The sequence below is a fragment of the Azospirillum sp. Sh1 genome (assembly GCF_008365135.1).
GTDB lineage: Bacteria > Pseudomonadota > Alphaproteobacteria > Azospirillales > Azospirillaceae > Azospirillum > Azospirillum oryzae.
This window is the reverse complement of record NZ_VTTK01000041.1, coordinates 1-53,236: the sequence shown is the minus strand read 5'-3', so window position 1 is coordinate 53,236 and position 53,236 is coordinate 1. Positions and strand designations below refer to the sequence as shown.

Genomic DNA, 53,236 nt, shown 5'->3' with positions numbered 1-53,236 from the left:
GGTGCCAATGCCGGTCAGGTCGGCGCTCATGAAGGCGGCAGCGAGGTCTACGTAACGGCGCTCCTCGGTGCCGGCGAGCCGCCGGGCCTCTTCGTGACCGTGGGTCAGGATCAGTTGGTGTATTTGACCCATCATGGGTGCTCCGAAGTCAGCGGACTGACGTGGCCGACCATGCTGGATCGGACACGCTGGGGTCAATACGGACTCTTGTGACGCAATCTATTCGAACCTATTCGGATTCAACTATTCGATTCGTCACAAGAGTCCGCGGGATAAGGGCGAGTCGCGTCACAAGAGTCCGCATATGCCGTCACAGGAGTCCGTGGGATATCGCGGCGTGCCTGTGGATAGGTCAGAACCGAATCGGTGGGTGGCTTAGAGGCTATTCCGACTCGAGTCGCAGCGAGGTCGCTCTGCCTGTGCTGGGGCCGCAGGCGGACTCGAGTGACGGGGCGTCACAAGAGTCCGCGCGAACGACGTTCGCCACTATCGCGCCTGCTGCGCCAGTTCCCGACGTGCAAGCCCGGCGAGGAAGCCGGCGCGGGTGGTGTCGCGCCGTGTGGCCTCCGCGTCGATGGCAGCCAGCAGGCTCTCCTCGAATGTGATGGTGATCCGGACGGCCTTGCCCGGCAGTTCGGCGCGCACCAGCAGCCGGCCGGCTTCCTCGACTTCGGGGTCGGTGGGCACGGTGTCGATATCCGAAGGGGCGGGGATGGCGGCGCCGTCTTCGACCATGCCGACCAAGTGCAACGCCAGGGCGGCCTCGGCGTCGGCGGCTACCGCGGCCTTGCTGACGCCGAAGGCGATGCAGCCGGGGAAGTCGGGGAAGCTGGCGTGCAGGCCGTCGTCGGTGCGCTCCAGGATGATGGGGTAGTAGGCAGTGGTGGTGTTGGGTGAGCGGGCCATGCGGGGGTCTTTCATAGGATGGGGTGGGGTGCCCCGCCCTGGTGGGGCGGGGCTGGGACCTTACCGGAGTTTCACGCCTGACTGCCTCTCAATGCTCTTGATGGTGCCGGGCGGTAGGTCTCTGGCAGGGCTTGGAACGGTGACGCGGCCTTCCTTGGTTGGGTGTTTGAAGTGCTTGTGTGAGCCTTCGTGGCTGACCTCGCGCCACCCGTCGGCTTTGAGGAGGCTGATCACCTCCCGGCTGCTCATCGTTGCTTTCGTCGCGTCCTCCGCCGTGGTTGATATGCATATTTATATGCAGCATCAGCCCGCCGCGCAAGCAAAAAGATGCATATAAATATGCATTAAAAAGGTGGACAGAGGGCGCGTTTGTGCATATAAATATGCATCAAGACAAACGGAGGGCAGCATGGATACGGTTCTCGCCACCAACAACGAAACCTGGGGCTTCTGGGGCACGGCCGAGCGCAACGGCTACCCGGTGGAGCTTGCCTGGGAAGCGGCCTCGCGGTTCCTGGCCGCCCGCTTCGAGTTGAGCGCGGTCCGTACCCGCGACCTTCTCGACACCCGCTTCGGCCGGCATCTGGCCGACGACCTGTCCTTTGCCGGCACGGAGCTGACCGCCGAAATCATCACCGCACACTTGGAGGCGCGGTTCTCGGCGGAGCGGCGGGATTGGGTCCGGTGGGTACGCACGGCGCTCCGGGATCTGGACGCGCTGCATCACTGACCAGGACCGGGCGGGGCTGCGGCCCCGCCCCCCAACCAAGGGAACGAAGACGATGAACGAACAGTTGCGCATCATTGCCCGGACCCAGCTTGGGGTGGACACGCTGGATGAGCGCAGGTCCGACTCTCTGGACTTTCACGAAGTGTCGGTGTGGGGGCTGCGGCGGGCGCTGGAGGCGGCTTACGAAGCTGGTCGGCGCGACGGGTTGGCGGCTGGCATGGGTGTGGAATAGACGGCTTCGTTTGAACCTTGGTGACGTGCCATGGCCCGGCGGCCTCTGGTGCCGGGCCGTGGCACACGCCAACCGGGTGTGCCACACTCGACCGTCACCACGCGCACCAATGAGGGAGGCAATGGAGGCATTGGAAACGCTCGATCTTTCCCTCTATGCCGATACGGCGCTCGGGCTGGAAACCGGGCTGTCCGACGACTCCGAATGCTGGGCCAGCGTGGCGGCGGCGGGCTTGCAATTCTATGGCTATGATGGTCCGGACGGGCTGGACGGCCGGGTCATGCCGGCGCCCGGTGACCGTCTCGGCCTTGTCCGCGCACCCGACAACCCGGCCGACGCCAACGCCGTCGAGATCTGGTGGCGCAACGAGCACATGCTCGGCCATCTGCCGCGCGGGGTGGCGGCGGAGCTGGCGCCGCGGCTGGACGGTGGTGAACCGGTGCGGGCTTACTGTGCGGATCCGGGGACGGGGGAGGCGTGGAGCCTCGTCGTGCTGCTGGTCGGGCGCGGGGTGGAGGCCCTGCACCGGCAGCGGCTGGAGCGGCTGACCAACACCCGCGCCTGGGAAGAGCGGCTGGAGCTGCTGGACGCGGAGGAGGCGGTGTGGGGCCGCGAGCGGATGCTCCCGGATCCGGACGTCCCCTGGGGCCGCGTCACCACCACCACCATTCCGGAGCCGACGACGGCGCAGTTTATGGCCGCCCAGCGGTTTTGGGAGGGACGTCGGCGGGTGCAAACCGAGCGCCGGGCGGCGGCGGTCTACGCCTTCCACATGATCCCGAAGGAGCGGCCGGCGCTGCCGGCGGGGCCGGTGGACGAGGCTCTCCGCGGCCGGGTGTTCGGCTGGTGGGATGAGGTGCCGGCGACGTTGAAAACGAAGACGCAATGGGCCGAGGCCGGGCGCAAGCTGGCCAAGGGGGCGGCGCCCTTCGCGGCGGTGGAGTATGGGCGCGGGCGCCGGTATCGCCGTCATGACCTCTATGCGGTGAGTGACACGGTGGCGATGCGGGAGGCCAGCCCGCAGGCGGTGGCTGCGGCGGCGGAGGCGGCGTTCCGGTCGGGGCGGCTGCGGGTGTGGTGATCCCCGTTCCAAGAGTGCCCCCTCCCCCTCGCTTCCGGTTGTGCGGGCGGGTTTTCCATATGACTCATTCGGCGCTCAGGTTGTGGCAGACTCTTCAAGGGCTTAGGCTGTGCGCGAGGTTATGGGACACAAACACGATCCCCGCGTGTGTGGCGCAAAGGATTCTTGTCCACTTGACTCAACATCTAGGGGGCGGCGCGGCGAACGACGTTCGCGCAAGCCCGAGTCGCCAACAGGGCGCCGGTTGCATATCATGGCCGCCACCGAACCGAACACGGGAACAGCCATGCCCTACGCCGAAGACCTGAAGGCCATCGCTATCACCATCGCCGTCAGCCTCCTCGCCCTCGCCGCCTTCGGCACCGACCTCGCCGCTTGGCTCAACGTCAATGTCGGCGCCCTCGCGCTGGGCACCCTCATCCTCGCCGCCGGCATGACCGTCGTCCTGCGCAGCGACGGCGACCCAACCCTGCCCTGGACGCTCTGCGTGGCCGGCGTCATGATCGCCGCCGCCGCCCCGCTGTTCGCCTCCCACCTCCTGGTGAACGAGGGCGCCATCCGCATCGGCAGCTGGCTGGCCTATCTCACCCTCGGTCCCGTCTCGATGGAATCCATTACCCGCGAGGTGGCCGAGGGCCGCGTGTCCGAGATGCTCCAGACCCCCTGGCTCTATGCTCCGGCGCTCGCGCTCTTCATCTGCGCGGGGGTGGTCAAGGCCATGCGGTAGCGGCGTCTCAGGGCGTCGGAAGCCCGGACAGCCACCGAGAAACCGGCGCCGCGAGATAGGGGGCCGCCGCCGTCAGCAGGGCGGCAACCGCCATGATCAGCCTGACTGTCCTGTCCATGCTTCGTCTCCTTCCGCAAGGCCGGCATGAAAGCCCGTCACCGGCCCGGCAGCCAGGACCGGGCCGGTGAAATGACGGCATTTCACGCCGCAACGCCCGTGACCGTAGATCAGGACGCGCCCGCCGGCAGCCGCGCAAACCGTAGATAAGCCCCTATCTACGGTTCGGGGCGGTCGCGAACGACGTTCGCCGGACTCGACGGAGGCGGAGGAAAGTTCTAGTTTTGTTCTTATGCCGCAGCCGAACCCAAAAGACCCCGTCCCCGCGACGGCCACCACCACCTACGGCTGGCAAGCCCTCGACACGCTCAAGCGGCAGGGCGTCCAGTTCATCGAGTTCTGGTGCGTCGGCTCCTACCACCTGGGCCGCAAGTGCGAGCATTGGGTGGCCAAGCCCATCGACGAGGTTATCCGTCGCGCCGGGCCGGGAACATCCCTGGTGATGCTGGCGAGGAGGGCGCGGTGCGAACGCTGCAAAAAGCTGGGTTGCCACGTCCAGCCCTCCGACCCGCCGTGCCAGGGGCAGCCCGGATTTCGTGAATTCCTCCGCGGCGAGATGGAGAGGTCGCAGAGGTTCCTGGTGTGGGCGCGCGAGCAACTCTAACCCGACGCCCCACCTGGTCAGAAGGCGGCATCCGGACCGTTGGCGATCTCCAACAGCACGTCGGCATGGCAAGGCGCCCCTGGCTTGCACCAGCACGCCAGATCCCGGCCGGCGAGGTCGTGCCGGATCCGTTCCACCCCGACCGTCTCGACGATGTGCGCGCGGTAGCGGCTGACGACATCCTCGGCCGTCAGCGGAGCCGGGAAGAGGTGGATCTTGATCGGCGGATTGAAGGCGCGCAGGTAGCCGCCGCCGCCGAGGTCATAACGCTTGTCATCGGTGGGGCCGGTGCGAGGTTCCGGCTCGCCGCGCTGCCCCACCCGCCACGGGTTCCCGTAGGGAGTGCCGCGCCCGACATAGATGGCGTTCGCCGGCATCCGCCAGCCCTTGGCGCGGCTGCGCTGGATCCGCCTGGGTGTGGTCCGGTCAGGCTGCATCGACTTCCCCCGTCTCGGCTCGTTCGGCGGCGCAGGCGGCAAGCTTCTCCCTTGCTTCCTCGTTCTCGCCATAGTCGCAATCGCCACACGCCTCGCACCGATGAACAGGCACCGAACACCCGCAGTCGGGGCCGCAACCGGCATTCGCTCCGCCGACATGTTTCCAGCGATGGCCAACCTCAGCGCAGGGGGCTGCGGCGAGTTGCTGGCGGAGTTGCGCCAACTTGGCTTCGGTGGCGATGATTTGTTCGAGCAGGTTCATGGCCTCAATCCTCCCAAACTTCATGGGGCGGGAACGGGTCGAGTGCGAGAACCTGCCGGTCGAAGCGCTCGTTCTCGGTTTCGCTCAGTTCGATGGGCTGTTCGCTCTCGGTCTCCCACGCGCTTTCGACCAGGACGCATTCCTCGCGCCCGCTCCAGCCCCACACGACCGTGGCCTTGCGTCCATCGTCGAGGGTGAAGTCCTCAAAGAAAGTCTGCATCGCGCCGGCCCTCCGTCTCCTCGTCGGCGCCTGCCAGTTCGCGGCGCGTGCGGTCGAGCTGGTGGCGGATGCGGTCGAGCGCCTCGATGGCGGCGGCTGAGGCGGTGCGGGGATCGAGGCGGGCGAGCCGGTCCTTCACCTCCTTCAGGTCCCGGTAGCTCGGCCAATCGGACTCGAGGCCGAGCAGCTTTGCGAGGTCGCGCCACACGCCCACCACGTTGGAGACGGCGTGGGACAGGTTGGACGCATGCCAGCGGGTCTCGCGGTCCGCGGCGCCGGCAAAGGACGCGCCCTGGGCGCTTCCCATCAGCCCGGCGATCTCGCTGGCGGCCTTGCCGATGGCCTCGCGATGGGTGAAGAGCGCGGCGACATCAGCCCCCAACTCACGGGCGATGCGGTCGCGCACCAGCCAGTCGTGGGCCTTGCGCGGTTCGGCCTTCCGAAAGCGCTCGGCCCGCTCGATCCCATCGAACAGCAATTTCTGCCACACGGCGAGCGGCAGGTTCTCCACCGGCCGCAGGGTCGGCGACTTGACCATGCGCCAGCCGTTCGGGCCGCGCGCCATCAGGCCGCAACCGGGTGGCAGTTCCTTCGCGCTGATCAGCCCGGCCGGTGTCGCGAAGACGACCGCCGACGCGAAGGGCAGGTAGGTCTGCCACTTGCCGGCGGTCACGTCCGCTCGGAAGTCCGAGACCGACACCTTGCATTCGTAGGCGATGGGGCAGAAACGGCTGTAGGTGGTCGGCAGGCTGTAGACGTCCGGGCGCGGGCTGCCCGACGGGCCGAGCTGCATGTCGGTGAAGGTGAGGCGATTGGAGCGCCCGATGTGACACGCCAAGTCGTCGGCCAGATCGTCGTGCGCCCATTCGAGGCGCGATAAGAGGTCGGTCATAGCAGGCTCCCCTGCGGCGTCGGTTGGGTGGCGTTCTGCTCGCGGATGGCCGCCACACGGGCGAGCATCGTCTTGCCTCGCTCAACGCGGGCCGGGTCGCCCGACGCGATGTCGAGGCGGGCGGTGTGCTCCACCGGGCCGTAACGGTCGGTGGCGATGGCGCCGGCCTGCAGCGCCAGTTCGCGCTTTCCCTTGGCGATGTCGAAATGGACCCAGGACGCCTCACGGTGCTTGCCGTGCGACAGGGTCGGGTGGCCCTGGATCCATTTGCGCGCGACCTCGATGCGGTCGGCCATCGCGAGCAGCTCCTCCTCCGTATCGGCCCACATGTGGCACATCAGCATGCGGCCGAACCGGTGGATGGCGTCGTCAACGTAGACGGTCATATGTCGGCTCCTTCAGGCAGCCTGTTCGGTTCGGCGGCGACGGTTGGCGTTGGCCTTCCGCCGACGCTCGCGCACCTCTTCATCCGAGCGAACAGCATCGGCCGGGAGGGTCCAGGGCCGGAAATTCAGCGAGGTGACGCCGCTTTCATCGCGGAGCTTTTCCAGGGCGCGGCGGCGTTCGGAGGGTGGCAAACCCTGGGCTTCGATCTGCGCAACTTTGGCTTGGAAGGCGGTGAGGCGCTCGCCAGGGAAGCGGGGCAGGGATGACATGGAGGGCCTCCTCGGCGGGCGGGTCAGAGCAGGCCCTTGTCGCAGGCGAAGTCCTGCCACCCGGACAGCACGGCTCGGGCGAGCTGTTCGTCGGTGTGATCGTCGAAGCTGTCGGGCTGGTCGGTGGCGTCGCCGCAAGAGCGCACCTGATAGGCGCACCACGCCCGCTGTTCGCCCGTCATCGGAATGGCGTGACCGTTGTAGGCCCAAGCGCGCAAAGCCCGTTCGTCGGTATTGCACACGCAGCCCGCCGCGTCCTGTTCGGAGAGGCACAGACACGGGATGGCCGGGGCACCCGGCATGGTGGGCGATGCCGGCGGCGTGGCATCGGGGACCCCGATGCGCGGGGTGCCTTCCGGCCCTGGATCCGGGGCGACGGTGGCCAGGGCGCTCATGGACTCGCACTGCAGGGTAACGGCCTGATGAAAGTGCTGGATGATGCGCAGGTTGTTCCGATGGACGATGCGGGCCGCCGGGCGAACGTCGTTCGCGATCTTCTTCGTCTTGGCGAGCAGCTCCTCCATCAGTTGGGTGAGCAGCTTCTCCAGCTTCCACCCGTCCGGATTTTCGGCGCTCATCAGCACGGGGGCCGGTGCCGGTTCGGTGCCGAAGGCCCGCCCGGTCCGCGCGCATTCGATCAGTTCGTGGAGTTCCGCCAGCATCTCGGCCGTCGGCTCCTCGCCATGGGCGCGACAGAAGGCGGCGTGGATCCGGAGATAGGCGTCGGCGAAAACATCGCCGTGTCCGCCGTCCGGCCCGGCCACGACGTGGGCCAGTTCATGGGCCAAGATGTCGGGCATGGCGTGATAGGGGGCGCCGGCATCGATCTGGACGAGCGCGGTGATGCCGTCTTCCCATTCGGGGTGCAGCTCGCCGGACTCGTCCGGCCACCACGTCTGCCCCCAGGCGCCCTCGGCCTCGGCCATGCCGGACACCAGAACGACCTTTGTGGACAGGGACGGAAACTCAGCGAGGGCGCATTCCATCAGCGCCGACACCGGTTCGACGAAGCGGATCATGGGCGGGAGACTCCTTGAATGGTGGGGCGGAGGAGGGGGTGGGAGGGTTTGAAGGCGTTGACCTGCACGAAGAGATCCTGGGTGACGCTGAGCCAGCCCTTCGGGAGCCTGCGCGTGTAGAAGACGGGGTGGAGCTGCTCCGCGAGCTTCCGCATCAGCGTCTGCGCGCGGGCGAGGTCCGCTTCCAGGTCGTCGGTGTGATCTGGCACGACCGCGTCGTCGAAGAGCACCTGCAGGGCGGGATGGTGCTCCGCCGGCAGGCGCTCGGCGCACCACCGGATGATCTTCCGCAGCCGTTCGCACTCGGCTTCGGCATCGTCATAGAGGTCGCGGGAGACGGTATCGTCGGGCATGGGTCAGTCCTCGAAGAGCGCGGCGATGTGGGCTTCGGCGGTGTAGACGGGGACGGCGTTCCCGATTTGCTTGGTGACTTCCACCTGCTTGCCGCGGAACTCGTAGCCCTCTGGAAAGCTCATCGCGCGGGCCAGCTCGTCGTTGAACAGCATGCGGAAGGGGAGCTTGATGACGTGCAGCACGCCGTCGATGACGGTGAGGCGCCGCTGCTCGGCCAGATGCTGCAGCTCCTCGCTGCCGGCGATGGTGGCCTCGAGCCAGGGTTCGCACACCGCAAAGCGCGGTTCGGTGGTCGGGGACGGCAGCGGGGCCGTCGCCGGCCGGCTGGCGCGCACCTGGTCGCCCTTGGGGCCGTTGTAGACGGAGATGAACGGCGCGGCCGGTTCCAGGACCGGCTCGGCGACGGCCAGATTTTGCTTGGTGATGAGCGTCGGCGTTGGCTGGGAGGTCGGGCGGACGCATGGTCCGGAACTGCCATGCTGGTCGATCTGAACCAGGATCGGTTCGACCAAGCCGAAGCGGGCCTTGGTGGTCGGGGAGTCGAGCGGCTCGGTCGCCGGCTTGCAGGTTTCGCCGGATCCGGAGCCGTAATAGGGCGCGATGAGCGCCGTCGCCACCCCGATCCCGCGCTTGCTCGTGCCGGTCGGCAGAGGGTCGTTCACCGGCAGAAGGCGGGCCGCCTCGCCCTGGTGGTTGACGTGCAGCAGGATGGGATCGACCGCGTTCAGCGACGGCTGCACCAGCGAGATCGCCCCCTTTCCGGCGACCGTCATCAGCGGATGACTGGTGCGCCGGGCCACGCTCCCCGAATGCTGGCCCATCGTGAAGGGTTCGGCCTCGGGGGAGACGACGCCGAGATGGTAGCCGCCTCCCGTGATGCCCGGCACCGGGTTGTCGACCGGGTGGGCGCAGGCGGTGCCCCGCAGTTCGATCAAGGCCGGGGTGGTGACGCTGCCGGGCTGCCGGCGCTTGCGTCCGGCCTTCTCCTTCGTCTTGTCGCCCCACCGGGCTATCGAGCGTGCCAGTTCGAGATCGAGCGCCGCAAGGTAGGCCGGCGCCAGTCCGCCGAAATGCCGCTCAACGCCCACCATGATGCGGCGCAACGTGTTCGGCTTCAGCGGCACGGGGCGGCCGAAGACGTCGCGGCCCTTCCGGCGCCAGTCGATGATGTCGCGGGCCGTGCGCCACGGCCGGAGGCCGGGAGTTCCGGGGCGGCCATGGGTTTTGGCGGCCCAGCGCAGCGGCAGGCCATCCGACCGGCCGATCAGGAGGAACCGCTGGCGGGTGGTGCCGTCGCCATATTCGGCGCAGGTGACGATGCGCCACTCCACCACGAACCCGATGGCTTCCAGCGCGCGCACCCATGCCCGGAAATACTCGCCCTCGCGTTCCTTGATGGGGCGTCCGGTAGCCGGATCGACCGGCCCCCATTTTACGAACTCAGGAACGTTCTCGACCAAAATCCGAGCGACGCGGAGTTCCGTCAGCCATGTCAGCAGGTGCCACGGGTCCTGGCGCTGCTGGTCGCTCGTCGGCCGACCGCCGCGCGCCCGGCTGTGATACGTGCATGTCGGGCTGGCCACCATAAGGTCCAGGCGTCCGCCCGGCACCGCGACCAGCGGGCGCAGCGTGGCGAGATCCTGACAATAGTGGACGGCGTCCGGATGGTTCGTCGAATGCGTGTCGACCGCGACGGACCAGTGGTTCACCGCGACAAGCTGCAGGTTCATCCCCTTCCTGGCGATGGCCTGTTTCAATCCGGTGCTGGTGCCGCCGCCGCCGCAGAACAGGTCGGCGGCCAGGACGGTCCGGACCGAGGCCGCCGTGAAGCGCGACGGGTCGATGAGGATGGGTGCCGAGCCGTCCATCAGACTGCCGCCCGCCAGGGGAGGTCGTCCCAGGTCCGTCCATCCAGCTCGCGCCCGGTGGCTTTCTTGCCGACATGGACCGCCGCGATCAGACGCTCCCCATGGAAGCCCATCCCGCCGGCCAGATTGAGATACTGCTTGGCACCCGGTCCGAACTGCCCGTCGACGCGAGGCGTGCGGCGCCAGTCCGGGTCATCCACATCGCGGTCGTAGAAGATGCGCCACGAACCCCATTGCTTGAAGAAAAATGCAATGCCGTGGCGGAGGCAGAAATCGCGGGTATCGCGATGCCAGACCGGGTGGGTCGGTCGTGCCTTTCCCCCTGTCTCTCCTCCGGAGATGATTCCGCGCAGAAAGGTGAAGCCATGCCGGCCCCAATCGACGGGACCAACGGCCGGCTCATAGGAGACGATGGTTTGCCAGCCGGCGGCGGCGAGGCTGGCCAGCGGTTCGGCGGCCTCGGCGGCGTCGCTGTCGTTGGCGACGGACGCCCCCAGCCAGACATTCGCCAGCGGCTTCGGCCCGGCCGTCAGCAGCTCCGCCATCCGATGCACGCGCTTGGTCAGGATGACGATGCGCTGCTCCGGCTTCAGGGCGGCGACGGTCAGCAGCGCATCGGCGACCGCGGCGGGCACGTCGTCGTGGAACAGGTCGCCGACATGGGACACGAACCAGACCTGGGGCTTGCGCGCCGACTGGATGGCGTTGAGCTGATCGAGGTTCACGTTCACGCGGCCGGTCCACACCAGCGTGCCGTCCGGCCGCTTCTCGACGGTGCCGGCATAGCGTTCGGACAGGGCGGGGTGGGGGTTGTGCGCCAGCCGCCATGCCAAGGGCACGGCGTAGCAGTTCTTGCAGCCCGCGCCCTTGTTCCGGCACCCGGTCACCAGCGGCAGGCTGTTGTCGGTCCATTCGATGGCGCTGTTGAGCGTCATGCTGCTTCCTCGAATAGCTGGGGATGCCGGATCCCGCGTGGGCCTTTGGCGCTCACGTCGTAATCGCGGAAGGGAATGGGTGGGTTGGCCCGATAGGCGCCACGAATCACCCACCGCTGGAACTCGCCGAGAGTCCGGTGTTCAATCGGCTCGTTCCATCCGCCTAGCGGGAGCGTTCGGGTGCGATCACCGTAGACCATGGGGTACGGCAACAGTCCTCGCTCCACCATTCGGTTGAAGCGGTGGAAGAGGCGCGCCCAGGTTTCGTGCTTGTCGAAACCGACGAGCATGTACACGAACAGGCGATATGGGCGGATGCCGGCGCGCTCCAGGCGCTCCACTCCCCGAAAAAAGACCTGCTCGTCCTTGAGGTTGTCCCAGGCCGTATAGAGGCGCCGATGCTTGAAGCCGTCGTCGTAGTATTGAATGGAGGCAAGTGCCTCAGCGGCTTCGTCATCGATCAGCCGCGTGTTGATGCCCTGCATAAAGCAAACGCGAAACCCGCCCTCGGCGATTTCGCGGATTCTCGCTCGCCACTGTTCCGCCGGTTGACCAAAGAAATCATTGTCCAAGAGGATCAGGTGACGGGGGAGATCGCCGCCACGCCAGATATCGGCGATGGTGTTGACGGAGCGAGGTCGCCCCTCCTTGGTGGGAACAACGCAGAACTTGCACGACAGCCTGCAACCCCGTGCGGTGAAGCCGATGGACCGCGTTTCGGCAGGGTAAACGCTGTAATCGTAATGCTCGTACTCCGGCAGGCCGATGATCTGTTCGACCGTAATTGGCGTGCTAGAGCCGGTTCCGCCTATGATGGCGTCTGGCCACGTCGCCCGAAACCGAGACACCTTGTCGGCACTGGTGCTGAATGTGAATGAGCCGTACACCCGGTCGTAGTGTGGGCGGTCCAACAGGTCCCTTTCAGCAGACCAGGTGAACACAACATCATCGCCCCGCGTCCTGTGCCAATGAACGATCTTCATCAGTGCAAGGTTGGGCAGCTTGCCGTCGCCGTGGGTGACGCGGACAACCTCCGTCATTGAACTTCCTCCAGCCAGACGCGGATGAAAGAGGCGATGTGGCTGGGCTTGGCGTCCGCAATGGCGACCCGCTTGAAGCCGTCATCGAAGGAGGCGGCAGTGTAGATTTCCGGGGCTTCGCCGTGGGTTTGCTTCATTAGCGAGAGGGTCGCGCCCCGTGCTTCGAGCGGCAGGAGGATCCGGCCGAACTCCGGCAGCCTTGCCACCGCCGCCGCGAGTTGCCCGATGGCCTCCGCCGGCACCTCCTTCGGCAGCCCCGTGATGGTGCAGGTGGAAGCCTCTTCCGGCTTGTCATCTGGTTCGGACAGCAGAGCCGTCTCAATGTCGCTCGCCGTCCCGAACGTCATTTCCGCCGGCACATGCCGAACGTCGTTCGCCGCGATGAAATCGAGGACGAGGCGGAACCGCTCCTTCTTGTTGAGGGCGCTGAATGCCTCAATGTCGCGGGTGGCGCCGATGTCCCAGGCCAGCCGTTCGAGCTGATCGGCGGTCAACTCGTCGAGATAGGTTTCGTCGATGGGGGAGGGCGACAGGCCGATGTCGGCGCCGACGGCAGTCGCAGCGGCTAGAACGAGCGGCTCGTCCCCCAAGTTCGGGCGCATCGGGATCCAGGGGGTGGAGCAGCGGCTCGCGGTCAAGGCACTCAACAGGCGGAGGGATTCGTCTGCCGGCAACGCCTGCAGGTGAGGCAGAAGGGCGAGCGCCGCGAGCGTGGTCGACGTGCTGTGCTCATCGTCGCGGGCCAGGGACAGGTACGGCCATTCGTCGCTCATCGGCAAGAACGCGTCGTCACCGCCGAGCTGGTCGCGGAAGCGGCGCAGCACCGCGCTGACCTCGGGGGCGACCACCGCCGTCTCCCACCGCGGCGGCGGCGCCGCAATGCCGCAGACGTCGCGGCAGCCAAGCAGGGCCAGGATCAACTGGTGCATCCAGGCGTCCGGGTGGACGAACAGGGCGGTCTGCAACGCCCGCGTCTTGGCGCGCTTGGCGAGGATTCGCCGCTCGATCGACACCGCGCCGACCGGGTCGGGCGGGGCGGGAGCGGCGGTGTGGGTTGTCGGAAAGGCGGCTTGCCAGTTGGCGGTGTTGTCGGCCGGCGCGCTGGGCTGGCCATCGTCGGGCGCCGAGACGGCGGGGGAGGAGGGGCGGGCAACCGCCACAAGATCCTTGAAGATTTTGACTTCCAGGTTGCCGCCCACCCGCACCACCGCACCCCGCGGGAGATCGGCGCCGGCACTGTCCGGCCGGTCGGCGGCGTAGATGATCCGGTCACCACCGCCCGGCTCCCACCAGTCGTTGTGGCGCATCACGTTCACCCAATCGAACCGGCTGCGGAGCTTCTCCACCGTCCGGTCGATGGCTGCCTGCTGAAGCTCGCGCGCCTGCTCGATGTCGAGCAGCAGGGTTTCGCCGTTGATCGCATCGGAGCTGGTTTCGCCCTGGTAGCTTTCGAGCGGGAATAGCGCCCGGCTGGCTGGAAAGAGGCTGGCCTTGATCTGGGCGGCGATATCCTCGGACCGGCGCAGGCTGGGGTCGCCGCGGGAAATGCGGTCGAGCAGCTCCCGCTGCAGAGGGAGCGGCGCGGCGGTCAGGGCGCGGGCGGCGGCGAGGTTGATTTCGCCTGTGCGCAGGGCCTGCTGCGCGGTCTCGTCGAGGCGGTTCAGCAGGGCGAGCCGCAGTTGCACATGCCGCGAACTCTTGCCGATGGCGCCCGCGATGGCGGCGGTGTCCCACTCGCCGTAGGACAGCATTTCGCGATAGGTCTCGGCCTCGTCGAGCGGGTCCACCTGCACACGCTGCAGGTTTTCCACGATAGCCAAGAGGCGATGCTTGACCTCGTCCGCTTCGACGACAAGGCAGGGGATGGGGTGGTCGGCGGTCCAGTGGCCGCGCTCGATGTTGCGCCCGGCGGACCGCCAGCGGCGCTCTCCGGCAATGACCAGATAGTCACCGGGGACCTCGGGATCGGCGCGCACCAGCAGGTTCTGCAGGATGCCGTCCGCCAGCAGGCTGGCCGCCAGATCGTCCAGCGCAGCGTCGTCGAACAACTTGCGGGGGTTGAGGTGCGACCGCTTCAGCCGGCTGTGCGGGATGAGCTGGGCGCCGGTCGCCTGGGGTGCCGGCGGCGTATCGGCGGGGGCGGGAGTGGGTTCCGGTGGTGGCGGTGCGCTCGTCAGGTCGTCAGGCGCGCAATCCAGGGCGCCGGCAAGCGCTTCGACGGTCGCCGGCTCCGCCGTGGCGTTGGCCCCCGTCTCCAGGGCACTGATGACCGATTGAGGCACGCCGCTGGCGCGCGCCAGTGCCCGCTGGCTCAAGGCCCGTTCGGTGCGCCGGGCCTTGAGCGCGACGCCGAGCGGCGAGGGCGCTCCCTTCTGGGCAAGGTCGGGGTGTTCCCCGGCGCTGCCGGGGTTGGAAGGGGTGTCCATGATGACCTCTGCTTTTCAGGGGCGGACCGGAGGCGGGGTTGCCTCCGGTCCTGGTGCGCAGGCGCTCAGAGGCCCGCGACGCCGCAATAGACGTGAGTGCCGGTTTCGGTTTGCACGCGGGTGGCCACCGTCTCCACCGCGTGGCGGATCATGCGGCGGATGTCGACCACTTCGACCATCCACACCACCTGGGTGCCCTTGATGCGGAAGTAGAGCCGCACCGGCAGCAGGTGGCGGGCGCCACCGTCGAACACCGGGATGTTGATGAAGAACATGTCGGGGATGGTGACCTTGCGCCCATCCATCCGGGTGTCGTTGTCGTCTTTGAACATCAGCGTGCGCTTGCCCGACTTCGGGTCGAACGCCTGCTTCACCGAGGTGGACTGCTCGACCTCGATGCCGGCGGCCAGCCGCATCATCTGCTCGGCGTGGGCGAACTTGATCTTCCGCAGCTTGTACAGGGCGCTGCGCGGCATGTAGCGAGTGTCTTCCGGCTCCTCGGACACCTCGTCCTCGCCGTACTCGGCCGGGTCGGGCATCACGTAGTTGCCCGCATCGTCGCGCGGCCCCTTGTCGTCCACGAGGTTCAGGGCCAGCATCACCCCCTTGACGGTATCCTCGTCGACGCACATCCAGTCGACCGGCGGGTTCTCGATGTCGCGTTCCCGTTCCTGCAGGAAGAAGGCGAAGTCCTCCTGTTTCATCGGGTCGCCGTTCATCGCCTTCAGCCACGCGACCAGCTCGTCGGACAGGGGAAACTGGTGCTTCGCCTTGTGGGTGATGAAGCTGGGGGAGGTATCCAGGGCCGGCTTGCCGGTGTCGGGGGACGCGCCGGGCCAGTCCCTGTGGACGCCATGCCAGTCGATGGCGGCGACCATGGACGGCTTGGCCGGGTTGGCGTCGACGAACACCGAGGTGGACGGGGTTTTGAACCGGGACACATAGGCGATGAAGCTGTCGGCCGTGCCCAGGGTGACGGTCTGCTCGATGCGCTGCGGCGCGGTCCGGAAGGCGTCGAACAGCGGCTTCAGGGATTCCAGCTTCTTGTCCTTCGGCAGGACGAGGGCGGCCGGCGCGGTTCCCAGCGTATCCAAGGGAATGCGCTCGGCCTGGGTCAGGCCGCGCAGGGTGTCGATGAGGATGGCGGTGCCATCCGGGATCGCGGTGGGTTCCATCGGAACGGGACTCCTGGTGGGTGAGGGGAGGGGTTACGAAGGGTCGCCGAACCGCCGCCGGCCAAGATCTTGGCCGGGGAACATGGTCTCGCGGTTCGGATTGCGCAGGGTCAGGCCGTCGCCCTTGCCGGTGGTGAAGTAGCGGGCCTTCGACAGCGGGCGCTTGGGCATCTTGCGCGTCGTCTCGATGGCGACATCGACGCCCTTCGCATCGGCCACGATCTTGAACTTGATGGTCACTTCGCCGGTCGCCGTGCCGCCGTACGCCCCGATGTGCTCGGTGATGGCGGCCATCACCAGCCGGTAATCGGTGTCGGCGTTGGCGAGGTCGTCGCCTTCGTTGTTCACCGTCAGCAGTTGCGCCACGGACGCAACCTCGTAGGCGCGAGCGTCGATTTCAGCCATGGAACCCTCTGTCGTTGCTGGGGGGAAATGCCGCGGGGCGGGTGGGCGTTTGGACTTGCGCAGCCCAGCGGGGTAAAGTTCGGCCCCTGAACAACCGGAGTTCATGACGATGCAGGAGGTTCTTGCTCTGCTCGCGCTGCTGGCGGCGGGGGCGGCGGTGGTTGGTGCCGTGCGCCCGGCGGCCGTGCTGCCGGCGCGCTGGAAGCCCGGACGCCTCAAGGCGACCGGAGGCTATGGGCTGGTGGCGGTCGCCGCGCTGTTCGCCCTGGGCAGCACGTTCAGCCCGGAAGAGCGGGCGCGGCTGGCCAAGGAACGGATTGAGCGGGAGGCGGTGGCCGAGGCGCGGGCGGAAGTCGCTCGCGAGGCCCCGCGCGCTGATGCCGAGCGCCGTGCCGCCCAGCGGGCCGAGGAGGCGGCCTCCGCCAGGGCGGCCGAGGCGCTGCGCAAGGTGGAGCGGTCCAGCACTCATGTGGAACGTGTCGAGCGGGCGGGACCGTTCGTCACCGTGTGGCTGAAGCCAATAGAGTCCTTCACCGACAAGGGCTGGTTCGACCGCCTGTCCTTCGTCCTGGGCGATGTCTGGCCAGCGGTGCGCGATGCCATGCCCGATGCCGAAGGCGTACGCGTCATCGCGCAGGCCGACTTCGCCGGCGAGCGCGGGATCGCCGTGCAGCTTGCCGCCCCGATGGCGGAGGTTCGCCATATCCGGTTTGCCGAACAGGTCGGCCCGGCCCTGCTGAATGTCGCGGAGATTGAAAAACTGCGGCTGGGAATGCGGGACGAGGTGACCGCGTTCTGCGGCGATCCCGCGTTGCGCCGGGAGGCCGAGCGCTTCTGTCAGGCGGCGGTGGCCCGGCTGCGCGCCTCGTAGGGCGGCGAACGGCGTTCGCGGGGTATGAAGGGTGCGGCAGAGGCGACGCATCGGCTTTCCGTCGGAGCCTCCGAGAAAACCCTGGCGGCCTGCCTGCCCGGCAAGCCGCCAGAGAAGTCTAGGGAGGAAACGCAACCTGCCGCCCGTAAGGCGGCGGGTTCATGGCTCCGACGTTGCACGAAATTCGTGCGACGGTCAAGCGGCGAGCGAACGAAATTCGTGCATCAACAGCAGGCGAACGCTGAAATTGTCATGCGACTTGGACTGCCCGTCTTGGTCGTGGCGCGGTCGCGGATGTAACAAACAGCGTCGCAGCCACCACCAGGAGGCAGCCGACCGCCTGTTGCAGGGTCGGAACCTCGCCGGCCATCGCGAATCCGATGGCCGCCGCAACCGGGATTTCCAGGTACGAAAACGGGGCGACGTAGCTGGCGCCCGCGAGTGCATAGGCACGGGTGACCGCATACTGTGCCCCGGCGCCGGCCAGCCCGATGCCGACAAGCAGTGCCGCCTCGGCAAAGCTGGGCGGTGTCCACACCGCGGTGGCGGCGGGGGTCAGGGCCAGCATCGAGACCGCACAGAACACGGCGACGATCACCGACGGCGGGTTGCTCCGGGTCAGGCGGGTAACGGCCACCTGCGACCCTGCTGATGCGACGGTTGCGATGAGGAGGGCCGCAACCCCGCTGCCCAGCTCCGGCTGCTGCAAACTCGGCAGAACGGCGACAGTCACGCCGATGAAGCCCGCCGCGGCGGCAAGCCAGAGCGTGGGGCGCGAGCGCTCGCCAAGTGCAAGGGAGGCCAGCGGGATCATGAGCAGCACGCGCCCGTAATAAACCGCGGTGACGAGGGCGAGGGGCAGTGTCGAAAAAGCGTGCATCAGGCACAGCAGGGTCAGGACGCCAAGCCCACCGCGCACCGCGTGCATCCAGGGGTCGGAAAGGCGGCGAAGCGCGGACAGTTCGCGCCATGCCACCAGCAACAGGAGCACGCCTCCGGCGGCCCGGAACAGGGCCACCTCGGGGGAGGGCAGCGTGGCGCCGACCGCCTTGACCAAGGCGTTCGAAAGCTGGAAGGACAGGGACGCCAGGACCGCCCAGGCTGCGGCACGGATAAGCGTCGTCATTTCAGGACCCACACCGGCAGCAACGCGACGGCCACCGCAAGGGCAGTGGCGAGCAGCAACCAGGGCATCCAGTCGCGGCGGGTCTGTCGGCGGGCCTCTTTGAGGAGGTCCTCCATGTCGGCGCGGATTTGCGCGCGCTGATGATCGTCCTTCATGACCAATCCTTCAGAATGTAACCGCCCGGCCGGGATGGTTCCCGGCCGGGCGACGTGATCACGCCGCCTTGGGCAGCGGGCGGTAGCAGGCGGCGGGGGCGCGGCTGTTCGCCTCGAGTGCGGTGGCATCGGCCAGAAGCTCGATCCCGAAATGCTCGCGGAACAGGCGGCGGGTTTCACCCCAGGCCGCGGTGAATTCGGGCGTCCCATAGGCGTCCGGATCATGGTCGAGTGGGCCGCCGAACAGCGGCTGGCAGACGTCGAAATAGGCGAGGGGTCGCATCATGTGGCGGTGCCACGCCTTGTCGGCCGCGCTCGGCGGGCAGACCGGAATTGCCGGGTACAGGGCTGCCAGGGTCAGGAACTGGCGATACATCGTGATGGCGGCGTCGGCCTGGGCCGGCGTCATGCCGTCGCGGCGTACCAGGTCCGCATGCACGGCGGACAGGTCGAGTTCGGCAATCGCCTTGGTCGCGTTCATAGATCCTCGCTGGTTAACAGTGAAAAAAGCGCCGGGACACCCCGGCTATCGACGCCACCTGCCCGACGAGCTTCGCGAGCGCGCGTTGGGAGGAGACGCCCATATTCGAACTGAGCTTCTGGTAGACCGCCGCGAGCTGGCGGCGGACGGTGGATTCCTGCCTGCCGGTAGCCTCCGCCACCTCGGCTGGGCTGCCGCCGGAGCCGATGGCGAGGGCCACGCGGCACTCGGCTTGCGACAGGCCAAGGGTGGCCAATGCCTCTACGACACTGGCATCCGGGGCATCGACAGGGGCGAGCAACACCAGGGCCTCGTCGGGCATGGCCGAGCGGGAGATCGACAGCAGCCGCGTCCGCTCGCCGTCGGGGCAGGCCACATAGCGCTGTGCCTGCCCGTCGGTGCTGAGGACGTCCCGCAGGGCGATGGCGAACGACGTTCGCGCAAACGGATCCGGAAGATGCAGGCGCCCATCGTCGACCGCCAGGGCGCGGGCTTCCTGCAATGCCTCGGCGGCGGCATCGTTGCGCCACACGAGGCGGGCGTCCCGGTCTACGAACAACACGCCGACCGGGAGCCGGTTCATCGCAGTGTGCAGGCGGGCGGCGAGCTGCACATGCTGCATCGCCTCCAACAGGTTCAGCGGTTGCGTGCTGTCGAGCAGGCCGTGCATGCGGGGGCTGCGCAGGTCGACGCGCACCTGGGCGCTCCAGCCATCGGGCAGCCGGCGGTGGTGGCAGAGGAGATGGGCGCCGTCGTAGACCTTCTGGAAGTCCAGCGCATCGTTCGCCCGCCGTACCGCCTGGGCCATTGCCAGATACCCTTCCGGCTCGATGCGTAGCGCTTGCGGCGACGTCATGCCGTGTTCCAGCGTTCCCCAAAACACCGACGAGAATGAGTGCGTGCCGGCGCTGAAGTTGGCGAAGGGATAGCGGCGGCGAGCCGCGTCGCTGACGAACGCAATGCGGTCATCCGGCCGAAAAACAATCGTTTCGCCCTCTACGGACGACGACAGGTTGATCAGATCCCGCAGCGGCGCAGGCAGATCGGCGGTCACGGTAAGCACGCGGTTGCTCCATATACGATCAGTGGCGGGATGCGCCACAGCCAGACATGGAGAATGCTTGCATTATTTGATGTATCTGGGGGAGAGCGAAAATGACGCATGGCGCAATTTTTCTTTCACGACATAACTGAGTATGTCGCGAAGGTTGCGCGAACGAATTCCGTGCGTCAGAACGTTATCGGGTCAGCTAAGCTTTGTCGGTGGGAAGGGAGCCGCCGGGAGCCGACTCGTAGGATACGATGTCGTGGGCGAGCTGCTGGAGTTCCGCGCGCGACCGCTGGATAGCGCGGTCGTAGAGGTAGAGCACTGTGCGCGACACCTGTTCGGGCTTGGCCCGGTCCAGCCGGACACCGCCGGATTGGCAAGCGCTGACGAACTCCTCCAGGCATGCCTTCATGATGCCGAGGTCGGCGCCCGTCTGGATCTCGTCCGACAGGTCCAGGCCGCAGGCCGCGAGCAGCTCCGTTTTCCGGACCTGCAGGGTGGTGGCCAGAGTCGCGACCTCGTCCACGCGCAACGCCTGCTTTTCGCCCGCTAGTCGCTGAATGAACGAGCGTTCCCGGCCCAACGCGTGGGCCGCGGTTTCCTGGGTTAATCCCAGAGACTTAAGTCTATCGAGGAGCCATTTGCCGAACATAGCCGGGATCGTGGCTTGACATGGATCGGCATGCCCGCACGAAGTTCGGTCGCTACCGTCTTGCTGTCTGCACGAAATTCGTGCATCGTGCGCGCCATGTGCGAACATCAGTCCCCCACTCCCGCTGAACGCGTCATCGCCAAGCTTGGCGGAACCAAGGTTGTCGCGACCGTGGTGCAACGCGCCCGGCAGAACGTCGAGCGCTGGAAAAAGCCTCGTGCCGAAGGTGGTACGGGCGGACTGGTGCCCGCCCCGCATCAGGTCGAACTGCTGCGTCACGCTCTCGTCACGGGGGCTGACCTCGAGCTGGAAGATTTCTTCCCTGACGACTTGGTGGCCGCCCTGAAAGCCCGTCGGCCTTCCATGGCCGCCTTATCTCACGCCGCCGTCCGCCCCGAAAGTGAGAGAAAACCATGAGCCATTCCAGTTCCGATAACCGAGGTCGCCTGCACCCGCTTGGCGTGTATCTCAGGCTCAAAGCTGAATTCCGGCGACTGTGCGCGGCGGTGGGCAGCTACGAAGCGGCTGCGGCGCTGACCCGCGGCAGCGAGGCCACCCTCCACCGGCACGGCGACCCGGTCCGTGACGACCTGTTCGCCGCCGTCGACATGGTGCTCGATCTGGAGACCGCTGCCGGCAAGCCGTGGGTGACCGCCTTTCTGGCCGAATTCCAGGGCTACCGGTTGGAGCCGATGGCCGGGCGCCGTCCGTCCACTCCCGACGGGCCGGGCATCGGCGTGCTGGTGGTGATGAGGGAGGTCGGGGAGTTCGCCTCGGCCGTCCACGCCATGGAAGCCGACGGCGAGCGCAGCATCACCGAACTCGATCATGCCATCCGCGAGGGACATCAGGCGAAGGAGGCCATCGAGACCAGTCTCGACCTCCTTTTCCGTCTGCGGGCCGAGAAGATGGGTGCTGTGGGGCGGGAGGGCTGACCGATGGCTGCATCCACCACGCCCCATCCCTGGGTTCAGGTCGCTTCCGGCCGGGCCTTCCCTGTCCTCGAGCCGCGCGCCGAGCTGATCGACATCCGCGACATCGCGTCGAGCCTGTCCAAGGTCTGCCGGTTCAACGGTCATTGCCGGACCTTCTACTCGGTTGCGCAGCACAGCGTGCATGTGTCCCAGCTTTGCCCGTCGGAGTACGCCCTGTGGGGTCTGTTGCACGACGCCGCTGAAGCGTACATCGGCGACATCGTCCGGCCGGTGAAGGTGGCGCTGGAAGCCATCGCACCGGGCGTGGTGCGCTCGGTCGAGTCCAACATCGCCCGTGTGATCGGGGAGCGTTACGGGCTGTCCTGGCCGATGCCGCGCGCGGTCCATCACGCCGATGCGGTGGCGCTCGCCACCGAACGGCGCGACCTGATGTCGGCGTGCTCCGACCCGTGGATGCCGCTGCCGGATCCGGACGAGGCGGAGCTTTGCCCGCTGCCCGCGGCGGCTGCCGAGGGTCTGTTTCTCGCGCATTTCCACATGCTGACGAGAGGCCAGTGATGAGCGGCGCGCAGGCCATGAGTCCGGTCGAGGCCGCTTTCGCCAGCCGCCTGAGCCACGATGTCCTGGCGTGTGCCGATGCCGTCGGCATCTCGCCGACCATGCTGTGCATCGTCCTCGGACGGATTGCCGGCTTGGCGGTAAGCGCGGCCTACATCGACGGCCAGGACCGGGTGCGGACGTTCCGGGCGATGGATGAGAGCGCCACCGAGATGGCGCGGGAGTCCGACCGGGTGCGCGACCGCGTCATCGCGGCGGCGGTGATGGAGGGCGGCCATGCGTGACGTTCGCCACCGCCTGCGCTCCCACAACCTGCCCGAACCGGGGCCGGTGACCATCCGCCAGATTTCGTGGCAGGCCGACATCGACGGCGCCGTCAACGTGCTGATCGCCGCCCACAGCAAGGCCGGCTCGATGTCCGACCGCTTCCACCCGAATGTTCTGCGCGCCCGCATGCGCGCCTTCCTAGAACCGGGCCGGCGCGACGCTCCGATGTTCTTCGCGGCCTTCGGCGGCGGGCGGGGGCGCGTCGTCGGCGTGGTGGCCGTCTCGCCGTCCTTCTGCTCCGCCCTGGGCTGGGAGCTGGGCTATCTGGCCGTGGACCCGCTCTGGCAGGGCCTCGGCCTTGCCGGCGTGATGATCGATGAGGCGGTGGCGTTCGTCCTGGCCCAGCGCCCGGCACCGGGCTTCGTCCTGGTGCGGGCGGCGAACCCGGCCATGTTCCAGGCCGCCGGCTTCCAGCCTGTCCATGGGGGCGGCGACACGCCGTCCCTGATGTTGCTGCCCCTGTGAGGCGCCGATGCTGTCGCGCCCTTCTCCCCCTCACCTCCCTGACCTGACAGGGCATTTCTGCCGGACAGACGGGTGCCGGCGCTTCGGCACCCGCGGCTTCGGGCCGCCGAAGGCGACTATCGGGGCGCCAGCGGTCCGCTGGTACTGCCAGAAGCATGAGGGCGAGGGGCGGGCGTGGTGGAGCGGCGGAGAAGCCGGGGAAACCGCGGCGGATGCGACCATCCAGCAAGGGAGTCTGTTCTGATGCGCGCTCTGACCGTGCTGCAACCTTGGGCAAGCCTCATCATCATCGGGGCGAAACCCTATGAATTCCGCGTTTGGCCGTTGCGGGTTGTCGCCGGGGAGCGCTGGGCCGTCCATGCCGGCGCGAAGGTACCGTCCCGCGCCGAGCTGGCGCGCATCGTCACCGCGCTCTATCGCGGCGAGACTGACGGCATGGACCCGGACATCGCCCTGCCGCTGCTGGAGCAGGCACTGGACGGTGTCGCCGTTCTGCCGTTGGGGGCGGTGCTCGGCACCGTCCTCGGCGGCCAGCCGGTGCCGGCATCGTCCCTCTTCGACGGTGTCGACCCCGAGGTCTGGGCCAACCCGGTCAGTGCGCCGATCCCGCTTCCCCAGCCGGTTCCGGCCAAGGGAAAGCAGGGCTGGTGGCGCTGGGAGGCGGCGCCATGAGCCACGAACAGAACCTGGAACTGATGATGGCGGTCAACGCCATCCTGCTGCCGTCCAGGCAACAGCGGCTGCCGGACCTCGGGCGTTTGCGGCGCGCGGTCGCTGCCGTGAATGACAGCGAGGCGCTGTCTCCCGAACTGGCGGCGCTGCACCACGAGGCGACCCTTTACCTCGCCGGCACGGGATGCCTCGACGCCTTGCGGAATGCCCTGTCCCGGTACGTCGCGCTGGTGCGACAGGACGACGCCGTTATCGGCCGGGTGCGCAGCTTCCGGCCCGGCCGCTTCCCCCAGCGGGCCTGGATGACCGGCGTCGTCGCCAGTGCGCGGGCATTGGAGGGCGGCGATGCGCAGTGACGAGGCGCGGTTCGCCGCCTTCTGCCTGATGGAGATGTCGGGGCTGCCGGTCGGGCAGATGTGGGCGGCGATGGCGCCGTACCTGTCGCGCCGGCAGGCCCGGCGCCGGCCGACCTGGTCGGCGGTTCACGAGCGCCTGACCGACCTCATCCTGTGCAGCGTCGAAGCGCCGGAGCACCAGGATCCCCAGACCGTCCTGCTGATTTTCCAGGGAGGGATGGCATGCCGCGCCCTCACGCTGTGACGAACGTCGTTCGCAGGTTCCCCCTCGCCGTGGCGGCGGGGGGCCGGGGCGTTGGAGCGCCCCAAACCGCGGGGTTGTGGCCCGCACGTCCGAAGACGTCCCCTCCACCGCTCGCGCGGCGAGGGGGAACAGATCAGAGTTCACCCATGTCGTCAAATCGTTACGTGAGGCCCGTCAGCCCGGTGGTGGCCTACATCGGCGGCAAGCGCAAGCTCACGCCCAAGATCCTGCCGTGGATCGAGGCGTGCGACCATGCGTGTTACGTCGAACCGTTCGTGGGAATGGGCGGCGTGTTCCTGCAACGGAGGCTGGCGCCTCCGGTCGAGGTCATCAACGACCTGGGCAAGGACGTGGCCACCTTCTTCCGCGTGCTTCAGCGCCATTACGTCGCCTTCACCGAGATGATCCGCTACCAGATCACCTCGCGGGCCGAGTTCGAGCGCCTCTCGCTGACCGATCCGGCCACGCTGACGGACCTGGAGCGCTCCGCCCGCTTCCTGTACCTGCAGGCGTGCGCCTTCGGCGGCAAGGCGTCGGGGCGCAGCTTCGGGGTGTCGGCCACGGGATTCCATGGCTTCGACTTCACCCGGTTGAACCCCCTGCTGGAAGCGGTCCACGACCGCTTGGCGGGCGTGGTGATCGAGAACCTCAGCTATTCCGAAGTCATCGTCCGGTACGACGGCGTCGGGACGCTCTACTACCTCGACCCGCCTTACTACGAATCCGAAACCGACTATGGCCGTGGCCTGTTCAGCCGAGACGACTTCGCCCGGCTCGCGGAGCAACTCGCCGGCATCAAGGGACGCTTCATCCTGAGCCTCAACGATCATCCGGCAGTCCGCGACATCTTTGGAGCGTTTCAGACCGTGGAACTTCCCCATACCTACACCATCGCCCGCGACGATGCGAAGGCGGTAACGGAGTTACTCTTCATCGGTCCGCCTGGACGAGAGTGGCACCCCGACCGTGTACAGGGGGCGTTGCTTTGATGTCCGTCGCCCCGGCCTCCTCTCTGCTGCGCAACTGGCCGTTCCCCGGCATCATTCCGGGGACGGCCAGCGTGATCTATGCGGATCCCGCTTGGCCGTTCGAGAATTACAGCCGCCTCGGTGAGGGGCGCGGGGCGACCCGTCACTATCCGACCATGTCGATGGACGAGCTGCGCAAGCTGCCGGTGGGCGAGATCGCCGCACCCGACTGCGCCCTGTTCCTGTGGGTCGTCAAATCGCTGCTGCCGGAGGCCCTCGGCCTCATCGACGCCTGGGGGTTCCGCTACAAGACGGTGGCGTTCACCTGGATCAAGACGAGGCCAAGCGGGAAAGAGTTCATCAACAACGGCTTTTGGGTGCGCGGCAATCCCGAGATGGTGTTCCTGGCCACGCGGGGCCGTCCGCGGCGCCAGTCGCGCGCGGTGCGGGAGCTGGTCGAGGACCCATGTGATTGGTTCGCCGACGGCCCGGACGCGATTTACGCCCATGCCCGCGAGCACAGCCGTAAGCCCGATGAGGTCCGGACGCGCATCGAGCAACTGATGCAGCCGGGCGCGCCCGGCCGCGATGCCAAGGTGGAGCTGTTCGCGCGGCAGGTCGCGCCGGGATGGCTCGCCTGGGGCAACCAGACCAACAAATTCACGCCGCACGGAGGGGTCTGATGACCGCCACCGCCATCGCCAGCACCAGCGCACCGCCGCGCCCGTCCATCGGCGCCCTGAAGGGCCGAATGCGGCTGATGCTGGACCTCTGCCCCGGCCTCACCGAACGCGAGCGGCGTGTCGGGCACCTGATGCTCAACAACACGCACGCCGTCACCTATGAGGTTTCCGGCGAACTGGTGACGTGGCTCGGGGTGCCGTCCCTGGCTGAGTCCATTCTCTTCAGCGAAGAGGACGAGGGGGAGGGGAAGTTGGACCCCGATGAGCGCCTGAAGCGCCTCAAGAGCATCGTGCGCAGCGTCAAGCGGGCACGGGCAAGGCTGCAAGAGGTCGGCGTCCTGGTGCTGGTGGAGAAGGGCGGGCGCGGCCAGAAGAGCACCAGCCGCTTCCTGTTCAGCGTGCCGCGGTTGGACCGCTTCGAGCGGGACGCCCTGCGCGCCGGCATCCTGCAGCGCTTCGGTGCCGGCGACGATGACGAGGCTGTCACCCTAGGCTGGGAGAGTGACACCAGCGCCACCCTGGACCGGGATGGTGCCGGGGCGGTTCAGGGTGACACGGCGCCGCAGAGTGACGCTGCCGCCACCCTGTCCGCGAACGGCGTTCGCCAGAGTGACCGCCACGCCACCCAAGCGGGCGCGGCGCCTGTGGAAAAGGCCCGGCGGCCTGTGGATATCCCCGTGGCGGAGCGCCGAGGGACGGTCGTTAGGGTGACAGCCGTCGGCGGTAAGGGTGACAGCGGCGGCGGCGCCAGGGTGACTGGAGCGCCCCCCGAACCTGAATCTAACCAGACTCAACCCGGTCGCGTGCGAGGCGGCGGACGAACCGTCGACCGCCGGCAGCGGGAGATGCCCCTCATGCGTCCCATGCGCGGTGGGCTTGCCGGGGCGGTCGATGCGGCCCAGGGCGCGGCCGAGGCGAAGCGGGATGCGCGGGGTGATCGCCGGCATGAGGCGGTGATGCACCGTGCGACTGCTGTGCTCGGCGGGGATCAACGGACGTCGTCGCTCGCCGTCTCAACCCTGCGGCCGGATGTGATTGAGCGCATGCGGCGGGGGTGGACGCCCAGCGACGAAGAGTTCCAGGCCCTGCTCGATGAGAGCCTCGCGTCCTTGCGGGGCGCCGGCCTCATCGCAGACGTGCCGGCGGCGGGCGGGGCGGACGGGATTGCGGCGCTGCGAGGCGAGATGCGCGCGCTTCAGGATCAGGTCGGGACGCTGGCCCGGCTGGTGGAGACGGTGTTGCGGACGGGCGGCGGCGCCCTGGCTGCCGTCGGATGAGGAACGGGATGCAGGGGACAGTGGCGGAGGGCAGCAGCATGACGATGACGGCGAACGATGTGAAGGCGGCGGGCATGCCGGTGTGGATGCAGATCGAAGAGGTCTGCCGGGCGGCGGTCGGGGTCGGCATCGGCCGGAAGGCTGTGGCCGGGCTGGCGGCTGTGCTGCGGCAGGCTGGCGAAGCCGGGGCGCCCGAGGGGCTGGCGGAGCGGCTGGCCGACTTGGTGCTGCCGCCGCGTGCCGAGACCGGCAGCGAGGCAACCTGGATCACCCTGATGCGGACCAGCGGCAAGGTGACGGAGGATGAGCTGCGGGCGGCACGGGAGATCCTCTATGTGATGCGGCTGCGCATCGAGGTCAGCGGTGGCGCCATCCGGGCCGTCGACCCGTCCCGCCTCGTCGTCGATGGCGGTGCGCTGCCCGGCGCCCGGCTGGCCGGCATGCCGCTCGATCCGGCGGTGGAGCGCTTCGACCGGTGGGTGGAAGAGGTCAGGCGGCTGGATATGAAGCAGCGCATCGTGCGCGGGCGGAAGGACAAGGTCTCGCTGCTCGGTCTCGTCCAGCGTGTGCTGGTCTGCGGCGATGGGCCGAACGGGATCGACAAGGACATCGGCGTGCGCAACGGCCGGTGCGGAGAAGTGGTGCGGCGCGAGCTGAAGAGGTACGCCGAATTGAACTTCCGACCTTGACGGGTGGGGAAGCAAGGGGTAGCTTCCCGGTCAAGATGTAGTACTGCGCCCGGAGGGATATGGTCCCTGCCGGGCGTTTGCTTTTCACCCCCATGCCCATCCTCCTCACCACCTCCGAGGGCGCTTCCGAGCGCCACCTCGTCCGGGTCGGCGGCCCCCAGGCCCCCGCCCCGATGCGCAACAATGTTGCGATTTGTTTCAGGGGTGAGGCGGGTAATAATATTTCTCGGGTCCTTCCCCCGCCCCCCCCTACCACGGGTGCCGCGCGCCCGCGGTTGTCGCGTCGGGCGAAGTAACTGATTTTGCGTTGTTTTCTTCTTTTTCTTGTTGTCGATCGATGAGCGGGCTGGCGTTTGACATGGTGGATCGGATGGGCAGCGAGGCCCAATCGGTCCTGGTCAACAAGAAGGAGCTGGCGAAGCGGCTGCGCTGCTCGCTGCCCACGCTCGACCGGGTCATCGAACGTTATCCGGACTTCCCGATTGCCCAGCCGGGATCGAACGGCCGGCAGTACCTGTTCGACGCCGCGGTGGTCGTGGCCTACATCCGCGAGCAGCAGGAACGGGAGAAGGCCGAGGCGGCGCGGCGCGACACGCTGCTCGACCAACTCGTGCTGCCGCTGGTCGCCGCCGACGATCAGCCGGACGCGCCCGACGGCCGACTGTCGCCAACCCAGCGGTTGCAGCTCGCCCGCGCCCACCGCGAAGAGCGCAAGCTCGCCTCGGATGCCGGCCTTCTCACACCGACCCCGCGTGTTCAGGCGGCCCTGGCCGAGACGCTGGGCGGCCTCGCGCGCTTCCTGGATGGCCTGCCCCAGACGCTGGGCCGCCGCTACAACCTGCCGGAAGTCGTCGTCACCGCCATGAAGCGGGATCTGGACGAGCAACGCCGGCAGCTTGTCACCGACCTGAAGAAGAAGCTCCAGCCGGAGCAGACGCATGGGCGCCCAGACACCCTGGTTTGAGTGCTACGCCGACGCGAGCGGCCTGTTCGCCGACGCGCTCGACGCTCTGCTGCCGGCCGATGTCATGTCGGTTGCCGACTATGCGGCGGAGCGTCGCTTCCTCGCCAACGCGGGCGGCGGCTATGTCGGGCGCTGGAACCACGACGTGGCTCCCTACCTCGTCGGCCCGATGGAGGCCCTGACCGACCGGCTGTACGACACCACCGCCATCGTCGGCCCCGGCCAGTGCGGCAAGACGGCCATCGCCGAGAACTGGTTCCTTCAGGCCGTCGGCTGCGACCAAGCCAGCATGCTCTGGTACATGCCGACCGACGTGTTGCGCGACGCCTACGTGAAGGACCGCATCGATCCGATGATCGAGTCCCACGAGGAACTCAAGGGCAAGCTCGGCACCCGCGCGACCGACGATTCCCTGCGCTACAAGCGGTTCGGCGGCATGTCAGTGCAATGGCTGGCCGCCAACCGCTCTAACCTCATCTCGAAGTCGGCGCCACGTATCATCGGCGACGAAATCGACGCCTACGAGGAATCGCTGGGCGATGTGAAGGCCCTGTTCGACGTCCGCCGGCAGACCTATGGCGACGCCTCGATGCTGCTGGCGATGAGCCACTGCGACCGCGCGACCGGGCTGAACCCCGACAAGCACTGGCTCGCCGGCATCATGGCCATATACGCCGACAGCACTCGCTGCACCTGGTGGTGGCCCTGCCCGCGCTGTGGCGCCTTCACCTCGCCGAACCCCGGCACGCTGCGCCACATGGCTCTCGTCTATGACGACGGCGAGGGGGTCTCCCTCGATGCCGTCGAAGAGTCCGCCCGTCTGCGTTGTCCCGCCTGCACCGGGGAGATCAAGGACAGCGAGCGTTCAGCGATGAATGCCCAGGCGAAGTGGGTCGGGCTTGGCCAGGAGATCGACGTGGACGGCCGGGTTACGGGCGAGCTGGTGCGTCGGCGCACCGCCGGCTTCTGGATCGTCGGCGTGATGTCCCCCTTCCTGAAGAACGGCATCGGCGGCCTTGCCCGCGCCCTGGTCAAGGCCGAGCGCGAGGCCAACGAGACCGGCGAGGACGCGACGGTCAAGGAAGTGACCGTGAAACAGGTGGGCGTGCCCTACCAGCGCAAGCGGAAAACCGGATCCGTCAACGCCGATGCCCTCGCCGAACGGTGCGAGGGCTACGAGCTGCGCACCGTGCCGCCCGGTGTCCTCTGCCTGTTCGCCGCGGTGGACATCCAGAAGACCTATTACGACGTGCTTGTTCGCGGCTTCGGGCTGGAGCGCGAAAGCTGGATCATCGACCGGTTCCGCATCGCCAGCACGGACGAGAATGAGCCGGTGGTGCCGGCCTCCTATCCCGAGCATTGGGACATCTTGGTGCCCCGCGTCCTGCGCCGCTCCTACCCGCTGGCCGACAACTCCGGCCGGCGCATGATGATCCGCGCCATGGGGTACGACACCAATGGTGTGGCCGGTGTCACCGAGCAGGCGGCCGAGGCTTGGCGCCGCTGGAAAGCGCGCGAGATCGTCCGCCGGCATGGCGTCGGCCCGCACGGTGACCTCTACAACGTGCTGCCGCTGAAGGGCCTGTCGCAGAAGACGGCGCCGAAGCTGACCATCGCCTATCCCGATGGCCGCCCGCGTGCCGACCGGCCGAGCGCATGGTGGGGCGCACCGCTGGGCGAGTTCAACCCGAACCTCTTCAAAGACGAGGTGTCGTCCAGCCTCAACCGCGTCGAACCCGGCCCCGGATACATCCATTTCAGCACCGGTCTGCGCGCGGCCGAGCCGCCGCACCCCTTCTTCGAGGAGCTGGTGGCCGAGCAGCCGCGCAAGGACGGCACCTGGGCGCCGATCCGCGAGGGCATGCGCAACGAGACGCTGGACCTGATGGTGATGAGTGGCGCGGTGGCTCGGGCATGGGGCGTCCATCGCCTGGATCCGGCCAGCCTGCCGGGCTGGGCGCAGCCGTGGGACAGCAACAGCCTCGTCGTCGCCATGACGGAAGACGGCGAGGTGCTCGATGGCGGCGAACGCCGTTCGCCAGCCGCATCGCCTGCCGGCGTGCCCGCCAAGGCGTCGGAGGAATCCCGCGGCGGCTTCCTCGGCGGGCGCCGCAAGAACTGGATCGGGAGGCGCTAAGATGTCCCAGGATTTTACCCCAGAGCATCTGGCGGCGCTGACCAAGGCGCTGTCACGCGGGCTGAGGCGCGTCGAGCACAAAGGCAAGGTGTTCGAGTACCAGAGCCTGAAGGAGATGCTGGATCTGCGCGACCGCATGATCCGCGAGTTGAACGCCCAATCCGAGCCGCGGGTGATGACCCGCCGCACGCTGCCGGTGCGCTCGTGAGCATCTCGACCCTGTTCGACCGGTTCGTCGGCTACATCAGCCCGGAAGCCGGACTGAACCGGCTGCGCGCCCGCGTGGCCGCCGACATGTTCGCCCGCCAGTACGAGGCCGCGCGCCCCAACCGCAACACCAGCGACTGGCGCCGTCCGTCCACCTCGGCCCAGATCGAGGTGGGGCAGGCGCTGTCCATCCTGCGCAACTCGGCGCGTGAGATGGTGCGGAACAATCCGCACCTCAAGAAGGCCGTCGGCGACCTCGCCGACCTGACCATCGGTACCGGGCTGGTGCCCCGGCCGAAAACCGGAGATCCGGCGCTCAACAAGCGCCTGCTGTCGCTGTGGAGCCGTTCCGTGCGCACCATGGACATCGAGGGCGTGCATTCCGCCTACGGCCTGCAGCGCGTCGTGGCGAAAGCGCTGTGGGAGTCGGGAGAGGTGTTCGGGCGCCGCATGTTCCGCCGGATCGATGACGGCTTGGCCGTGCCGCTCCAGTATCAGGTATTCGAGGGTGACTTCTGCGACCACACCTTGACCAAGCCGCTCGCCGCCGGCCGGATCGTCCAGGGCGTCCAGTTCGACGCGCGCGGCGCCCGCCGGGCCTACCATATGTTCGGCGACCATCCCGGCAACGGCTGGGCGCAGACATTCGGCGCCGGCCGGAACACCGCCGCGGTGCCGGCGAGCGAGATCCGGCACGTCTTCGAGGCGCTGCGCCCCGGTCAGGTGCGAGGCGTGCCGCCGTTCCACGCCTCGATGCTGACCGCCCGCAACCTCGAATCCACTGACGATGCCAAGGATCTGCGCACCCGCCTGGAAGCGTGCCTCACCCTGGTTGTGAGCGGCGCCGATGTCGGACCGAGCGGAACCTCGAACGAGACGCTCGGCCCCATTGTGCGCGACGCCAACGGCGACCCGGTGGAGCAGATCGAGCCGGGTCTCGTCGCCTACATGCGCGGCGGCCAGAACGTGCATGTCGTCCAGCCCTCGACCATCGGCGGCTACACCGACTATCGGGTGTCGCGGCTGCAATCCATCGCGGCCGGCGCCCGCGTCACCTACGAGGTGATCAGCTCCGACCTGTCGCGGGTGAATTACAGCTCCTACCGCGCCGGCATGAACCTGATGTGGCGGATGATCGAGGCCATTCAGCACCTGGTCATCATCCCGATGTACTGCGAGCCGCAATGGGCCGATTTCGTCGAGGCGTGCATCCTGACCCGTCAGGTGCCCTACGACACCCCCATCGACGTCGAGTTCACCGCTCCCAGCGCCCCCAGCATCGACCCGGTGAAGGACGCGATGGCGGACCTCCTCGAAACCCGCGCAGGGTTCAAGTCGCTGTTCGAGGCCATCGCCGCCCGCGGCTACGACCCGCACGTCGTCATCGAGGAAATCAAGGAAGTTGCCGGCCTGCTGGACCGGATGGAACTCGTCCTCGACAGCGACGCCCGCAAGGTGTCGCGCACCGGCATCATGCAGGACGCCTCCAAGCTGGCGGCGCCGGCCGACCGGGCGCTGCCGACGGACACCGACGCCGACGCCGTCATTCGCCAGCTCATCGGCGACCCCGACCTGCGCGAGCGTGTGCTCGCCATGCTTCCCCACACCGCTGACCAGTAACGGAGCGACCCATGCCCCCGGAAGAGACACCCGGCGGCGGCGGCGACTTGCCGCCGCCTCCCGCAACACGGGCCGCCCCGCCCGGCCCGCGCCCCGATCCGGCCGCGCCCGTAACGCGCGGCTTCGATGTGCGGATGGCGCCGGAGAGCGTCAACGAGTCCGAACGCACCGTCGAGATGATGTGCTCGACCGGTGTCGCCGTCCGTCGGTACGACTGGAACCGCGACCGCTACTACGACGAAGTGCTGGTCGTCACCCCGGAGGCGGTGGACCTCTCCCGCTTCGACAGCGGCGCCCCTCTGCTCGATTCCCACATGCGCTGGTCCGTTGAGTCCGTGCTGGGCCGGGTGATGCCGGGGTCCGCCCGGATCGTCAACGGCCAGTTGCTGGCGACCGCCCAGGTGTCCGCCCGCGAGGCTGCGGCCGGCGCGTGGCAGGACATCAAGTCCGGCATCCTGCGCGGCGTCTCGGTCGGTTACATCGTCCAGCGCTACGAGATGGACGAGACCACGACGCCGCCGACGTACCGCGTCACGCGATGGCTGCCCTACGAGGTGTCCGTCGTCCCCGTCCCCGCCGAAGCCGGCGCCGGCTTCCGTTCCCTTCCCCCCGCCGGGCAGCCGCCCGCAAACTTGGAGACCCGCATGCCCCCCGAGGAGCTGCAGCCGGGCGGCCAGCCGCCCGCCACCCCCGATGCCACCCGCAACCAGCCCGCTCCTCCGAGCACCCCGCCGGTCGAGCAGAACCGCGCCCTTCCGCCGGCCCCGCCGCCGGGAGCGGATGCGGTCGCGGCCGAGCGCTCCCGTGCCGCCGAGATCACCGCGCTCTGCATGCGCCACGCCGTCCCGGCCGATGTGATGCAGCGCTTCCTGGCGGACGGCGTGTCTGCCGAGACCGCCTCGCGCCAGATCCTGGACCGGCTGGCCGAGCGCTCCGAGCAGAACCAGACCCGCACCCAGGTGCAGATGGGCGACCTGGACGAGACGGTGACCCGCCGCGACGCCGCGGTGGAGGCGATCCTGCACCGTGCGCTGCCCAGCCAGTTCCAACTGACCGAACGGGCGATGGAGTTCCGCGGCCTGCGCCTGATCGAGATCGCCCGCAAGGCGGTCGAATGGTCGGGGGTCAACACCCGCGGCATGGTGCCGGACGAGCTGGCCCGTCACGCTCTGAACTGCCATCGGGACAGCTACCGCCTGCACACCGCTTCCGACTTCCCCATCATCGCCGACAGCGTCATCCGCCGCGTGCTGCGGAAGTCCTACGAGGCCCAGGCGAGCGCGTGGCGCCTGTTCAGCCGGCAGCGCACCGCGGTGGACTTCCGCCAGATCCAGACGTGGCAGGTGTCCGGCATGCCGCAGCTCCTGAAGGTCGGCGAGGATGGCGAGATCGAGCGCGGTTCGCTGGCCATGTCGAAGGAGAGCTTCGCGCTCGCGACCTACGCCCGCATCATCGGCGTGACGCGGCAGACGCTCATCAACGACGACATGGACGTGTTCGGCCGGCTGCCGATGACCTATGGCGCCTCGGTCGCCCGCATGGAGGCCAACGTGGTCTGGGGCGTCTTCCTGCGCAACCCGACGATGAAGGCGGACGGGAACCCGCTGTTCCACGCCAATCACAAGAACGTCGCTGAAACCGGCACCGCCCCCACCCCGGACACCCTGTCCGACGGCTTCACCGCCATGGGAACGCAGACGGGCATCGACGGCGACGGCGAGGGCGACGTGCTCGGCCTGGAGCCGAAGTTCCTCATCTGCTCGATTGCCCGCCGGGCTGCCGCCGAACGGGCGGTCGGTAAGACGGTGCAGCCGACCCGCGCGCAGGATGCCGTGCCGTCCTTCCTGCAGAACATGACCGTTATCCCGGAGGCCCGCATCGACCGCCTCGGGGCGAATACGTGGTTCCTGGCCGCCGACCCGAACTCGGGCGGCATCGACACCATCGAGTACGCCTACCTGGAAGGCCAGGAAAGCGGCCCGTTCGTCGAAAGCCGCGAGGGCTTCGACGTCGACGGCATGGAGGTGAAGGTGCGCGAGGACTTCGGCGCGGGCGCCGTCGACTGGCGCGGCTTCTACATGAACCCCGGCGCCGCGCCGGCCGCGCCCGCTCCGGAAACCCCCTGACCGCCGTCACACGGGAGACACCCATGCGGAATTTCATCTTCGACGGCCGTTCCCTCCCCTTCACCGCGGCCTATGCCGTGGCGTCGGGGGACGGCTACCTGCTCGGCGCCATCTTCGGCGTCGTCAGCAGCACGGCCGGAGCGGGCGAGGAAAGCCAGCTCCGGACCGAGGGCTGCTACGCCCTCGCCAAAACTGCCACCGGCATCACGGCCGGTGCGCCGGTCTATTGGGACGCCACCGCCCGCAAGGTCACCGGCACCGCCTCCGGCAACCTGTGCGTCGGTGCCGCCATCAGCGCGGCCGGCGCCTCGGCGCCGACGGTGCGGGTCAAGCTCGGTGCCGCCGCCCTTGCGCACGGCGAGTCCGTCACCCTGCACGGATCCGGCCCGTTGGACTTCCCGTCCATCGCGGCGGCCGGGCACCAGGATCTGACGCTCGCCGTGGCCGGTGCCGCGCCGGGCGACGGGGTCGTGCTGGCCCTGCCGGCGGTGGTTCCGGCCGGACTGGTGTTCCAGGCGTGGGTGTCGGCGGCCGACACGGTGACCGTGCGCGCCACCAACATCACCGCGGCGGCGACCGACCCTGCCGCCCTCACCATCGGCGTCATCGTCCACCCCGCGCCGTGAGCCTGACGGGCGGGGGCCTGCCCCCGCCCGTCCCTTTCCTTTCAGATGGGACGCACTGACATGCCCGACGGCGCTCTCTTAAGCGTGGAAACCCGGTTGACCCGGCTGGAGTCCATTCCAGACGCCCTGGAGCGGCTGGAGCGCGCCGTCGAGCGCATCGGCGAGCGGCTGGAGGTGATGCACCGCCTCGAGCAGCAGCAGGCGTCCCACTCCTCCGCCATCGACCGGGCGTTCAAGGCCATTGAAAAGGTCACCACGGCCCTGGACGACACCCGTGGCCAGCTCACCTCGCGCGTGACCAAGCTGGAGCACACCTTCGCCGAGCGGATGGGGATGGCGCGCGGCACCATCACCACCGCCGGCTCCATTCTCGGCGTGGCACAGCTCGCCGCCGTGGCCGCCGTCGGCTACCTGTTTTCGCACCTCGCCGCCGCCGAAACGGCCCTGGCCGAGCGCGCGAAGACGGACGCCCTGTTCGAGCAGCGGCTGGTGCTCGTCGAGCGACACCTGCCCCAGCCGGCGGCCCGCCAATGAGCTGGGCCGAGATCTCCGCGGAGGTCGAGGATGTGTGCGCCGATGTGTTCGGCGACACCGTCCTCTATCGCACCGACGCCAACGACCCCGGCCGCACCATCGTCGCCGTGTTCGATGAGGACGCCCTGTCCGGCACTCTGATGGAAGGGGAATCGCGCAACCAGGTCGGCGTGGTCGAAGTCTCCACGGTCGAACCGGTGCTCTACGTGCGCCGGGCCGCCCTACCCTTCGACCCGAAGGATGGACACCTCGTCGATATCGGCGAACGGCGCTACCGGGTGTCCGATCCTCGTCCCGACGGGCCAGCGGCCTGGGCGCTATACCTGAAAAAGATCGTCCGGCGATGACCCATCCCCGCACCATCATCCGCAACGCGGTCGCCGCGGTGCTGACCGATTCCCCGCTGGCCGAGATGCTCGTAGCCAAGCGCGTGTGGACATCCCGCGCCAAGCCGCTGACCGCAGACACCGTGCCGGCGGTCCTGGTCTACACGCCGAACGAAAAGCTGGAGAAGGGGAGCTATGGCGGCGACGGGCAAGGGCCGCTCATCCGCGACCTGACCCTTGTCGTTGAGATCGTGGATCTGGCCGACGACGATGACGAGGCCACGCTGGAAGACCGCCTCGACCACTTTGCCGAACTGGTCGAGGCGCTGCTCGATGGCTTCGTCGTTCCCGGACGCCTTGCCGACCGCCTGCGCTATGCCGGCATGGAAAGCGATATGTTCGAGCGGGGCCAGCATGTCTACGGCGCCAAGATCATCCTCTACACGGTGGAATACCGCACCGCGACCCGCACCGCTTCGGATGCCAGCCTCTTCCCGTCGGCGACGGTGCCGCTGCGACTGGATCTGGTCACCGGCCGTGGCGCCCTGCCTCCCATCTCTGCCGGCAGCAATGCGCCGGGGGCTGGCATCGTGGTGGTCGGGTACGACCGCGGCATCGACTATGACATCGACACCAGCGGCCCGGTGCCCGTCATCGTCCGACTGCCCAGCGGCATGATTCCGGAGGGCGGGACGGTCGAGGTGTCGGTGCCCCTCCCGCAGCCGGCGGCTTCGCCGGTCGGCGTCTATCTCGGCCAAGCTCCGGAGATTGGCCGGGCGCATGAGGCCGATTACACGCAGGTGGCGCCGTGATCGGGCGGGGCGGCGCGGGTGACGAGGTGACCGGCGACTTGGACCGCCGGCTGGCGAACGTCGTTCGCAAGGGCGTGGTCTCCGCCGTCGATTATGGTGCCGGCAAGGCGCGCGTGCGGATCGGCGACATCGAAACCGATTGGCTGCCCTGGGAGATTCCGGGGCAGAACAGCAAGGTGCGCGTGTGGTCGCCGTTGCAGGTGGGGCAGCAGGTGTCCGTCTCGGCCCCGAGCGGCGATCTCCGCCAGGGTGTCATCGGCGGCGGTCTGTCGTCGAATGCGTCGCCCCATGTCGGCGACCGGGGCGACCTCTTCCGGGTCGAGTACAGCGACGGCTCGTTCCAGGAATACGACATGGCGTCGAAGACGCTGACCCTGTCGGTTCCGGCCGGCGGCAAGATCCTCATCCAGGTCGGCCCGTCCACCCTCGAACTCACCGCCGACGGCGTCAAGGCCGTCGGTCTGCGCATCGACCTCAATTGACGGAGGCGCTTGTGGCGTTCTGGCGTACCAACCTCATGTGGGCACTCCACAACCTGATAGCCCATCCCGTGGGCGAGCTGTGCTTTTGGGCGAGCTTCCTGTGTCCGCCGCTGCGTCGGTTCGGCGGTTGGCTGCATGACATCACCGTGCCGGCGCACGACCCGGTGGACGGGCGCGGCTGATGCCTGCTGTGACGCGCCTGGGCGACACCTGCACCGGCCACGGCTGCTGGCCGCCCCGTCCGTCCACGGGAGCCTCCCCGAACGTCAGCGTCGAGGGACGCCCGGTGCATCGGCAGGGCGATGCCTGGGCGGCCCACACCTGCCCGTCGATTCCGGAAACGCATGCCTCGGTGCTGGCCAGCGGCTCGCCGACCGTGTTCGTCAACGGCCAGCCCATCGGGCGCGTCGGCGATCCGGTGGCCTGCGGCTCCATCGTCGCCACGGGCGCCGCGTCGGTGTTCGCCGGCTGATGCTCGGCATGTCCGCCACCGCCGGTCGGGCGCTCGCCGGCACCGACCATCTGCGCCAGAGCATCCGCGACATCCTGACGACTCCCATCGGCAGCCGCGTCGAGCTGCGCGACTACGGCTCCAACCTCTTCAACCTCATCGACCGCCCCGTCGATGAGGTGCTGAAGGTGGACATCATCGTGGCGACCGTCGACGCGCTGCGCCGCTGGGAGCCTCGCCTCGAAGTGTCCCGCGTCGAGGTCGAGAGCGCGGCGCCCGGCGCCATCACCCTCGCCATCACCGGCCTCTACCTGCCGGAAGGGCGGGTCATCCGCTTGGACGGGATCACGGTGCAATGACCTCCTCTCCCCTGCCCGATCTGCCTGCCCCCCAGGTCGTCGAAACCCTCGCCTATGAGGACATCAAGGCCGAGGTGCTGTCCGGCTTCCTCGGCATGGCGCCGGAGTTCTCTGCCCTGCTTGAGTCCGACCCCGCCATCAAGGCGTTGGAGGCCGGCGCCTACCGCGAGCTTCTGCTGCGCCACCGCATCAATCAGGCGGCACGCGCCAACCTGCTCGCCTTCGCGCTCGGCTCCGACCTCGATCATCTGGCGCTGTTCTATGGCGTCGAGCGGCTGACCGGGGAGAGTGACGACCGCTTCCGCCTCCGGATCCGGGATCGCGTCATCGGCTGGTCCACCGGGGGCGGGGCGGCCAGCTACCGCTATAACGCGATGTCGGCCCATGCCGACATTGAGGATGTCAGCGTCGCATCGCCGAAGCCGGGGCTGGTGGTCGTGGCCCTGCTGCCGCGCGCCGGCACCACCGCCACCGACGCGGTCCTGCTCGACGCCGCGCGCTCACGTCTGAACGACCCGACCATCCGGGTGTTGACCGACACCATCGACGTCCGCATGGCCGCCCCGGTGTCCTTCGAGGTGGCCGCACGGGTGTGGCTGCGGCCAGAGGCCCCCGACAGCCGCCTCGAGGACATCGAGGCGGCGTTCCGTGCGGCCCTGGCCGGCGAGCGCCGTCTCGGCTGGGATGTCACCCGGTCCTGGCAGGTGGCGCAGCTTCAGCGCGGTGGCGTCTACCGGGTCGAACTCGATGCGCCGGCAGCCGATGTGGCCGTCGCCTCCGACGGCTACGCCCGGCTCGACCATGTCACCCTGGTTCTCTCCGGCCGGTCCGCCTGATGCCCAGCCTGCTGCCCGCAAATCGGACGCCGCTCGAAACGGCGCTCTCGCTTGCCATTGGCCCGCGCCTGTTCGACGCGCCACTGCCCCTGGCCGGCTTCAAGACCGAGCCGAGCGACGCGCTGGTGCCGTGGCTCGTTTGGGAATACGGCCTCGACGAGCTGCTGCCCTATCTCACCGACCCGCGCCGGGCGCTGCGCGAGGGCATCCAGTTCCAGCGCCTGCGCGGCACGGTGGCCAGCCTGCGCATGGCGCTGGATTGGATCGGGTACGACGCCGCCATCCTGGAAGAGGCGGGGCCGGGGCCGTGGTGGGCCGAGCTTCAGATCGACCCCGGCGCGGTTCCCTCCGATGAGGACGTGCGCCGCATCGTCGGCGTTGCCGGCTTGGCCCTCCCGGCACGGGCGCGCCTCGTCCGCCTTTACCATGGCTACGATTTCCGCCCGATCATCCTGGACCAGGGGCCGGCGCTCGATGCCGGCATGCTCGACGACGACAGCGGCACCGACGCGAACGGCGTTCGGCTGTCGTTCGGACGCACGGTCGGGCTGTCGGCCGAAAGCGATGTTGCCGACCCGGCACTGGCGCTGCACGGCGTCACCGGGTTTGCAGCCCTCTATGACGACGCCGAAGCACTCGACTGGTGGCGGCTCGACAGCGAGGTGGTGCGCAATTATCCGCTCGCCATGTCCTGGATCTACGGATGCAGCGGCGCCGAACTGGCGGAGGATCTCGGCCCCATCGCCGCCGGGGTCCGCCTCATCGCCAAGGCCAACATCGTCCTGGACGACACCCGGCTCGACAGCCCAACGGCCCTGCTCGACCCGACGCAGCTTGTCGAGGAGGGGGCGCCGCTGACCTTGGACGGCGACGAGCGGCTCGACTCTTATGTCCATTCCGTCCGCCGCGAGCCGCTCGACGAGGTGCTGCTCGACACGGTGGCGCTCGGCGCCGATGCGGCGATTGTCCCCTCCGTCTCCTTCAGCATGCAGGCCGCCATCGCGCTGCGGGCTGGCCCGGAGATGGAAGAGGTGGTGCTCGACGGCGACCTGCCGGAGCTGGTGGGTTGGCGCATCACGGCGACGGTCGTCATCTCGGCCGATGCCGGCCCCTACCGTCCGCTGTGGCCGACGGCCCGCTGGGGCGACCACACCTGGGACGATCCGGTCATCAGCATCGGAGTCTGGACGGTGCCGGTCGAGCCGGTCGGCCCCGAAGATATCGGCGCCTGGACCATCACGCCCTGGCCCCGGTCGGACCGCGGTTATGTGTGGGCCGGTGGCTGGACCGGCGGCTGGCAGGCGTCCTTGACCCCTCCTTCTGACTCCGGAGTTTGACGATGGCCATCTTGACGATCAGCGGGCGGACCGCCATGGCCCAGGCCCTGGCGAACCAGCCCCTGCATTTCGCGTGGGGGATTGGGAAGCAATCCTGGGACACCACCCCAGAACCCGAAACCATCGGCCTGTCGGCGCTCGAACTGGAGATCGGCCGGCGAACGGTCGATGACGTCGGCTTCTGCGTTGCCGACCCAGCCGGGGAAATCATCGTCCCCAAGGGCCGCTTCCGCCGGGTGTCCACGCCGACCAACAACCTGCTCATCCGCGTCTCTTTCAGCTTCGATGACGCCATCGCCGTGATCCGCGAGGTGGGGGTGTTCGTCGGCACCGTGCTGAAGCCAGACCTTCCGCCGGGGCAGCGCTACTTCCTGCCGTCGGACATCGCGTCCCCCGGAACGCTGCTCGCCATCGAGCGCACCACGCAGATGCATTTGGGCGGGGCGCTGCGCCCCTCCTTCGAATTTGTGCAGACGATCTGAGGCCCGCGATGACGACCTATCCCGATGGGTATTACGACAACTGGAACGCCGCGAAGGGGTACGACCGGATTCTGTTCCGGTCGGACCGCGTGCTGCAAACCGCCGAACTGAACGAGATGCAGCAGGCCGCACAGCATCGCGTCCGCGGCCTCGGCGACGCCCTGTTCAAGGACGGCGCGGTGCTGCGCGATGCGTCCCTCTACGTCGATGCCGTGACCGGTCAGACGAAGGCGGCTGCCGGCGAGATCTACGCGGCCGGCGCCGTCCGCGAGGTGGGCGAGGCCAGCTTCGTGCTGCCGCTCGACCGGCTGGTCGCCGTCGGCATCTATCTGCAGGAAGCCGTCGTCACCGAGCTGGAAGACCCCGAGCTGTTCAATCCGGCGCGGGACAGCCGCGCCGTCGGTCAACCTGGTGCGGCCCGCCTGAAAATTTCGGTGGTCTGGGGCTATGACCAGGATGGCAAGCCCGGCGATTTCTTTCCGGTATACCGGGTGGACCGGGGCAACCTGCTGTCGAACGACCCGCCTCCGACGCTGGACAGCGTGAATGTGGCGCTCGCCCGCCGGGACAAGGCGACCACGGGCGGCACCTACATCACCAGTGGCCTGACGGTCGCCTATCAGGGCGCCGAAGGTGCCGAGCAGGTGTTCACCATCACGGAAGGGGCCGCCCATATCGACGGGTTCGAAGTGACCCGGCCGACCTCGTTGCGCATCCGCTTTCCCGCCGACCCCGACCTGCAGCTTGTCGATGTCGAGCCGCATACCTTCACTGTGGCCACCGGGGGCAGTCAGCGGATCGACCTGAACCATGGCCCGGTGGCGGCCATCGACACCGTGCGGGCCACCGTGCGGATCGTCGATGAGGTCCGCACCCATGGCAACTTCACGAATGCCATCGACCCCCTCGCCAACGGCTCCGTTGTGCGGGTGCTGGCGGTGAACCAGGGCGGCACCTGGAACGGCACCACCTATACCGGCGGCACCACCTATGCCGCCGGCACCGATTACCGTCTGACCGGCGACGCCATCGACTGGAGCCTGTCGGGGGCCGAACCGTCTCCCGGTTCGACCTACAAGGTGACATACGAGCGCCTGACCACCCTGCCGGCCTCCGCCGTCGATGAGACGGGCTTCACCGTCAGCGGCGCCGTTCAGTCCACCCAGGTGCTGGTGACCTACAAGTGGAAGCTGCCGCGCGTCGACCGGGTGCTGCTGAACCGGGACGGTACCGCCACCCGTGTGCGGGGCGTTGCCCATCCCTTCACCCCCGGCAAGCCGGCGGTGCCGCCCAGCACCCTGCTGCTCGCCACGGTCTACCAGACCTGGACCGGTGCGCCGACCGTGCAGCTCGACGGCGACGTGGTCCACGCCGTGCCCTATGCCGAGCTGCAGCAGATGAGGCAGGACATCTCCGACCTCTTCTTCCTGGTCGCGAACGACCGCCTGCAGAACAAGGCGCAGGCCCGCGACCCGGCGGCCAAGCGGGGCGTCTTCGTGGATCCGTTCCTCGATGGCAGCATGCGGGACGTGGGCTTGTCCCAGAACGCCGCCGTCGTGGCCGGGGAGCTGACGCTTCCCATCGTGGCGACCGTCGCCAGTGCGACCCAGAACAACGACAAGAAGTTCACCCTCACCTACACGCTGGAGCCGGTGATCGAGCAGAAGCTCCGCACCACGACGATGAAGATCAACCCCTATCAGGCGTTCGAGGCGTTGCCGGCCCAGGCGACCCTTGTCATCGCGGTCGACCAGTGGACGCAGACGGTGGTGACCGACGCCCACGACGACGGCACCACGGCGATGTTCGCGAACCGCACGGTGTACGATCCGGGCTATCACGGCTCCAACCTCACCTATCAGGTGCGCAAAACCGAGACGTCCATCGTCAGCGCCGGGCAGCGCGCAGCCGAGACGCTGCGCCCGATTACCGTCTTCTTCGAGGTCAAGGGGTTCGGGCCGGGCGAGCAGTTGTCCCAGCTCAAGTTCGACGGCCTGACCCTCGCCCCGGCCGCTGCGTAACGTCCGCTTTCAGGAGATTGCGATGACTGTTCTTGTCGCCGACGCCTCGGGCGTCGTCCGCGGCACCTTCCAGATTCCGGAAGGCATTCCCGCGGGTACGAAGAAGGTGGAGTTTCTGGGCCAGGGCGGCAGCTATGGCACCAGCACGTTCACCGGCGCCGGCACCGTCGAGGTGCAGCAGATGCGGACGGTGGAGGTGGTCGAAACCCACTTCTACGACCCGCTTGCCCAGACCTTCAGCCTTGATTTCGGCCGGCATATCGGCGGCGTCGAGGTGCCCTTCGCGGTCCGCGGCGCGAACGTCGTTCGCGCCCAGATCCGGGAAACCCAGGTCGGCTTTCCCTCCCGCGTTATCCTCGCCCAGGGAGAGGTGAATCCGTCGGCCATCCAGCTCGGCGGCGCCTGGACGCGCATCACCTTCGACCCCGTCTGGCTGGACGCCAACACGGAATATGCGCTGGTGCTGCTGACCGACGACGCCGACGCCGCGGTGTGCGTTGCCCAGCTCGGCAAATACGATTCCGTCAACCAGCAATGGATCACGCGCCAGCCGGCGATGGGCGTGCTGCTGTCCAGCTCCAACGCCAGCACCTGGACCGCGCATCAGGATCTCGACCTGACGTTCCGGCTGCTCGGCTGCCGCTTCACGGTGACGACGCGGGAAATCCCCCTCGGCGCCATCACCGCCAATCAGGTCAGCGACCTCATCGCCCTCGCCCGCGTCGAGCGGCCAGCGGTCGATACCGACCTCGTCCTGGTGCTGACCGACGAGGACGGCGACGAGATGCGGGTCGTGAACGGGCAGGTGGTGTCGCTGACCCAGCGCCTCTCCGGTCAGGTGGCGGTGAAGGCGGTTCTCAGCGGCACGGATCTGCGGTCCCCGGTCCTGTACCCCGGCATCCAGGCCGTGCTCGGCAACGTCCAGGAAAGCGCGACCTACATCACCCGGCAATTCGAGTGCGCCGGCGCCACCAAGATCCTGATCGCCTACGAGGCCATGCTGGGCGGCAGCGCCACCGTGGTCGCGCACGCGCAGAAGGCCGACGCGAGCTGGGTGCAGATCCCGGTCATCGGCGGCAAGCAGGTGGGCGATGGCTGGCAGGAGGTGATCCACAGCCTCTCGCCCTTCAACGTCGATGCGACACGCGTGCGCCTCACCCTGACCGGCAGCGTGATTTACCGTCCGCGCGTCCGCGCGCTTCAGGTCATCGCCCAATGAGCGCGCTCGATCCCCGGACCGCAAACCGCGGCTATCCGAAGTCGGACCCGACCCACTATGGGAGCGACGATGCGTCCCGCATCGCGCAGGCGCTCGACATGGTCGACGGCGACGTCAAGGCGGTGCTGGACGCCGTCGAAAACGCCGAAATCCTGGCATTGGCGCTGGGTTCTTAAGCGGAGGCGTACCCAATGACCATCAACACAACGAACCTCAGCGCCGTGCTCCAGCAGAAGATCGACGCGCTTTCGGCCACGTCCGAGTTTAAGGATCTTCTGCTGCTGGCAAAAACCATTGAGGCGGCAGCGGGCAATGCCTCTGTCTCTGACGTGCTGTCTGCGGGAGCGACCCAGGTTGCGGAGGTCAACTCCGCTGGCTCTACCCAGGTCGGCAATGTCAACAGTGCAGCCGCGAGTAAGATCGCCGCCATCAATGCGCTGGATGCCGTTCTGAAAAGGAGCATGCAGTCCTATACCTTCGAAACCATAGACCTGAATTCCCTCAACACCGTGGGGGAGACGCGCTATGTCGATGCTGCTAACAGCCCGAACGCCCCCGCTGGAAGCGCGGGGTATGGCTATTACATGGGCTTGGCAGGTGGTGACGTTGGCGGCACCCTCGGGCTTCAGCACCTCGTGGCGCAAAACGGCCGCTACTGGTGGCGCGACAAATATGGTGGTGGGTGGCGTGAATTCTGGCACACCGGCAACTTGACGCCAGCAACCGCGCCAAACGCCAATACCGTAGCAGCCCGCACGCCAGACGGGTCTTTGCTCGGCAACCATCTGTACGCCCGAACCTCGGACATCTCGTCCAACGGCACAACTCTGATCGCTCTCGGGAGCAACAGCGACGCCCTCGACGCCTACTTCCAGATGAACAGCTCGACCAACACCACGGCGCCGGCTGGGGCACGCGGGTTGGCGTTGGTCGTGAACACCGGGGCTTTCGGCATTTACACCGGCAGAGTTTCTCCTGTCGTTCAGCTCTACATGGACCCTACTACCAAGCAGTTCACCTTCTACAAGTCTGTTGCCCCAAACCCGGTGACGGTTCCGTTCTCGCCCACTGTGACCCTTGATTTCGCCTCTTCAAACCGCTTCGACCTGACCGCAACGTCTAGCTTTACCCTTGCCAACCCGAGCAATATGAAGCCGGGCCAAGTCGTAGTCCTTAACGTTACCTCTTCTGTCGCCAACATTGTGATGGCGACCGGGTCTTTCTTCAGGACCAAGGGTGGCTCCGGGATCTCCCTGTCCGCTACCGCGGGCGCCCGTGACAAGGTCATTATGGAGTGCGTTGCCGCTGGCGTTGTGGACATCACCGTGCAAAGGGACTGGAAGTGATGAACCAAGCAGCCCTTCTGATGGATGGCGGTTTTTCGTGTCTGCGGGATCCGAACGCCGCGAACCTCGTTTACTGGTTTCGTGCCAACGGCTTGGCAGGGGCGCACCCCACCACAAGCGACGGCGGAGCCACTTTCACATGGCACTACCGCGACTCCACAAAAGCTGCGCTATCGTCTGCATCCAAGTATTGGGAGGATTACGACACGAGCATGTTCTTCAACGGAAACGGCATCATTTGCGATCCGTCCGTAGGGGACAGCAACTTCCCGTTTCGCCTGTTTGCTGACGGAGCCGCGTCCTGGTCGCACATGATGCGGATCATCCCTGGCTACACGGAAAGCGGGGTGCAGCTAAAGAATATCGGCATAAACAACAGCGACTGGGGCACGTCCGACATGATGTACAGTGTCGGGCTTAATTATGACACTCCGACCGGGAAATTGCGGGTTGGAACAAGCTGGAATGACGGCACCGGGACATCTGGCGGTGGTTGGGGCGTTCAGGGCATCAACTCCAGCATCCTGGTGCCGCAAACCACGCCGATGGAAATTCTTATAACCAGGGACGGGCCGAGCAAAACCACATACATGCTCGTCAATGGGACGCTGGCTGGTTCCTTCGTTGGAAGCCCGCGCAGCGCGGCCTACGATCCAGCCACCATGAAGGTGGCAACGGCTGGTTCGGCGAACGCAGGCGCCAACGCCTATGCTCCGGTGTTCTACCTGAACGACGAGTATCTCTGGAACACCTGCATCGCCACCGCCTCCTATACCCCGAAGACCCAACCGTTTTGCTGATAGGGGCCATCATGGACCTTCCTGTTCTCGTTGTGCTGCCGGATGGCTCTCGTCGGCTGTTCGAGCGGCCGGAGCCGTTTTCGTGCGAACGCACGCTGCGGGCCAAGCGTCCGCAGATCGAAAAGACTTTGGTGAAAGAGGACTATGAGGAACCCGACACTGGTGAAATCGGCGTGCGGGATGTTGAGGTGGAGACCGCCACGCTGGTGGAGGTGGACGAGGTGGACACGATCACCCACCCGGCCGGCGCGTGGGCGAGCTACACCATCGAGGAATTCGAGGCCGCCTGTCCTGGCTGGACATTCCTGCCAGTGCGCGAGCAGGCCGCCTTCGACCGCAGCAAGGTGCTGGTGACGCGAAAGCCGATTGCCGATTGGGTGCTTCACCCGGACCACGCTGAAGTGACCTATGACGTCGCCGCCCTGCCCCAGGCCGAGACGCGGGCTGCGAAGGTCCGCGCCATTGACGTGGAACGGGATCGACGGCTGGCGCTGGGCGCGCTCCATGGCGGCAAGCGCTTCAGCATGTCGGATGCAAGCCGCACGGATCTGGGCGGCATGGCGACCACGGCCGGCTTGGTGCTGTCGGGAGCGCTGCCCGTGTGGCCGGATGCCTATGTCCAAGGCTGGATCGCTCTGGACAACAGCCGCCTGCCGCTGCCTGCCCCGGCGGATGGCGTTGCCCTCGCCGCCTCTGTTGCGCTTGCCTATTCCGAGTTGGTCCAGCACGCGCGCGACCTCAAGGACGCGGCTCTTGCAGCCGATGATCCCAGCCTTGTGGACGAAATGTCCGGCTGGCCGGACGACGATCCGCCCTGACCGCCGAACGGCGTTCGCCACCATTCACCTGCTTTCTCATGCCCGGCTTCAAGCCGGGATTTTTCTGCCCTCAACCAAGGGAAGCATCGTCATGCCCGAACAGTTTCTGCACGGGGTCGAGGTCGTCGAGATCGACACCGGCCCGCGTCCCATCAAGACGGTCAAGAGCGCCATCATCGGGCTTGTCGGCACCGCCCCCATCGGCGCCGTCAACAAGCCCGTTCTGATCGCCGGCAGCCGCAAGGAGGCGGCGGCGAACTTCGGTGACGACTGGTCCTTCAGCATCCCGCCCGCGCTCGACAACATCTTCGACCAGTCCGGCGCACTGGTGGTCGTGGTCAACGTGTTCGACCCCGCCCGCCACAAGACGGTGGAGCCGGCCGCAGACCATGCTCTGCTCGAGGGGGTGTTCCCGCTCGCGCACCGCTGGGTCAGCGGCGTGTCGGTGAAGACGTCCGAGCATGGGCTGCTGTGCGTCGAAGGTGTCGACTACACCCTGGATCCGACCACCGGCATCGTGACGCCCACCCGGTTCGGCAAGCTCGCCGGCCGCTCGGCATCCTGGATCGGCTACACCTATGCCGACCCGTCCAAGGTGACGCCTGCCGACATCATCGGCGGCACGGATCCGGCGACCGGAGCCTACAGCGGCGCCATGGCGCTGCTCGGTGCCCAGAGCAGCCTGGGCGTGACGCCCCGCATCCTGCTCGCCCCCGGCTACACCGGGCAGCGGATCGCCGACGGCATCGCTGGCATCACCATCGCCAACGGCGGCGCCAGCTATGCCCGCCCGCAGGTCACCATCGCCGGCAACGGCACGGGCGCCTCGGCGGTCGCCAAGGTCGTCGGCGGGGAGATCGTCGACATCGACATCGTGAAGGCCGGCGAGGGCTACAGCACCGCCACCATCACCGTCACCGACGAGGCCGGTGCCGGCGCCACGGCGACCGCGACCCTGGCCAGCGGCGGCATCGCCTCCGTCACCGTCACCAGCGGCGGCTCGAACTACGTCACCCCGGCGGTCGCTGTCAGCGGCGACGGATCCGGCGCGGTCCTGGAAGCGGTGACAGTGGACGGCAAGGTGACCGCGGTCGCGGTGGTCAATCCCGGCACCGGCTACACCGAGGCCACCATCACCATCAGCGAGGCCGCCGACGGTGCCGGCGCCGTCGTCACCCCCATCATCGGCACGGTGGCCAATCCGGTCGTTGCCGAAATGCTCGGCATCGCCCGACGGCTGCGCGCGGTCATCTTCGCCGACGGCCCGGACACCACCGACGAGGAAGCGGTTGCCTACCGCAACGATTGGGGCGACCGCCGCGTGTTCGTCTGCGACCCGTCCGTGCTGCGCCTCAACCCGCAGACCAACAACATCGAGCGGTTCCCGGCCTCCCCCGCCTTCGCCGGCATCCAGGCGTGGATGGACAACGAACAGGGATTCTGGGTCTCGCTGTCGAACAAGGAGATCGCCGGCATCGTCGGCACCGGCCGCGCCATCGACTTCGTGCTCGGCGACACGAACTGCCGGGCGAACTACCTCAACGAACACGAGGTGGCGACCATCATCCGCGAGCAGGGCTATCGCACCTGGGGCAACCGGACCTGTGCCAGCGACCCGAAATGGGCCTTCCTGTGCGTCGTCCGGACCAACGACCTGATCCTGGACAGCCTGCAGAAGGCGCATCTGTGGGCGGTCGACCGCAACATCACCCGGACCTACATCGCCGACGTGACCGAGGGGGTGAACGCCTACCTCCGCCACCTGACCAAGATCGGCGCCATCACGGGCGGCCGGTGCTGGGCGGATCCGGAACTGAACACCCCGGACCAGATCGCGCAGGGGAAGGTCTACTTCGACTTCGATTGGGGTCCGACCTACCCGGCCGAGCACATCACGTTCCGGTCGTCCGTCAACAACGGCTACCTGGAAGAGATCTTCAAGTAGCCCTCCGCGAACGTCGTTCGCCCCACCCTTTCCCCATCCCTGAGTCATAGGAGGCGCCGATGGCTCCGCCCAAAGTCGTCAAATACTGGAACCTGTTCATCGACGGGCGCGGCTATGCCGGCCGCGTCGACGAGGTCAACGAGCCGAAGCTGTCCATCAAGACGGACGAGCACCGCGGCGGCGGCATGGACGCCCCGATGGGCATCGACCTCGGCATGGACAAGATCGAGTTCAGCTTCACGCTGTCCGAACACTCCACCGAGGTCTACCGGCAGTTCGGCCTGATCGACGGCAACGCCGTGCGCGTGCAACTCCGCCAGTCGCTGGCCGATGACACCACACTGCGGCCGAAGGTCATCACCGCCCAGGGCATGCTGACCGAGCTGGACGGCGGCTCGTCGAAGAGCGGCGACAAGGGGTCGCTGAAGGGCACCATCTGGTGCCGCTACTACAAGCTCGAGATCGACGGCCGGGCCGAGATCGAGATCGACATCGACAACATGAAACGCGTCATCAACGGCGTCGACCAGCTCGCCCAGCACCGCGCCAACATCGGCCTCTGAGCCGCAAACGGAAGGTAGAAGACCATGGATATCACCCTGTCCCGCCCGCTGAAGACGACGGCCGGCGAAGTGACCACCCTGACCATGCGCGAACCGCTGGTCGAAGACCATCTGGCCTCGGAGGAGGCGGCCGGGCCGAACGCGCGCGATGCCCGCGTCGAAGCCACGCTGTTCGCCATGGTCTGCGGGGTGGCCCCCGAGGACATCGGGCGCCTGCCGATGAAGGACTACAAGAAGCTGCAGGACGCCTACCGCAGTTTTATGTCCTGAGCCGGGAGCAGCTCCGGCCAGCGGTGGTCCGCCTCGCGGCGGCCACCGGCTGGCAGCTCCCGGTGATTGGCCGCATGACCCACAGGGCGCTCGCCCTCTGGCTTGAATCCCTGCCACCCGACCGGCCCCAGCCGGTCTACCTGGTCGAACTGAGATGATCCGCTTCACCCTGTCCGGCATGGCCGAAGTTCGCAAAGCGATGGAGGCGTCGCCCAAACAGGCCAGCTATGCCGCCGCCCGCGCCCTCACCGATGTCGCGCAGGACATTCAGCAGGCGGTCATCCGCGACCTTCCGGAGATGTTCACCATCCGCTCCGGATGGGTGGCGAAGGGGATCCGCATCGTTGCCGCGAACCCCACCAGCTTGGAGGCGGTGATCGGCTCCAAGGACGATTTCATGGAGCGGCAGGCGGTGGGCGGCACGAAGGAGGCCGAAGGTGGCGGGTCGGTGGCCGTTCCGGTCGGCGCCCGCCCCACGCGCACGGCGATGACGCGCCCCGGCCGCTGGCCCAAGGCGCTGCTGGCGAAGTCGGGGAAGTTCATCGCGCCGCTCGGCACCGACGGGCTGTACATGGGCGTCGAGCGGTTCCGGAGCGACGGCTCGGCAAAGACCCGGCGGAGCACCTCGCACGCGGCACCTGGGGCGAAGATCCGTCGCGGCGACCGCGGCCGGGACACCTTCGCCACCCTCGGCGTCTGGGAGCGGTTCGGCGGCAAGGTGAAGGCGACCAAGGGGCGGTTTGCCGGGCAGAAGCGGCAGCGCATCCGCCTGCTCTACGTCCTGAAGGACGAGATCCATATCGACAACCCGCGGTTCCGGCTGCGCGAGATCGCGGAGCGCGTGGCGAAGGAACGGTATCTGCCGGCCTTCCAGCGCCGCTTTGCCGAAGCGATAGCCTCGGCCCGCTGACGCTTCTCCCCAAGGGCAGACACCACCATGGCAACAAATTTCCCGGTCGCCGTCCGTGTGGGCGCGGCGCTCGAAGGCTCGTTCTCGTCCGTGTTCGGCGGGGCGACCCGCCAGATCACGCGGCTTGGAGACGCGGTGGGCGAGGTCGAAAACCGCGCGGCCAAGGTCGGCCGGATGCGCGAACTGCAGATCCAGACCTCCGCCGCCATGGGCAAATGGCGGGAGGCGGAGGAGCGCGCCAAAGCCTTCGGCCGGGCACTGTCCGAGATCGAGCGCCCGACCGCCGCCCAGGTCAAGCGGCTGGAGCAGCTCCGCGAGGCGGCCGACCGGGCGCGGTTGGCGTACCGGCAGAACCAGCAGGAACTGGCGCGCCTCGATGGCGAACTCCGCCGAGCCGGAGTGGACACCGAGCGGCTGGCCATCGAGGAGGGACGCCTGGGGCAGGCGGTCGAGAAGCTCCGCGGCCATTATGCCCGCCTCGGACAGGCTGTCGCCCAGGTCGATGCCGCGCGCGCCAAGCGCAACGAGCTGCGCATGCAGATGCTCGATGCGGTCGCGCTCGGCGGCGCCCTGTACGGTCTGACCAAGCCGGCCATCGAGTTCGAGTCTGTGCTGGGCGACATCGACAAGGTGGTCGATTTCGCCGACGGCACCGCCGGCCTGCAGAAGATGGGGCAGGCGCTGAAGGAGATGTCGCGCATCATCCCCATCAGCCAGACCGGTCTCGCCGCCATCGCGGCGGCCGGCGGACGCATGGGCATCAAGGAAGGCGACCTCCTCACCTATACCGAGACGGTCGCCAAGATGGCGGCGGCCTGGGAGATGCCGCCGGACGCCGCGGGCGAGGCGATGGCGAAGATCCAGAACGTGATGGGCTTCGCCATGGGTGACCTGATGAAGGTCGGCGACGCCATCAACAAGCTGGACGATTCCTCCGCCGCCAAGGCTCCCGAGATCCTGGAGGTGCTGAAACGCATCTCGGGCAACGGTAAACAGTTCGGCCTGAACACGCAGGAGCTGGCCGCGCTCGCCACCACCATGCTGGATCTGGGCCGAACCCCGGAGGTGGCGGCCACCGGCATCAACGCCTTGATGGTGAAGCTGCAGGCGGCGCCGATTCAGACGAAGAAATTCAAGGCCGCGCTGAAGGAGCTGGGCTACACCCCGGAGGGCATCCAGAAGGCCATCGCCAAGGACCCGACCGGCACCCTGACCAAGTTCCTGGAAAAGGTGTCGAAGCTGAAGCCGGAGAAGCGCGTCAACATCCTGGGCGAGATGTTCGGGATGGAGTACAGCGACGATCTGGCCATCCTCGTCGGCGGCCTGGACAAGTACAAGCAGTACATGGGCATGGTCGCCAATGAGACGACCTATGCCGGCAGCGTCCAGGCGGAGTTCGAGAAGCGCACCAAGCTGACCGCCAACCAGCTCAAGCTGCTCGGCAACCAGACCACCGAACTCAGCATCAACCTCGGCACCGCCCTGCTGCCGGCGCTGAACCGCATCGTCAGCGGGCTGTTGCCCGTAGGGGCGGCGGCGGCTGACCTCGCTGCCAAGTATCCGGAGGCGACCACCGCCATCGTCGGCACCGTCGCCGCCGCGATGGGTCTCAAGGTGCTGATGATCGGCGGCGGCTATGTGAAGTCCTTCGCGACCGAGCTGGTCGCGCTGGGACGGGTGGCACGGGAGTCCGCCCTCGCCCAGGTGACCCTGGCCAGGATGTCGGGTCTGGTAGCGCCGGCCATGAGCACGGCCACGGTCGCAACCCGCGCCTTTAGTCTCGCCCTGCTGGCCACCCCCGTCGGCTGGGTCGTGGCAGGCGTCGCCGCCATCGCCGCTGTCGGCACGCTGGTCTACAAATACTGGGAGCCGTTGGGCGCCTTCGTGTCGGGCGTGTGGGACGGCATCGTCAGCGCCGTCAGCCGGGCCGCTTCGGGTATCATGCCCGTTCTCGCCCCGCTCCAGCCGCTGGCCAGCAGTGTCGGGTCGGCATTCAGCTACATCGGCGACGGCATCTCGACGGTGGTCGGGTGGTTCGACAACCTCCTCACCCCGGTGCGGCTGACCGGCGATGAATTCCAGCGCGTCCACGACTCCGCAACCGGGCTTGGCGATGTCCTCGGACGGAGCCTCGTTGCCGCCGTCGGCATCGTCACCGCGCCCATGCGCGCTTTGGCGGAATGGGTGCGGCTCATCTGGTCGGAGGTCCAGGGGGTGCTGTCCTGGGCGCCGGGCGACGCGCTCAACGCCGTATGGCCCGGCGCCTTCGATGGTCTGGGCAGCATCGTCGAAGGTGCCCGCGCGCGGGTCGAGCAGGCTTGGACCGCGGTGAAGGAGTGGATCGGCTGGGACCCCGGCCCGACCATCAGCGCGCTGTGGGGCGGCATGGCCGCCACCTTCGACGCCATCTGGACTCAGGTCACCGAACGTGTCGGTGCCGGTGTCGAGTGGA

Annotated in this window: 67 protein-coding genes (1 of these 67 cut by a window edge); 45 read left to right on the top strand and 22 right to left on the bottom strand. The window is 67.8% G+C overall.

The annotated features are described in order from the left end of the window. The 3 genes from FZ029_RS28125 to FZ029_RS28115 form a co-directional block, all read right to left on the bottom strand. Window positions 1–135 carry the start of a replication protein RepA gene (locus tag FZ029_RS28125; protein ID WP_348771139.1) on the bottom strand. The gene continues 801 nt to the left of window position 1, outside the view, so only the first 135 of its 936 coding nucleotides appear in the window; the start codon lies at window positions 133–135; the stop codon falls past the left edge of the window. A gap of 351 nt (window positions 136–486) precedes the next feature. Next, entirely contained in the window at window positions 487–906 is a 420-nt protein-coding gene (locus tag FZ029_RS28120) for a type II toxin-antitoxin system HicB family antitoxin (RefSeq protein WP_149272997.1), read from the bottom strand. Between the two features lie 60 nt (window positions 907–966). After that, window positions 967–1,155 (bottom strand): type II toxin-antitoxin system HicA family toxin, encoded by a 189-nt coding sequence (locus FZ029_RS28115; RefSeq protein WP_149272995.1) that lies wholly within the window; start codon window positions 1,153–1,155, stop codon window positions 967–969. 160 nt (window positions 1,156–1,315) lie between these two features. Here FZ029_RS28115 and FZ029_RS28110 point away from each other — a divergent pair, with 160 nt between their 5' ends. From FZ029_RS28110 to FZ029_RS28090, 5 genes are all read left to right on the top strand, one after another. Further along, entirely contained in the window at window positions 1,316–1,636 is a 321-nt protein-coding gene (locus FZ029_RS28110) for a hypothetical protein (protein WP_149272993.1), read from the top strand. Between the two features lie 52 nt (window positions 1,637–1,688). Further along, the gene (locus FZ029_RS28105; protein WP_149272991.1) at window positions 1,689–1,868 is read left to right on the top strand and encodes a hypothetical protein; all 180 of its coding nucleotides are present in this window, start codon (window positions 1,689–1,691) and stop codon (window positions 1,866–1,868) included. 121 nt (window positions 1,869–1,989) lie between these two features. Continuing rightward, window positions 1,990–2,949 (top strand): HIRAN domain-containing protein, encoded by a 960-nt coding sequence (locus FZ029_RS28100; protein ID WP_188052087.1) that lies wholly within the window; start codon window positions 1,990–1,992, stop codon window positions 2,947–2,949. A 286-nt stretch (window positions 2,950–3,235) separates the two neighbouring features. After that, window positions 3,236–3,676: a hypothetical protein gene (locus tag FZ029_RS28095; protein ID WP_149272988.1), complete on the top strand. Its 441-nt coding sequence runs from the start codon at window positions 3,236–3,238 to the stop codon at window positions 3,674–3,676. A gap of 349 nt (window positions 3,677–4,025) precedes the next feature. Continuing rightward, window positions 4,026–4,397 (top strand): hypothetical protein, encoded by a 372-nt coding sequence (locus tag FZ029_RS28090; RefSeq protein WP_149272986.1) that lies wholly within the window; start codon window positions 4,026–4,028, stop codon window positions 4,395–4,397. Between the two features lie 17 nt (window positions 4,398–4,414). Here FZ029_RS28090 and FZ029_RS28085 read toward each other — a convergent pair whose 3' ends face one another. The 14 genes from FZ029_RS28085 to FZ029_RS28020 all read right to left on the bottom strand — a co-directional run bounded on the left by FZ029_RS28085 (window position 4,415) and on the right by FZ029_RS28020 (window position 16,086). Beyond that, window positions 4,415–4,834: a DUF4326 domain-containing protein gene (locus FZ029_RS28085; RefSeq protein ID WP_149272984.1), complete on the bottom strand. Its 420-nt coding sequence runs from the start codon at window positions 4,832–4,834 to the stop codon at window positions 4,415–4,417. Beyond that, the gene (locus FZ029_RS28080) at window positions 4,824–5,096 is read right to left on the bottom strand and encodes a hypothetical protein (RefSeq protein WP_149272982.1); all 273 of its coding nucleotides are present in this window, start codon (window positions 5,094–5,096) and stop codon (window positions 4,824–4,826) included. Before FZ029_RS28080 ends, FZ029_RS28085 begins: the two co-directional genes overlap by 11 nt. 4 nt (window positions 5,097–5,100) lie before the next feature. Beyond that, on the bottom strand, window positions 5,101–5,316 hold the full coding sequence (locus FZ029_RS28075) for a hypothetical protein (protein WP_149272980.1): 216 nt from the start codon (window positions 5,314–5,316) through the stop codon (window positions 5,101–5,103). Beyond that, a complete protein-coding gene (locus FZ029_RS28070) occupies window positions 5,300–6,208 on the bottom strand; it encodes an MmcB family DNA repair protein (RefSeq protein ID WP_149272978.1) in 909 nt (302 codons plus the stop codon). The genes FZ029_RS28075 and FZ029_RS28070 overlap by 17 nt, the downstream gene beginning before the upstream one ends. Next, the gene (locus tag FZ029_RS28065; RefSeq protein WP_149272976.1) at window positions 6,205–6,594 is read right to left on the bottom strand and encodes a DUF4031 domain-containing protein; all 390 of its coding nucleotides are present in this window, start codon (window positions 6,592–6,594) and stop codon (window positions 6,205–6,207) included. The genes FZ029_RS28070 and FZ029_RS28065 overlap by 4 nt, the downstream gene beginning before the upstream one ends. A 12-nt stretch (window positions 6,595–6,606) precedes the next feature. Next, the gene (locus FZ029_RS28060) at window positions 6,607–6,864 is read right to left on the bottom strand and encodes a DUF4604 domain-containing protein (protein WP_149272974.1); all 258 of its coding nucleotides are present in this window, start codon (window positions 6,862–6,864) and stop codon (window positions 6,607–6,609) included. Window positions 6,865–6,887: 23 nt separating this feature from the next. Beyond that, window positions 6,888–7,883, bottom strand: a complete 996-nt coding sequence (locus tag FZ029_RS33215; RefSeq protein WP_188052086.1) for a hypothetical protein — start codon at window positions 7,881–7,883, stop codon at window positions 6,888–6,890. Continuing rightward, window positions 7,880–8,236 carry a hypothetical protein gene (locus FZ029_RS28050; protein ID WP_149272973.1) on the bottom strand — a complete coding sequence of 119 codons (357 nt, stop codon included), beginning with the start codon at window positions 8,234–8,236 and terminating at the stop codon, window positions 7,880–7,882. The genes FZ029_RS33215 and FZ029_RS28050 overlap by 4 nt, the downstream gene beginning before the upstream one ends. Before the next feature lie 3 nt (window positions 8,237–8,239). Next, a complete protein-coding gene (locus FZ029_RS28045) occupies window positions 8,240–10,105 on the bottom strand; it encodes a DNA cytosine methyltransferase (protein ID WP_149272971.1) in 1,866 nt (621 codons plus the stop codon). Continuing rightward, a complete protein-coding gene (locus FZ029_RS28040) occupies window positions 10,105–11,040 on the bottom strand; it encodes a DUF5131 family protein (protein ID WP_149272970.1) in 936 nt (311 codons plus the stop codon). Before FZ029_RS28040 ends, FZ029_RS28045 begins: the two co-directional genes overlap by 1 nt. Beyond that, window positions 11,037–12,080, bottom strand: coding sequence for a radical SAM protein (locus FZ029_RS28035; RefSeq protein ID WP_149272968.1), 1,044 nt, complete (start codon window positions 12,078–12,080; stop codon window positions 11,037–11,039). Before FZ029_RS28035 ends, FZ029_RS28040 begins: the two co-directional genes overlap by 4 nt. Next, a complete protein-coding gene (locus FZ029_RS28030; protein ID WP_149272966.1) occupies window positions 12,077–14,506 on the bottom strand; it encodes a ParB/RepB/Spo0J family partition protein in 2,430 nt (809 codons plus the stop codon). Before FZ029_RS28030 ends, FZ029_RS28035 begins: the two co-directional genes overlap by 4 nt. 65 nt (window positions 14,507–14,571) lie before the next feature. After that, window positions 14,572–15,681 carry a DUF2303 family protein gene (locus FZ029_RS28025; RefSeq protein ID WP_149272964.1) on the bottom strand — a complete coding sequence of 370 codons (1,110 nt, stop codon included), beginning with the start codon at window positions 15,679–15,681 and terminating at the stop codon, window positions 14,572–14,574. A 33-nt stretch (window positions 15,682–15,714) separates the two neighbouring features. Further along, window positions 15,715–16,086: a hypothetical protein gene (locus FZ029_RS28020; protein ID WP_149272962.1), complete on the bottom strand. Its 372-nt coding sequence runs from the start codon at window positions 16,084–16,086 to the stop codon at window positions 15,715–15,717. 109 nt (window positions 16,087–16,195) lie between these two features. On the opposite strand from FZ029_RS28020, the gene FZ029_RS28015 reads away from it, so the two are divergent. Next, entirely contained in the window at window positions 16,196–16,957 is a 762-nt protein-coding gene (locus tag FZ029_RS28015) for a hypothetical protein (protein WP_149272960.1), read from the top strand. 250 nt (window positions 16,958–17,207) lie between these two features. Here the strand turns inward: FZ029_RS28015 and FZ029_RS28010 are convergent, their stop codons facing one another. From FZ029_RS28010 to FZ029_RS27995, 5 genes are all read right to left on the bottom strand, one after another. Continuing rightward, window positions 17,208–18,083, bottom strand: a complete 876-nt coding sequence (locus tag FZ029_RS28010; protein ID WP_149272958.1) for a DMT family transporter — start codon at window positions 18,081–18,083, stop codon at window positions 17,208–17,210. Further along, the gene (locus FZ029_RS33210) at window positions 18,080–18,238 is read right to left on the bottom strand and encodes a hypothetical protein (RefSeq protein ID WP_188052085.1); all 159 of its coding nucleotides are present in this window, start codon (window positions 18,236–18,238) and stop codon (window positions 18,080–18,082) included. The genes FZ029_RS28010 and FZ029_RS33210 overlap by 4 nt, the downstream gene beginning before the upstream one ends. Window positions 18,239–18,296: 58 nt before the next feature. Further along, window positions 18,297–18,719: a hypothetical protein gene (locus FZ029_RS28005; protein ID WP_149272956.1), complete on the bottom strand. Its 423-nt coding sequence runs from the start codon at window positions 18,717–18,719 to the stop codon at window positions 18,297–18,299. Between the two features lie 13 nt (window positions 18,720–18,732). Next, entirely contained in the window at window positions 18,733–19,782 is a 1,050-nt protein-coding gene (locus FZ029_RS28000; protein WP_149272954.1) for a helix-turn-helix transcriptional regulator, read from the bottom strand. 187 nt (window positions 19,783–19,969) lie between these two features. Continuing rightward, window positions 19,970–20,419, bottom strand: a complete 450-nt coding sequence (locus FZ029_RS27995; RefSeq protein ID WP_149272952.1) for a helix-turn-helix transcriptional regulator — start codon at window positions 20,417–20,419, stop codon at window positions 19,970–19,972. Between the two features lie 15 nt (window positions 20,420–20,434). Here FZ029_RS27995 and FZ029_RS27990 point away from each other — a divergent pair, with 15 nt between their 5' ends. The 39 genes from FZ029_RS27990 to FZ029_RS27805 all read left to right on the top strand — a co-directional run. Beyond that, window positions 20,435–20,836, top strand: a complete 402-nt coding sequence (locus FZ029_RS27990) for a hypothetical protein (RefSeq protein ID WP_149272950.1) — start codon at window positions 20,435–20,437, stop codon at window positions 20,834–20,836. 89 nt (window positions 20,837–20,925) lie between these two features. Further along, complete coding sequence (locus tag FZ029_RS27985; RefSeq protein ID WP_149272948.1) at window positions 20,926–21,354, top strand: hypothetical protein; 429 nt, start codon at window positions 20,926–20,928, stop codon at window positions 21,352–21,354. A gap of 3 nt (window positions 21,355–21,357) precedes the next feature. Continuing rightward, on the top strand, window positions 21,358–21,912 hold the full coding sequence (locus FZ029_RS27980) for a metal-dependent phosphohydrolase (RefSeq protein WP_149272946.1): 555 nt from the start codon (window positions 21,358–21,360) through the stop codon (window positions 21,910–21,912). Continuing rightward, window positions 21,912–22,196 (top strand): hypothetical protein, encoded by a 285-nt coding sequence (locus tag FZ029_RS27975; RefSeq protein ID WP_149272944.1) that lies wholly within the window; start codon window positions 21,912–21,914, stop codon window positions 22,194–22,196. Before FZ029_RS27980 ends, FZ029_RS27975 begins: the two co-directional genes overlap by 1 nt. Next, the gene (locus FZ029_RS27970) at window positions 22,189–22,704 is read left to right on the top strand and encodes a GNAT family N-acetyltransferase (RefSeq protein ID WP_149272942.1); all 516 of its coding nucleotides are present in this window, start codon (window positions 22,189–22,191) and stop codon (window positions 22,702–22,704) included. Before FZ029_RS27975 ends, FZ029_RS27970 begins: the two co-directional genes overlap by 8 nt. Before the next feature lie 243 nt (window positions 22,705–22,947). Continuing rightward, complete coding sequence (locus tag FZ029_RS27965; RefSeq protein WP_149272940.1) at window positions 22,948–23,376, top strand: hypothetical protein; 429 nt, start codon at window positions 22,948–22,950, stop codon at window positions 23,374–23,376. Then, window positions 23,373–23,732: a hypothetical protein gene (locus FZ029_RS27960; protein ID WP_149272938.1), complete on the top strand. Its 360-nt coding sequence runs from the start codon at window positions 23,373–23,375 to the stop codon at window positions 23,730–23,732. Before FZ029_RS27965 ends, FZ029_RS27960 begins: the two co-directional genes overlap by 4 nt. After that, entirely contained in the window at window positions 23,722–23,976 is a 255-nt protein-coding gene (locus tag FZ029_RS27955; RefSeq protein ID WP_149272936.1) for a hypothetical protein, read from the top strand. The genes FZ029_RS27960 and FZ029_RS27955 overlap by 11 nt, the downstream gene beginning before the upstream one ends. A 146-nt stretch (window positions 23,977–24,122) precedes the next feature. Beyond that, on the top strand, window positions 24,123–24,965 hold the full coding sequence (locus FZ029_RS27950) for a DNA adenine methylase (RefSeq protein ID WP_149272934.1): 843 nt from the start codon (window positions 24,123–24,125) through the stop codon (window positions 24,963–24,965). Further along, a complete protein-coding gene (locus FZ029_RS27945) occupies window positions 24,965–25,627 on the top strand; it encodes an MT-A70 family methyltransferase (protein ID WP_149272932.1) in 663 nt (220 codons plus the stop codon). The genes FZ029_RS27950 and FZ029_RS27945 overlap by 1 nt, the downstream gene beginning before the upstream one ends. Continuing rightward, the gene (locus FZ029_RS33205; protein ID WP_188052084.1) at window positions 25,627–26,904 is read left to right on the top strand and encodes a hypothetical protein; all 1,278 of its coding nucleotides are present in this window, start codon (window positions 25,627–25,629) and stop codon (window positions 26,902–26,904) included. Before FZ029_RS27945 ends, FZ029_RS33205 begins: the two co-directional genes overlap by 1 nt. A gap of 38 nt (window positions 26,905–26,942) precedes the next feature. After that, window positions 26,943–27,593 (top strand): hypothetical protein, encoded by a 651-nt coding sequence (locus tag FZ029_RS27935; RefSeq protein WP_149272928.1) that lies wholly within the window; start codon window positions 26,943–26,945, stop codon window positions 27,591–27,593. A gap of 358 nt (window positions 27,594–27,951) precedes the next feature. Continuing rightward, window positions 27,952–28,557, top strand: coding sequence for a terminase small subunit (locus tag FZ029_RS27930; protein WP_188052083.1), 606 nt, complete (start codon window positions 27,952–27,954; stop codon window positions 28,555–28,557). Further along, window positions 28,532–30,694, top strand: a complete 2,163-nt coding sequence (locus FZ029_RS27925) for a terminase gpA endonuclease subunit (protein ID WP_149272924.1) — start codon at window positions 28,532–28,534, stop codon at window positions 30,692–30,694. Before FZ029_RS27930 ends, FZ029_RS27925 begins: the two co-directional genes overlap by 26 nt. A 1-nt stretch (window position 30,695) precedes the next feature. Beyond that, window positions 30,696–30,902: a hypothetical protein gene (locus FZ029_RS27920; protein WP_149272922.1), complete on the top strand. Its 207-nt coding sequence runs from the start codon at window positions 30,696–30,698 to the stop codon at window positions 30,900–30,902. Next, window positions 30,899–32,521, top strand: coding sequence for a phage portal protein (locus FZ029_RS27915; RefSeq protein WP_149272921.1), 1,623 nt, complete (start codon window positions 30,899–30,901; stop codon window positions 32,519–32,521). The genes FZ029_RS27920 and FZ029_RS27915 overlap by 4 nt, the downstream gene beginning before the upstream one ends. Window positions 32,522–32,532: 11 nt before the next feature. Next, entirely contained in the window at window positions 32,533–34,647 is a 2,115-nt protein-coding gene (locus tag FZ029_RS27910) for a prohead protease/major capsid protein fusion protein (protein ID WP_149272919.1), read from the top strand. A 23-nt stretch (window positions 34,648–34,670) separates the two neighbouring features. Then, complete coding sequence (locus FZ029_RS27905; protein WP_149272917.1) at window positions 34,671–35,273, top strand: DUF2190 family protein; 603 nt, start codon at window positions 34,671–34,673, stop codon at window positions 35,271–35,273. Window positions 35,274–35,333: 60 nt separating this feature from the next. Then, window positions 35,334–35,807 (top strand): hypothetical protein, encoded by a 474-nt coding sequence (locus FZ029_RS27900; protein WP_149272915.1) that lies wholly within the window; start codon window positions 35,334–35,336, stop codon window positions 35,805–35,807. Continuing rightward, window positions 35,804–36,154 (top strand): hypothetical protein, encoded by a 351-nt coding sequence (locus FZ029_RS27895; protein ID WP_149272914.1) that lies wholly within the window; start codon window positions 35,804–35,806, stop codon window positions 36,152–36,154. Before FZ029_RS27900 ends, FZ029_RS27895 begins: the two co-directional genes overlap by 4 nt. Continuing rightward, window positions 36,151–36,945 carry a hypothetical protein gene (locus tag FZ029_RS27890; protein ID WP_149272913.1) on the top strand — a complete coding sequence of 265 codons (795 nt, stop codon included), beginning with the start codon at window positions 36,151–36,153 and terminating at the stop codon, window positions 36,943–36,945. The genes FZ029_RS27895 and FZ029_RS27890 overlap by 4 nt, the downstream gene beginning before the upstream one ends. 26 nt (window positions 36,946–36,971) lie before the next feature. Further along, window positions 36,972–37,427, top strand: a complete 456-nt coding sequence (locus FZ029_RS27885; protein WP_188052082.1) for a phage baseplate assembly protein V — start codon at window positions 36,972–36,974, stop codon at window positions 37,425–37,427. An 11-nt stretch (window positions 37,428–37,438) separates the two neighbouring features. Further along, window positions 37,439–37,609: a hypothetical protein gene (locus FZ029_RS33200; protein WP_188052081.1), complete on the top strand. Its 171-nt coding sequence runs from the start codon at window positions 37,439–37,441 to the stop codon at window positions 37,607–37,609. Continuing rightward, entirely contained in the window at window positions 37,609–37,899 is a 291-nt protein-coding gene (locus FZ029_RS27880; RefSeq protein ID WP_149272911.1) for a PAAR domain-containing protein, read from the top strand. Before FZ029_RS33200 ends, FZ029_RS27880 begins: the two co-directional genes overlap by 1 nt. An 8-nt stretch (window positions 37,900–37,907) precedes the next feature. Continuing rightward, window positions 37,908–38,237 (top strand): GPW/gp25 family protein, encoded by a 330-nt coding sequence (locus FZ029_RS27875; RefSeq protein WP_247892537.1) that lies wholly within the window; start codon window positions 37,908–37,910, stop codon window positions 38,235–38,237. Next, entirely contained in the window at window positions 38,234–39,073 is an 840-nt protein-coding gene (locus tag FZ029_RS27870; protein WP_149272909.1) for a baseplate J/gp47 family protein, read from the top strand. The genes FZ029_RS27875 and FZ029_RS27870 overlap by 4 nt, the downstream gene beginning before the upstream one ends. Continuing rightward, a complete protein-coding gene (locus FZ029_RS27865; protein WP_149272908.1) occupies window positions 39,073–40,410 on the top strand; it encodes a phage tail protein I in 1,338 nt (445 codons plus the stop codon). The genes FZ029_RS27870 and FZ029_RS27865 overlap by 1 nt, the downstream gene beginning before the upstream one ends. A 2-nt stretch (window positions 40,411–40,412) precedes the next feature. After that, window positions 40,413–40,892 carry a hypothetical protein gene (locus FZ029_RS27860; protein ID WP_149272907.1) on the top strand — a complete coding sequence of 160 codons (480 nt, stop codon included), beginning with the start codon at window positions 40,413–40,415 and terminating at the stop codon, window positions 40,890–40,892. An 8-nt stretch (window positions 40,893–40,900) separates the two neighbouring features. Then, window positions 40,901–42,913: a DUF4815 domain-containing protein gene (locus FZ029_RS27855; protein ID WP_149272906.1), complete on the top strand. Its 2,013-nt coding sequence runs from the start codon at window positions 40,901–40,903 to the stop codon at window positions 42,911–42,913. 22 nt (window positions 42,914–42,935) lie between these two features. Then, window positions 42,936–44,132 carry a hypothetical protein gene (locus tag FZ029_RS27850; RefSeq protein WP_149272905.1) on the top strand — a complete coding sequence of 399 codons (1,197 nt, stop codon included), beginning with the start codon at window positions 42,936–42,938 and terminating at the stop codon, window positions 44,130–44,132. Continuing rightward, window positions 44,129–44,308 (top strand): hypothetical protein, encoded by a 180-nt coding sequence (locus FZ029_RS27845; protein WP_149272904.1) that lies wholly within the window; start codon window positions 44,129–44,131, stop codon window positions 44,306–44,308. Before FZ029_RS27850 ends, FZ029_RS27845 begins: the two co-directional genes overlap by 4 nt. A 15-nt stretch (window positions 44,309–44,323) precedes the next feature. Continuing rightward, window positions 44,324–45,478 carry a hypothetical protein gene (locus FZ029_RS27840; RefSeq protein ID WP_149272903.1) on the top strand — a complete coding sequence of 385 codons (1,155 nt, stop codon included), beginning with the start codon at window positions 44,324–44,326 and terminating at the stop codon, window positions 45,476–45,478. Beyond that, on the top strand, window positions 45,478–46,278 hold the full coding sequence (locus FZ029_RS27835; RefSeq protein ID WP_149272902.1) for a hypothetical protein: 801 nt from the start codon (window positions 45,478–45,480) through the stop codon (window positions 46,276–46,278). Before FZ029_RS27840 ends, FZ029_RS27835 begins: the two co-directional genes overlap by 1 nt. 11 nt (window positions 46,279–46,289) lie before the next feature. Further along, entirely contained in the window at window positions 46,290–47,096 is an 807-nt protein-coding gene (locus tag FZ029_RS27830) for a hypothetical protein (protein WP_149272901.1), read from the top strand. 91 nt (window positions 47,097–47,187) lie between these two features. Then, window positions 47,188–49,041 (top strand): phage tail sheath C-terminal domain-containing protein, encoded by a 1,854-nt coding sequence (locus FZ029_RS34000; protein ID WP_149272900.1) that lies wholly within the window; start codon window positions 47,188–47,190, stop codon window positions 49,039–49,041. A gap of 59 nt (window positions 49,042–49,100) precedes the next feature. Next, window positions 49,101–49,604, top strand: a complete 504-nt coding sequence (locus tag FZ029_RS27820) for a phage major tail tube protein (RefSeq protein ID WP_149272899.1) — start codon at window positions 49,101–49,103, stop codon at window positions 49,602–49,604. A gap of 24 nt (window positions 49,605–49,628) precedes the next feature. After that, on the top strand, window positions 49,629–49,874 hold the full coding sequence (locus FZ029_RS27815) for a phage tail assembly protein (RefSeq protein WP_149272898.1): 246 nt from the start codon (window positions 49,629–49,631) through the stop codon (window positions 49,872–49,874). 154 nt (window positions 49,875–50,028) lie between these two features. Further along, window positions 50,029–50,784 carry a hypothetical protein gene (locus FZ029_RS27810; protein WP_149272897.1) on the top strand — a complete coding sequence of 252 codons (756 nt, stop codon included), beginning with the start codon at window positions 50,029–50,031 and terminating at the stop codon, window positions 50,782–50,784. Between the two features lie 27 nt (window positions 50,785–50,811). Then, window positions 50,812–53,236: phage tail tape measure protein (locus FZ029_RS27805; protein WP_149272896.1), on the top strand; the 2,425-nt coding region annotated here is incomplete at its 3' end.

Excerpts from the sequence above, each read along its gene's own strand:
- FZ029_RS27960 (WP_149272938.1), top strand. The coding sequence starts at position 23,373 with ATGAGCCACGAACAGAACCTGGAACTGATGATGGCGGTCAACGCCATC.
- FZ029_RS34000 (WP_149272900.1), top strand. The coding sequence starts at position 47,188 with ATGCCCGAACAGTTTCTGCACGGGGTCGAGGTCGTCGAGATCGACACC.
- FZ029_RS28115 (WP_149272995.1), bottom strand. The coding sequence starts at position 1,155 with ATGAGCAGCCGGGAGGTGATCAGCCTCCTCAAAGCCGACGGGTGGCGC.
- FZ029_RS28005 (WP_149272956.1), bottom strand. The coding sequence starts at position 18,719 with ATGAACGCGACCAAGGCGATTGCCGAACTCGACCTGTCCGCCGTGCAT.
- FZ029_RS27980 (WP_149272946.1), top strand. The coding sequence starts at position 21,358 with ATGGCTGCATCCACCACGCCCCATCCCTGGGTTCAGGTCGCTTCCGGC.
- FZ029_RS28075 (WP_149272980.1), bottom strand. The coding sequence starts at position 5,316 with ATGCAGACTTTCTTTGAGGACTTCACCCTCGACGATGGACGCAAGGCC.
- FZ029_RS27845 (WP_149272904.1), top strand. The coding sequence starts at position 44,129 with ATGAGCGCGCTCGATCCCCGGACCGCAAACCGCGGCTATCCGAAGTCG.
- FZ029_RS27910 (WP_149272919.1), top strand. The coding sequence starts at position 32,533 with ATGCCCCCGGAAGAGACACCCGGCGGCGGCGGCGACTTGCCGCCGCCT.
- FZ029_RS27855 (WP_149272906.1), top strand. The coding sequence starts at position 40,901 with ATGACGACCTATCCCGATGGGTATTACGACAACTGGAACGCCGCGAAG.
- FZ029_RS33210 (WP_188052085.1), bottom strand. The coding sequence starts at position 18,238 with ATGAAGGACGATCATCAGCGCGCGCAAATCCGCGCCGACATGGAGGAC.
- FZ029_RS28010 (WP_149272958.1), bottom strand. The coding sequence starts at position 18,083 with ATGACGACGCTTATCCGTGCCGCAGCCTGGGCGGTCCTGGCGTCCCTG.
- FZ029_RS33205 (WP_188052084.1), top strand. The coding sequence starts at position 25,627 with ATGACCGCCACCGCCATCGCCAGCACCAGCGCACCGCCGCGCCCGTCC.
- FZ029_RS27835 (WP_149272902.1), top strand. The coding sequence starts at position 45,478 with ATGAACCAAGCAGCCCTTCTGATGGATGGCGGTTTTTCGTGTCTGCGG.
- FZ029_RS28045 (WP_149272971.1), bottom strand. The coding sequence starts at position 10,105 with ATGGACGGCTCGGCACCCATCCTCATCGACCCGTCGCGCTTCACGGCG.
- FZ029_RS27930 (WP_188052083.1), top strand. The coding sequence starts at position 27,952 with ATGGTGGATCGGATGGGCAGCGAGGCCCAATCGGTCCTGGTCAACAAG.
- FZ029_RS27875 (WP_247892537.1), top strand. The coding sequence starts at position 37,908 with ATGTCCGCCACCGCCGGTCGGGCGCTCGCCGGCACCGACCATCTGCGC.
- FZ029_RS27830 (WP_149272901.1), top strand. The coding sequence starts at position 46,290 with ATGGACCTTCCTGTTCTCGTTGTGCTGCCGGATGGCTCTCGTCGGCTG.
- FZ029_RS27955 (WP_149272936.1), top strand. The coding sequence starts at position 23,722 with ATGCGCAGTGACGAGGCGCGGTTCGCCGCCTTCTGCCTGATGGAGATG.
- FZ029_RS27975 (WP_149272944.1), top strand. The coding sequence starts at position 21,912 with ATGAGCGGCGCGCAGGCCATGAGTCCGGTCGAGGCCGCTTTCGCCAGC.
- FZ029_RS28085 (WP_149272984.1), bottom strand. The coding sequence starts at position 4,834 with ATGCAGCCTGACCGGACCACACCCAGGCGGATCCAGCGCAGCCGCGCC.
- FZ029_RS28105 (WP_149272991.1), top strand. The coding sequence starts at position 1,689 with ATGAACGAACAGTTGCGCATCATTGCCCGGACCCAGCTTGGGGTGGAC.
- FZ029_RS27920 (WP_149272922.1), top strand. The coding sequence starts at position 30,696 with ATGTCCCAGGATTTTACCCCAGAGCATCTGGCGGCGCTGACCAAGGCG.
- FZ029_RS27850 (WP_149272905.1), top strand. The coding sequence starts at position 42,936 with ATGACTGTTCTTGTCGCCGACGCCTCGGGCGTCGTCCGCGGCACCTTC.
- FZ029_RS28015 (WP_149272960.1), top strand. The coding sequence starts at position 16,196 with ATGCAGGAGGTTCTTGCTCTGCTCGCGCTGCTGGCGGCGGGGGCGGCG.
- FZ029_RS28090 (WP_149272986.1), top strand. The coding sequence starts at position 4,026 with ATGCCGCAGCCGAACCCAAAAGACCCCGTCCCCGCGACGGCCACCACC.
- FZ029_RS28060 (WP_149272974.1), bottom strand. The coding sequence starts at position 6,864 with ATGTCATCCCTGCCCCGCTTCCCTGGCGAGCGCCTCACCGCCTTCCAA.
- FZ029_RS27925 (WP_149272924.1), top strand. The coding sequence starts at position 28,532 with ATGGGCGCCCAGACACCCTGGTTTGAGTGCTACGCCGACGCGAGCGGC.
- FZ029_RS28020 (WP_149272962.1), bottom strand. The coding sequence starts at position 16,086 with ATGGCTGAAATCGACGCTCGCGCCTACGAGGTTGCGTCCGTGGCGCAA.
- FZ029_RS27880 (WP_149272911.1), top strand. The coding sequence starts at position 37,609 with ATGCCTGCTGTGACGCGCCTGGGCGACACCTGCACCGGCCACGGCTGC.
- FZ029_RS28100 (WP_188052087.1), top strand. The coding sequence starts at position 1,990 with ATGGAGGCATTGGAAACGCTCGATCTTTCCCTCTATGCCGATACGGCG.
- FZ029_RS27905 (WP_149272917.1), top strand. The coding sequence starts at position 34,671 with ATGCGGAATTTCATCTTCGACGGCCGTTCCCTCCCCTTCACCGCGGCC.
- FZ029_RS33215 (WP_188052086.1), bottom strand. The coding sequence starts at position 7,883 with ATGATCCGCTTCGTCGAACCGGTGTCGGCGCTGATGGAATGCGCCCTC.
- FZ029_RS27950 (WP_149272934.1), top strand. The coding sequence starts at position 24,123 with ATGTCGTCAAATCGTTACGTGAGGCCCGTCAGCCCGGTGGTGGCCTAC.
- FZ029_RS27900 (WP_149272915.1), top strand. The coding sequence starts at position 35,334 with ATGCCCGACGGCGCTCTCTTAAGCGTGGAAACCCGGTTGACCCGGCTG.
- FZ029_RS27870 (WP_149272909.1), top strand. The coding sequence starts at position 38,234 with ATGACCTCCTCTCCCCTGCCCGATCTGCCTGCCCCCCAGGTCGTCGAA.
- FZ029_RS27965 (WP_149272940.1), top strand. The coding sequence starts at position 22,948 with ATGCGCGCTCTGACCGTGCTGCAACCTTGGGCAAGCCTCATCATCATC.
- FZ029_RS27815 (WP_149272898.1), top strand. The coding sequence starts at position 49,629 with ATGGATATCACCCTGTCCCGCCCGCTGAAGACGACGGCCGGCGAAGTG.
- FZ029_RS27865 (WP_149272908.1), top strand. The coding sequence starts at position 39,073 with ATGCCCAGCCTGCTGCCCGCAAATCGGACGCCGCTCGAAACGGCGCTC.
- FZ029_RS27970 (WP_149272942.1), top strand. The coding sequence starts at position 22,189 with ATGCGTGACGTTCGCCACCGCCTGCGCTCCCACAACCTGCCCGAACCG.
- FZ029_RS28095 (WP_149272988.1), top strand. The coding sequence starts at position 3,236 with ATGCCCTACGCCGAAGACCTGAAGGCCATCGCTATCACCATCGCCGTC.
- FZ029_RS28080 (WP_149272982.1), bottom strand. The coding sequence starts at position 5,096 with ATGAACCTGCTCGAACAAATCATCGCCACCGAAGCCAAGTTGGCGCAA.
- FZ029_RS28070 (WP_149272978.1), bottom strand. The coding sequence starts at position 6,208 with ATGACCGACCTCTTATCGCGCCTCGAATGGGCGCACGACGATCTGGCC.
- FZ029_RS28040 (WP_149272970.1), bottom strand. The coding sequence starts at position 11,040 with ATGACGCTCAACAGCGCCATCGAATGGACCGACAACAGCCTGCCGCTG.
- FZ029_RS27895 (WP_149272914.1), top strand. The coding sequence starts at position 35,804 with ATGAGCTGGGCCGAGATCTCCGCGGAGGTCGAGGATGTGTGCGCCGAT.
- FZ029_RS27935 (WP_149272928.1), top strand. The coding sequence starts at position 26,943 with ATGACGATGACGGCGAACGATGTGAAGGCGGCGGGCATGCCGGTGTGG.
- FZ029_RS27810 (WP_149272897.1), top strand. The coding sequence starts at position 50,029 with ATGATCCGCTTCACCCTGTCCGGCATGGCCGAAGTTCGCAAAGCGATG.
- FZ029_RS27820 (WP_149272899.1), top strand. The coding sequence starts at position 49,101 with ATGGCTCCGCCCAAAGTCGTCAAATACTGGAACCTGTTCATCGACGGG.
- FZ029_RS28065 (WP_149272976.1), bottom strand. The coding sequence starts at position 6,594 with ATGACCGTCTACGTTGACGACGCCATCCACCGGTTCGGCCGCATGCTG.
- FZ029_RS27890 (WP_149272913.1), top strand. The coding sequence starts at position 36,151 with ATGACCCATCCCCGCACCATCATCCGCAACGCGGTCGCCGCGGTGCTG.
- FZ029_RS28050 (WP_149272973.1), bottom strand. The coding sequence starts at position 8,236 with ATGCCCGACGATACCGTCTCCCGCGACCTCTATGACGATGCCGAAGCC.
- FZ029_RS27995 (WP_149272952.1), bottom strand. The coding sequence starts at position 20,419 with ATGTTCGGCAAATGGCTCCTCGATAGACTTAAGTCTCTGGGATTAACC.
- FZ029_RS28025 (WP_149272964.1), bottom strand. The coding sequence starts at position 15,681 with ATGGAACCCACCGCGATCCCGGATGGCACCGCCATCCTCATCGACACC.
- FZ029_RS27860 (WP_149272907.1), top strand. The coding sequence starts at position 40,413 with ATGGCCATCTTGACGATCAGCGGGCGGACCGCCATGGCCCAGGCCCTG.
- FZ029_RS27840 (WP_149272903.1), top strand. The coding sequence starts at position 44,324 with ATGACCATCAACACAACGAACCTCAGCGCCGTGCTCCAGCAGAAGATC.
- FZ029_RS28035 (WP_149272968.1), bottom strand. The coding sequence starts at position 12,080 with ATGACGGAGGTTGTCCGCGTCACCCACGGCGACGGCAAGCTGCCCAAC.
- FZ029_RS27945 (WP_149272932.1), top strand. The coding sequence starts at position 24,965 with ATGTCCGTCGCCCCGGCCTCCTCTCTGCTGCGCAACTGGCCGTTCCCC.
- FZ029_RS28030 (WP_149272966.1), bottom strand. The coding sequence starts at position 14,506 with ATGGACACCCCTTCCAACCCCGGCAGCGCCGGGGAACACCCCGACCTT.
- FZ029_RS28120 (WP_149272997.1), bottom strand. The coding sequence starts at position 906 with ATGGCCCGCTCACCCAACACCACCACTGCCTACTACCCCATCATCCTG.
- FZ029_RS28110 (WP_149272993.1), top strand. The coding sequence starts at position 1,316 with ATGGATACGGTTCTCGCCACCAACAACGAAACCTGGGGCTTCTGGGGC.